This is a genomic window from Stenotrophomonas sp. YJH_SMC_91, from assembly GCF_059368495.1.
This window is the reverse complement of sequence record NZ_JCAFRT010000001.1, coordinates 113,087-170,757: the sequence shown is the minus strand read 5'-3', so window position 1 is coordinate 170,757 and position 57,671 is coordinate 113,087. Positions and strand designations below refer to the sequence as shown.

The 57,671-nt window shown below is 67.0% G+C and carries 43 protein-coding genes and 1 pseudogene (2 of these 44 running past the window's edge); 9 read left to right on the top strand and 35 right to left on the bottom strand.

From position 1 onward, the window contains the following. From AC5P5X_RS00730 to AC5P5X_RS00715, 4 genes are all read right to left on the bottom strand, one after another. Positions 1 to 731: the 5' portion of an efflux RND transporter periplasmic adaptor subunit gene (locus AC5P5X_RS00730; protein ID WP_049448774.1), read on the bottom strand. Its footprint begins 376 nt before the window's first position; 731 of the gene's 1,107 nt are visible here — the first part of the coding sequence; the start codon lies at positions 729 to 731; its stop codon lies beyond the left edge, outside the window. 274 nt (positions 732 to 1,005) lie between these two features. Beyond that, entirely contained in the window at positions 1,006 to 3,075 is a 2,070-nt protein-coding gene (locus AC5P5X_RS00725; RefSeq protein WP_111189394.1) for a TonB-dependent copper receptor, read from the bottom strand. Positions 3,076 to 3,146: 71 nt separating this feature from the next. Continuing rightward, positions 3,147 to 3,578, bottom strand: coding sequence for a DUF2946 domain-containing protein (locus tag AC5P5X_RS00720; RefSeq protein ID WP_111189395.1), 432 nt, complete (start codon positions 3,576 to 3,578; stop codon positions 3,147 to 3,149). A 600-nt stretch (positions 3,579 to 4,178) separates the two neighbouring features. Further along, entirely contained in the window at positions 4,179 to 5,162 is a 984-nt protein-coding gene (locus tag AC5P5X_RS00715) for a LysR family transcriptional regulator (RefSeq protein ID WP_005410828.1), read from the bottom strand. Positions 5,163 to 5,369: 207 nt separating this feature from the next. On the opposite strand from AC5P5X_RS00715, the gene cysK reads away from it, so the two are divergent. Then, positions 5,370 to 6,329, top strand: a complete 960-nt coding sequence (gene cysK / locus AC5P5X_RS00710) for a cysteine synthase A (RefSeq protein WP_005410829.1) — start codon at positions 5,370 to 5,372, stop codon at positions 6,327 to 6,329. Between the two features lie 268 nt (positions 6,330 to 6,597). After that, positions 6,598 to 7,197: an O-acetyl-ADP-ribose deacetylase gene (locus tag AC5P5X_RS00705; protein ID WP_005410830.1), complete on the top strand. Its 600-nt coding sequence runs from the start codon at positions 6,598 to 6,600 to the stop codon at positions 7,195 to 7,197. A gap of 92 nt (positions 7,198 to 7,289) precedes the next feature. Here AC5P5X_RS00705 and AC5P5X_RS00700 read toward each other — a convergent pair whose 3' ends face one another. From AC5P5X_RS00700 to gap, 8 genes are all read right to left on the bottom strand, one after another. After that, positions 7,290 to 8,435, bottom strand: a complete 1,146-nt coding sequence (locus AC5P5X_RS00700; RefSeq protein ID WP_005414328.1) for a hypothetical protein — start codon at positions 8,433 to 8,435, stop codon at positions 7,290 to 7,292. Between the two features lie 129 nt (positions 8,436 to 8,564). Continuing rightward, complete coding sequence (locus AC5P5X_RS00695) at positions 8,565 to 9,569, bottom strand: class I fructose-bisphosphate aldolase (protein WP_005410832.1); 1,005 nt, start codon at positions 9,567 to 9,569, stop codon at positions 8,565 to 8,567. A gap of 196 nt (positions 9,570 to 9,765) precedes the next feature. Continuing rightward, positions 9,766 to 11,232 carry a pyruvate kinase gene (gene pyk, locus AC5P5X_RS00690; RefSeq protein WP_005410833.1) on the bottom strand — a complete coding sequence of 489 codons (1,467 nt, stop codon included), beginning with the start codon at positions 11,230 to 11,232 and terminating at the stop codon, positions 9,766 to 9,768. Positions 11,233 to 11,448: 216 nt separating this feature from the next. Next, the gene (locus AC5P5X_RS00685) at positions 11,449 to 12,102 is read right to left on the bottom strand and encodes an HAD hydrolase-like protein (protein WP_012481127.1); all 654 of its coding nucleotides are present in this window, start codon (positions 12,100 to 12,102) and stop codon (positions 11,449 to 11,451) included. Next, the gene (locus tag AC5P5X_RS00680; RefSeq protein WP_005410835.1) at positions 12,099 to 13,274 is read right to left on the bottom strand and encodes a phosphoglycerate kinase; all 1,176 of its coding nucleotides are present in this window, start codon (positions 13,272 to 13,274) and stop codon (positions 12,099 to 12,101) included. The genes AC5P5X_RS00685 and AC5P5X_RS00680 overlap by 4 nt, the downstream gene beginning before the upstream one ends. 578 nt (positions 13,275 to 13,852) lie before the next feature. Next, positions 13,853 to 15,229, bottom strand: a complete 1,377-nt coding sequence (locus AC5P5X_RS00675) for a DUF3999 domain-containing protein (RefSeq protein ID WP_111189049.1) — start codon at positions 15,227 to 15,229, stop codon at positions 13,853 to 13,855. Further along, complete coding sequence (locus AC5P5X_RS00670; protein WP_111189050.1) at positions 15,226 to 17,889, bottom strand: DUF2339 domain-containing protein; 2,664 nt, start codon at positions 17,887 to 17,889, stop codon at positions 15,226 to 15,228. Before AC5P5X_RS00670 ends, AC5P5X_RS00675 begins: the two co-directional genes overlap by 4 nt. Positions 17,890 to 18,014: 125 nt before the next feature. After that, the gene (gene gap, locus AC5P5X_RS00665) at positions 18,015 to 19,019 is read right to left on the bottom strand and encodes a type I glyceraldehyde-3-phosphate dehydrogenase (RefSeq protein WP_005410838.1); all 1,005 of its coding nucleotides are present in this window, start codon (positions 19,017 to 19,019) and stop codon (positions 18,015 to 18,017) included. Between the two features lie 191 nt (positions 19,020 to 19,210). Here gap and AC5P5X_RS00660 point away from each other — a divergent pair, with 191 nt between their 5' ends. From AC5P5X_RS00660 to AC5P5X_RS00650, 3 genes are all read left to right on the top strand, one after another. After that, a complete protein-coding gene (locus AC5P5X_RS00660; RefSeq protein WP_005410839.1) occupies positions 19,211 to 19,840 on the top strand; it encodes an OmpW/AlkL family protein in 630 nt (209 codons plus the stop codon). Between the two features lie 231 nt (positions 19,841 to 20,071). Further along, on the top strand, positions 20,072 to 20,890 hold the full coding sequence (locus tag AC5P5X_RS00655) for a S1/P1 nuclease (protein ID WP_005410840.1): 819 nt from the start codon (positions 20,072 to 20,074) through the stop codon (positions 20,888 to 20,890). 11 nt (positions 20,891 to 20,901) lie between these two features. Continuing rightward, on the top strand, positions 20,902 to 21,702 hold the full coding sequence (locus tag AC5P5X_RS00650) for an MBL fold metallo-hydrolase (protein ID WP_076739759.1): 801 nt from the start codon (positions 20,902 to 20,904) through the stop codon (positions 21,700 to 21,702). Between the two features lie 55 nt (positions 21,703 to 21,757). Here AC5P5X_RS00650 and AC5P5X_RS00645 read toward each other — a convergent pair whose 3' ends face one another. Genes AC5P5X_RS00645 through AC5P5X_RS00635 form a run of 3 tightly spaced genes read right to left on the bottom strand, consistent with a single transcriptional unit; the run spans position 21,758 to position 23,872 of the window. Beyond that, positions 21,758 to 22,321: a hypothetical protein gene (locus AC5P5X_RS00645; protein ID WP_076739760.1), complete on the bottom strand. Its 564-nt coding sequence runs from the start codon at positions 22,319 to 22,321 to the stop codon at positions 21,758 to 21,760. Then, positions 22,318 to 23,514 (bottom strand): M56 family metallopeptidase, encoded by a 1,197-nt coding sequence (locus AC5P5X_RS00640; RefSeq protein WP_012481134.1) that lies wholly within the window; start codon positions 23,512 to 23,514, stop codon positions 22,318 to 22,320. Before AC5P5X_RS00640 ends, AC5P5X_RS00645 begins: the two co-directional genes overlap by 4 nt. Further along, positions 23,507 to 23,872: a BlaI/MecI/CopY family transcriptional regulator gene (locus AC5P5X_RS00635; protein ID WP_012481135.1), complete on the bottom strand. Its 366-nt coding sequence runs from the start codon at positions 23,870 to 23,872 to the stop codon at positions 23,507 to 23,509. The genes AC5P5X_RS00640 and AC5P5X_RS00635 overlap by 8 nt, the downstream gene beginning before the upstream one ends. Before the next feature lie 118 nt (positions 23,873 to 23,990). Between AC5P5X_RS00635 and AC5P5X_RS00630 the strand changes: the two genes are divergently transcribed. Beyond that, entirely contained in the window at positions 23,991 to 24,548 is a 558-nt protein-coding gene (locus AC5P5X_RS00630; protein WP_012481136.1) for a flavin reductase family protein, read from the top strand. 34 nt (positions 24,549 to 24,582) lie between these two features. After that, positions 24,583 to 26,535, top strand: coding sequence for an acetyl-CoA hydrolase/transferase C-terminal domain-containing protein (locus AC5P5X_RS00625; protein ID WP_012481137.1), 1,953 nt, complete (start codon positions 24,583 to 24,585; stop codon positions 26,533 to 26,535). Between the two features lie 125 nt (positions 26,536 to 26,660). Here AC5P5X_RS00625 and tkt read toward each other — a convergent pair whose 3' ends face one another. The 13 genes from tkt to AC5P5X_RS00560 form a co-directional block, all read right to left on the bottom strand. After that, a complete protein-coding gene (tkt, locus tag AC5P5X_RS00620; RefSeq protein ID WP_111189051.1) occupies positions 26,661 to 28,658 on the bottom strand; it encodes a transketolase in 1,998 nt (665 codons plus the stop codon). 199 nt (positions 28,659 to 28,857) lie between these two features. After that, the gene (locus AC5P5X_RS00615; protein WP_005410848.1) at positions 28,858 to 30,177 is read right to left on the bottom strand and encodes a dicarboxylate/amino acid:cation symporter; all 1,320 of its coding nucleotides are present in this window, start codon (positions 30,175 to 30,177) and stop codon (positions 28,858 to 28,860) included. Between the two features lie 57 nt (positions 30,178 to 30,234). Beyond that, on the bottom strand, positions 30,235 to 31,950 hold the full coding sequence (locus AC5P5X_RS00610; RefSeq protein ID WP_111189052.1) for a BatD family protein: 1,716 nt from the start codon (positions 31,948 to 31,950) through the stop codon (positions 30,235 to 30,237). Then, complete coding sequence (locus tag AC5P5X_RS00605) at positions 31,947 to 33,809, bottom strand: VWA domain-containing protein (protein WP_111189053.1); 1,863 nt, start codon at positions 33,807 to 33,809, stop codon at positions 31,947 to 31,949. The genes AC5P5X_RS00610 and AC5P5X_RS00605 overlap by 4 nt, the downstream gene beginning before the upstream one ends. Beyond that, the gene (locus AC5P5X_RS00600; RefSeq protein WP_062605740.1) at positions 33,806 to 34,810 is read right to left on the bottom strand and encodes a vWA domain-containing protein; all 1,005 of its coding nucleotides are present in this window, start codon (positions 34,808 to 34,810) and stop codon (positions 33,806 to 33,808) included. Before AC5P5X_RS00600 ends, AC5P5X_RS00605 begins: the two co-directional genes overlap by 4 nt. Next, positions 34,807 to 35,256 (bottom strand): DUF4381 family protein, encoded by a 450-nt coding sequence (locus tag AC5P5X_RS00595; RefSeq protein WP_076739771.1) that lies wholly within the window; start codon positions 35,254 to 35,256, stop codon positions 34,807 to 34,809. The genes AC5P5X_RS00600 and AC5P5X_RS00595 overlap by 4 nt, the downstream gene beginning before the upstream one ends. Next, positions 35,253 to 36,182 carry a DUF58 domain-containing protein gene (locus AC5P5X_RS00590; RefSeq protein WP_049396145.1) on the bottom strand — a complete coding sequence of 310 codons (930 nt, stop codon included), beginning with the start codon at positions 36,180 to 36,182 and terminating at the stop codon, positions 35,253 to 35,255. The genes AC5P5X_RS00595 and AC5P5X_RS00590 overlap by 4 nt, the downstream gene beginning before the upstream one ends. A gap of 8 nt (positions 36,183 to 36,190) precedes the next feature. After that, a complete protein-coding gene (locus AC5P5X_RS00585) occupies positions 36,191 to 37,216 on the bottom strand; it encodes an AAA family ATPase (protein WP_005410854.1) in 1,026 nt (341 codons plus the stop codon). Positions 37,217 to 37,414: 198 nt separating this feature from the next. Beyond that, the gene (locus AC5P5X_RS00580) at positions 37,415 to 39,382 is read right to left on the bottom strand and encodes a type IV pilus secretin PilQ (protein ID WP_005410855.1); all 1,968 of its coding nucleotides are present in this window, start codon (positions 39,380 to 39,382) and stop codon (positions 37,415 to 37,417) included. Positions 39,383 to 39,403: 21 nt separating this feature from the next. Further along, on the bottom strand, positions 39,404 to 39,907 hold the full coding sequence (locus tag AC5P5X_RS00575) for a pilus assembly protein PilP (RefSeq protein WP_044571441.1): 504 nt from the start codon (positions 39,905 to 39,907) through the stop codon (positions 39,404 to 39,406). Positions 39,908 to 39,933: 26 nt separating this feature from the next. Continuing rightward, positions 39,934 to 40,590, bottom strand: a complete 657-nt coding sequence (locus tag AC5P5X_RS00570; protein ID WP_076739774.1) for a type IV pilus inner membrane component PilO — start codon at positions 40,588 to 40,590, stop codon at positions 39,934 to 39,936. Then, a complete protein-coding gene (locus AC5P5X_RS00565; protein WP_012481141.1) occupies positions 40,587 to 41,477 on the bottom strand; it encodes a PilN domain-containing protein in 891 nt (296 codons plus the stop codon). The genes AC5P5X_RS00570 and AC5P5X_RS00565 overlap by 4 nt, the downstream gene beginning before the upstream one ends. Then, entirely contained in the window at positions 41,477 to 42,535 is a 1,059-nt protein-coding gene (locus AC5P5X_RS00560) for a pilus assembly protein PilM (protein WP_005410860.1), read from the bottom strand. The genes AC5P5X_RS00565 and AC5P5X_RS00560 overlap by 1 nt, the downstream gene beginning before the upstream one ends. A 219-nt stretch (positions 42,536 to 42,754) precedes the next feature. Here AC5P5X_RS00560 and AC5P5X_RS00555 point away from each other — a divergent pair, with 219 nt between their 5' ends. Beyond that, on the top strand, positions 42,755 to 45,178 hold the full coding sequence (locus AC5P5X_RS00555; RefSeq protein WP_005410861.1) for a penicillin-binding protein 1A: 2,424 nt from the start codon (positions 42,755 to 42,757) through the stop codon (positions 45,176 to 45,178). A gap of 329 nt (positions 45,179 to 45,507) precedes the next feature. Next, positions 45,508 to 46,152 (top strand): hypothetical protein, encoded by a 645-nt coding sequence (locus AC5P5X_RS00550; protein ID WP_043034094.1) that lies wholly within the window; start codon positions 45,508 to 45,510, stop codon positions 46,150 to 46,152. Between the two features lie 155 nt (positions 46,153 to 46,307). Here the strand turns inward: AC5P5X_RS00550 and AC5P5X_RS00545 are convergent, their stop codons facing one another. The 7 genes and pseudogenes from AC5P5X_RS00545 to AC5P5X_RS00515 form a co-directional block, all read right to left on the bottom strand. Continuing rightward, positions 46,308 to 47,051 (bottom strand): hypothetical protein, encoded by a 744-nt coding sequence (locus tag AC5P5X_RS00545; protein WP_111118230.1) that lies wholly within the window; start codon positions 47,049 to 47,051, stop codon positions 46,308 to 46,310. Between the two features lie 69 nt (positions 47,052 to 47,120). Then, positions 47,121 to 51,501 (bottom strand): annotated as a pseudogene (locus AC5P5X_RS00540) (ESPR-type extended signal peptide-containing protein). 68 nt (positions 51,502 to 51,569) lie between these two features. After that, a complete protein-coding gene (locus AC5P5X_RS00535) occupies positions 51,570 to 52,277 on the bottom strand; it encodes a pilus assembly protein (protein WP_043034091.1) in 708 nt (235 codons plus the stop codon). 16 nt (positions 52,278 to 52,293) lie between these two features. Beyond that, entirely contained in the window at positions 52,294 to 53,433 is a 1,140-nt protein-coding gene (locus AC5P5X_RS00530) for a CblD like pilus biogenesis initiator family protein (RefSeq protein WP_076739777.1), read from the bottom strand. Beyond that, positions 53,430 to 56,156 (bottom strand): TcfC E-set like domain-containing protein, encoded by a 2,727-nt coding sequence (locus AC5P5X_RS00525; protein ID WP_111189054.1) that lies wholly within the window; start codon positions 56,154 to 56,156, stop codon positions 53,430 to 53,432. The genes AC5P5X_RS00530 and AC5P5X_RS00525 overlap by 4 nt, the downstream gene beginning before the upstream one ends. Before the next feature lie 50 nt (positions 56,157 to 56,206). Continuing rightward, entirely contained in the window at positions 56,207 to 56,716 is a 510-nt protein-coding gene (locus tag AC5P5X_RS00520) for a CS1 type fimbrial major subunit (protein WP_099524236.1), read from the bottom strand. Between the two features lie 518 nt (positions 56,717 to 57,234). Continuing rightward, on the bottom strand, positions 57,235 to 57,671 hold the end of the coding sequence (locus AC5P5X_RS00515) for a membrane protein (RefSeq protein WP_012481150.1). 652 nt of this gene lie beyond the right edge of the window; only the last 437 of its 1,089 coding nucleotides appear in the window; the start codon falls outside the window, past its right edge — the gene reads right to left on this strand; its stop codon occupies positions 57,235 to 57,237.

Genomic DNA, 57,671 nt, shown 5'->3' with positions numbered 1-57,671 from the left:
ACCGCACGGGTCGCCGGGTCGATGCGTGCGTCGATGGTACTGACCACGCCCTCGAAGGTGCGGCCCGGCCACGCCACGCTGGTGGCGCTGACCTTGTCACCGACGCCCAGTGCGGCCAGTTCCACTTCCGGCACCTGGAAATCGATGTGCATGTGCTCGATGTCGTCGAGCGTGGCGATGACCGTGGTCGGGGTCACCAGCGAGCCCGGGCTGACCTGGCGGATGCCGAGCACGCCGGCGAACGGTGCGCGCACACGGCGATCACCGATGTCGGCCTGCATCTGCATCACGCGCGCCTCGGCGGCATCACGGATCGACTTCTGCGTATCCAGCGTGGCGCTGGACACCAGCCGCTGGGAGGCCAGCTCGCGCTGGCGCTTGTACAACTGGTCGGCCTCGTGGAAGGTGGCCTGCGCCTGCACCAGCGCCGCTTCCTGGGCCTGCCCGCGCAGCGTCACGATCGGTGCGCCGGCGGCGATGTGCTGGCCGCTTTCGAAATGCACCTTCTCGACGATTTCGCTGACCTTGGCGGTGACGCTGATCGACTCGCGCGCCTTGGCCGTGCCCAGCGCCTGCAGGGTGTCGTTCCACTGCATGGGCTGCACCACCTGCGCCGTGACCGGCACTGCTTCGCCCTGCCGACGCGCGGCGGCCTCCTGTTTGCCTGCGCACCCGGCCAACACGGCCAGGCTGAGGCCAAGGGCCAGGGTCGAAGCGATACGAGCCAACATGAATGGTCCTGATTGATCCACGGCCGCCGAGTGTAGGCAAGGCCCCGCAAAAGCGGTATGTGCCAAGCGTTTACCATCGTGGAACCGAAGCCGTGATAGCGCCTTGAACCCGTTCCGTGCAAGGCTGCCCTTGGCGGTGTCGGCGTGTGTCGGGTTGTATCCAGCCGTGCACCACGGGCGTTGCCATCGTAGAGTCGAAGCTGCCCGACAGAGGGCGTCGGGCGGGGACGGATCCTGGCGGGGATCCGGCCCCGGTTTTTTTTCAGCCGGCGGATCAGTACCGGTAGTTCACCTTCATCCACAGGCTGCGCCCGGGCTCGTTGATGCGCACCGGGTCGGCCGGGAAGCCGAAGTCGGCACTGCCGGCCAGGTTCAGGTGCTCGCTGTAGGCGCGGTCGAACAGGTTGTCGACGCCCGCGCTGAGCTGCAGCTGCGAACTGAAACGGTACGCGGCGTTGAGCGCGAACGTGGCGAAACCTGCACTCGGCCCGAGGTCCTGTGCGACCACGTTGCCCTGGCCCTCGGCCACGCGGTGCTGGTGGGTCACCGCACGCAGCAGTGCCCCGGCACTCCAGCGCTGGCCTTCCCAGTTCGCGCTCAGGCGTGCTTCCAGTGGTGGCATCTGCGGCAGCGGACGCTGCTGGTCGCGGTTCTCGCCCCAGGCATAGGCCAGCGTGCCGCCCAGCTTCCACTGCCCGGCCAGGCTCACTTCCAGGCCCGCCTCGGCACCGGCGATGCGCGCGTCGACATTGCGGGCCTGGCTCATGCCCATCATGCCGCTGCCGTGGTACGTGAACAGGATGTAGTCCTGGATCTGCCCGGCGTACGCCGAAACCCACGCCTGCACGCGCGGTCCCTTGTACTGCAGGCCGACGTCGAGCTGGGTGGTGCGTTCGGGCTGCACGCCGGTGAACGCGTTCACTGCGCCGGCCGGGCCATGGTTGGGCGAGAACAGCTCCCAGTAGTCGGGCATGCGTTCACTGTGGCCGAGCCCGGCGTACCAGGTCAGGCCGTCGGCCAGGTCCTGCTCGTAACGCAGGAAACCACTGCCGAGCCATTCCTTGCGGCGCTGGCCCGCAGTCGGATTGGGCCTGTTCCCCATCATTCCGCGGATCGATTGCCGCTCATCGCGGACGCTGGCGCGGTCGATGCGCAGGCCACTGATCCACCGCTGGTCGGTGCCGGCGCCGAGGGTCAACTCGGTGAACACGCCGTAGCGGCGGAACTTGGCATCGGTCTCCCAGGCGGCCTGGCGGTAGGTGTTGCGGCCCATGCCCATGCGGCCACGATGGCGGCTGTCTTCGCCGTCCACACCCGCCACCAGTTGCACGTCCTGCCAGTGCCACTCGGAACTGACCCGGCCGCCCTGGGTACGGCGGTCCACGTTCGACGCCATCGGCATCGGCATCGGCATCATGCTGTTGGGATTCGGCGTGCGCAGCGTGTAGTTGTCCATCACATGGTCGGCTTCGTTGTAGTACACGTTGGCCTGCAACGTGTCCCACGCACCGGGCAGGTTTCGTTTTTCGAAGCGCGCGGCATAGCTGGTGCGTTCGAACGCGGCACCGTCCATGCCGCGCCCGGCGTAACGCGCGATGGCATCGCCGGCACCGGCGGAAATCTCCAGCAGCGTGTCGGCATCCGGCGTCCAGCCGATGGCCACGTCACCGTTCCACTTGCGCCACTTCGACGGCACCACGTCACCGTGGCCGTCCTTGTAGTCATCGGCCTCGGAGCGGTTGCCGCTGGCGCGTACATAGCCGGTTGGATTGCCCAGGGTCAGGTCCAGCACCTGGTCATTGCGGTTGCGCGAACCGACCAGCGCACTGGCATCGGCACGCAGGCCGGGTTCATCGAAGCGCGGCGTGTCGCGCTCGAAGCGCACGGTACCGGCCGAGGCACCTGCGCCCCAGCGCACGCTCTGCGGGCCCTTGATGATGGTCAACCGGTCGAAGCTTTCCGGCGCGATGTAGGACAGCGGATTGTCCATGCGCGACGGGCAGGCACCGATCAGGTTGCCGTCGTTGCTGAGGATGTTCAGGCGCGAACCGAACATGCCGCGCAGCACCGGGTCGCCGTTGGTGCCGCCGTTGCGGATGGCAGAGAATCCGGGAACGGTTTTCAGGTAATCGGCACCATCACTGGCCGGCACCGGCTGCCGCGGCAGGCGTGGGTCGGTCACCCAGTGCAACGGCGAGGACGGTGCGGCGGCGGTGACCACCATCGTATCGAGGGTACGCGCCTCTTCGGCAGGCGCAGCGTAGGCCAGTGACGTGGTCACGGCCAGGCCAAGGGCAACCGGCAGGCGCGCGCAGGCGCCCGCGGGGCGGGAAGTCATTTTCATCGGAACAGCTCCAAGGTACGCACGCGCGCACGGCGCCCGGTCAGGCGTCGTGCGGCAGATTCACGGGGATATCAGCGGACGATGGAGACGCGCGGTGGCCCACGTGCGGCATGTGCGGGCCAGTGCGGTACGGGCAGCACCTGTTGCGACCACGGGAACACCAGGCGCGGCCGCCACAGCAACGGCAACAGCAGCACCAGCACCGCCAGCCATGGCAGCAGGCGCATGGCCAGTACACAGTATTCGCAGGCTTCGCCATGCATGGCGTGGGGATCGGCCGCGGGGCGGGGCACTGCCGGCGCGGCGCCGTGCTGATCGTGCCCGGCCATGGCCATGGCGTGCATGTCATGGCCCATCGCGGCATGGTCCATGCCCGCCATCGCGGCGTGCTCCATCGGCTGTGCCTGCAGCGCGCGGCTGACCAGCGGCGCAAGCACCATCAGCAGCGTCGCCAGGATGGCGAGCTGGAGCAGAAGACGCTGCGGGCGGGACAGGCGGGTCACCCCGCTAGTGTAGAGGCGGGTCCAGGGTTACCCGTGCGACGAACCGTCGCAGGAGGGGGTTTATCGGCAGGGCTGCGCCCTGCACCCGCTGCGAGCTGGAGCAACAGCAAGAGCCGAAGCAACATCAAAAGCTGGCTTCCTGTGAGTTAGGCGGGGTGGGTCCGGTTGCGGGGGGCGCTGCAAGTACGTCCATGTAAGCTCGGTCGCCGCATCCATGCGGCTCACGCCCCCGCAACCGGACCCACCCCGCCTTCGACAGATCTCTGCGATCTGCAGTAGATCCACGCCATGCGTGGATGAATCTCCATCGGAATCGAATATTTCGAACTGGAATCGAAAAGCATCCACGCATGGCGTGGATCTATCGTGTCGACCAAGGTCGACACCTACCAACAGCCGCCGGAATCTGTCAGAGGTGGGGCGGTGTGGGCAGGCAGGACCGTTGGCGCCATGGATGGCGCCATCGAGCCCCCAGGGATGGGTTTACGGCGTGTCCTGCCTGCCCACACCGCCCCGCCCCCCCACGGAAGCCAGCTGTTGCTTCGGCTGTTGCCATTGATTCGGCGGGTGCAGGGCTGCAAGCCCTGCTCGCCCCCCCCCTCACACCGTGATGGTCTGGGTCAGTGACTCCCACGTCGGGGGCACCGGCCACGCGGCGGCCTGGTTGCCATCCAGCACCCTGCGCAGATCGCGCGGATCAATCTGCGGTGCCAGCACGTGCACCAGCTCCAGCGCGTAATCGCGCAGCACCCGGTCGCGCGGCAACACCGCCCAGGCAATGCACTCGCTGATCGGGTCTGGCGCCGGCCACGAGCGCAGGTCTTCGTCGCTGGAACTGACCGCCATCTCCGCCAGCAGGCCTACGCCCAGCCCGGTACGCACATAGGTCTTGATCAGGTCCGCATCGAGCGCGGTCAGCGCCAGGTCCGGCGCCAGGCCGTTGGCAGCGAAGGCGCGCTGCAACGAGGAATTCGGGCGGGTTGAGGATTCGTAGCTGATCAGCGGCTGCCGGGCCAACGCGGCCAGGTCCGGTGCGCGGCCGGCGCGGTCCAGCGGGTGCCCCTTGGGTACCACCACCAGGCGTCGCCAGCGGAACAGCGGCACCGCGATGCCATCGGTGGGCTCACTGCCGGCGGTGCTGATGATCGCGATATCCGCGTCACCCTGATTCAAGCGGTCCAGCGCGTCGGTTTCACCGGCCTGCTGCAGGTGCACGCTCACCTGGGGATAGGCCTGCTTGATCGCTGCCACCGCCGGCGGCAGGACGAAGCGCGCCTGGGTGTGGGTGGTGGTCAGGATCAGCTGGCCCTGGCTCTCGCGGCGCTGGTTGGCCGCGTAGGTGCGGATGTTGTTGGCCTCGGCCAGCACCGCGCGGGCGCGGGCGATGACCTCGGTGCCGGCCGGGGTGACCGACTCCAGGCTGCGGCCCTTGCGCACGAACAACAGGAAGCCGAGCTCGTCTTCCAGCTGCTTGAGCTGCTTGGACAGGCCGGGCTGGGTGGCGTGCACGCGCGAGGCGGCCAGCGTGATGTTCAGCTCGGCGTCGGCGATGGCGACCAGGTAGCGCAGCTGGGTCAGCGTCATGGGAGGCGGGCGGCGTGGGGCGGAGGTCCACTCTAGGGTCAATTGCCGTCACCAGCTTATAACCAAAGGTTGTTTAAGAAAGGTATCTGGTCATTTCCGGGCGTCATATGCCGGCGCTACGGTCAGCCGGCAGCCGCTGGCCTGAACAGCCAGCCCTCCCCTTCTGCCCGCCGGCGTCCGGCGCGGCCCTGTTTCCGGAGCGCTTCCATGGCCCTGTACGACTCCATCCTCGACACCGTCGGCAATACCCCCATCGTCAAGCTGCAGCGCCTGGCGCCGCCGCAGGTCAGCGTCTACGCCAAGGTCGAGTCGTTCAACCCGGGCGGCTCGGTCAAGGACCGCCTGGCGCTGGCGATCATCCTCGACGCCGAAGCGCGTGGCCTGCTCAAGCCGGGCGACACCATCGTCGAAGCCACTTCTGGCAACACCGGCGTGGCGCTGGCGATGGTCGCCGCCGCGCGCGGCTACAAGTTCGTGGCGACCATGGTCGAGACCTTCTCGGTGGAGCGCCGCAAGCTGATGCGCGCCTATGGCGCCAAGGTGATCCTGACCCCGGCCGCCGAACGCGGCAGCGGCATGGTGCGCAAGGCGCGCGAACTAGCCGAGCAGCACGGCTGGTTCCTGGCCAGCCAGTTCGCCAACCCGGCCAATCCGGCGTATCACCGCAACACCACCGCCGCCGAGATCCTGCGCGACTTCGCCGGCAAGCGGCTGGACTACTTCGTCAGCGGCTGGGGCACGGGCGGCACGCTCACCGGCGTGGGCGAAGTGCTGAAGGTCGCGCGTCCGCAGACCCGCATCATCGCCACCGAGCCAGCCGGCGCCGCACTGCTGAAGGGCGATGACTGGAAGCCGCACAAGATCCAGGGCTGGACCCCGGACTTCGTGCCCGACGTGCTCAACCGTGATGTGGTGGATGAACTGCTGACGGTGGAAGATGACCGCGCGATCGCCACCGCGCGCCGACTGGCCGCCGAGGAAGGCATCTTCGTCGGCATCTCCGCCGGCGCTACCGTGGCCAGCGCACTGGACGTGGCCGCACGTGCCGAACCGGGTTCAGTGATCCTGGCGATGCTGCCGGACACCGGTGAACGCTACTTCTCCACGCCGCTGTTTGCCGATGTGAACGAGGGTTCTGACGACGACTGGCTGGCCGGCCTGCCGTGACACCCGGGGGTCAGAGCCTCTTCCATCCGGAAAAGGATCCGACCCCATCCTGTTACATGCCCGGGGGCGGATCCCTTTTCCGCAGGGAAAGGGCTCCGACCCCCTTCTGCTTCAGCCTGCATGAAGGCGTCGCCCGCCATCGTGCGTGAAGGCCGTCGGATCGCAGCGCGTGAGACGGTCATGACGCAGTATCGATGCCCTGTCCCCTACCGTGGGAACAGCCGGCGCAGATGCTGCGCGGATCACCTCACAGGCAGGAGACGGACGCATGAAGATCGAAGTTTGGCAGGGCGACATCACGACCCTGGCGGTGGATGCGATCGTCAACGCGGCCAATGAAACGCTGCTCGGTGGTGGCGGTGTCGACGGCGCGATCCATCGTGCGGCCGGGCCCGCGTTGCTGGCCGAATGCGAGCAGCTGCCGGAGCTGCGCCCGGGCGTACGTTGCCCGACCGGCGAAGTGCGCGCCACCAGTGCTTACGCTTTGCCTGCACGCTACGTACTGCACACGGTGGGCCCGGTCTGGCACGACGGCCAGCGCGATGAACCGGCGTTGCTCGCCAACTGCTACTGGAAGTCGCTGCAGCTGGCCGAATCGCTGGGCGTGCAGTCGATCGCATTCCCAGCCATCAGCTGCGGCGTATACGGCTATCCGCTGTACCAGGCCGCGCAGATCGCAGTGACCGAAACACTGGCCTGGCAGCGCAGCCATGCGCAACCGATGCGCATCGTGCTGGTGGCGTTCAATACCGCTACGGCCAAGGCCTACCAGCAGGCGTTGAGTGCCGCCGGGCAAAGCGCCGACAGCGAACCGCGCGGGTCGATGCTGCCGCCCCTGGGTGACGCGGGTTTTGCCGCCGCGCATTGAATCGCGATGCAGCGCGAAAAGGAAAAGGCCGGGCATTGCCCGGCCTTCTCAGTTGCACCATTGATGTCATCCACGCATGGCGTGGATCACGCTCAACGACTGGCAGCTTCCACCGCAGCGGCGTCATCGGCCACGGCGGCTGCAGCGTCGGCAGCGGCACGTGCAGCCGAGGCGGCAGCGCCATCGGCGCTGGCCCCTTCCACCTGCACGCGCACCTCGACCATGCCTGCGCCATTGTTCAGGCTGGACACGTCGACGGTGTAATGACCGGCCGGCAGAGTCTCTTCCAGGCGCGAGTTGGTACCGTTGCCACCGTCGTCGTCGGTCAGCTCGACATCGCCACCGACCACGCGCAGCACGGTATCGACCTGGCTGGAAATCGCATCCAGGCGCACGTCGGCCGGCCGGTCCAGGGTCAGCAGGAAGCGGCGACGGCCTTCGTTGTCCAGCATGGTGTACACGCTGCCCGACTTCGGCAGGGCGGTGCCATCGCGCTCGACCAGATTCCCCGGCAGTTCGATGCGGGAGGCAGACAGGGTGAACATGCCATTGACACCGCTGCCGAGGCCGCGCGCGGTCAGGGTGTACTTGCCCGGCTTCAGCGACAGGGTCAGCCGCGAGTTGGTGCTGTCGTTGCCATCGTCGTTTTCGGCTTCAACGCCCTGGCCCGACAGCTTCAGCACCGGATCGAAGACATCCGACACCAGGCGGATTTCGTACAGGCCGGCCTTGTCCACCTGCAGGGTGTAGTCCTGCGAGTCACTGGCCAGCATGTCCACGATTTCGCCACTGCCCGCCAACGGCTTGCCGTCGTAAGGTTTCAGCTTCTCGGCTCGCAGGCGATACGGACCAAAGGCGGTCGGGCCATCGGCATTGACCGCCACCTGGTAGGTGCCGCCGCCATTGGCACGGAACGCCAGCGAGACGTCGCCTTCGCGTTCGTAACCGGTGTTGCTGGTGGAAACAAGACTGCCGTTGTTGAACACGGCGATCGAGCCGCTGAGGGCACCAGTGAGCTTCAGGCCGACCAGATCCTTGTCTTCCAGCTTGATCTGGTAGAGCTGGTGATGGCTGCCATCATTGAAGTTGATGCCGCTGCGCGAGGTGATCTCGCCGGACACCGGCTTGTCGAAATCGAGCGACGCGGCCTTGCCCGCCTCTGCGCCGCCGCCGATGCGGTTGCACCCGCCGGCGACCAGGACCGTGGCTACGGCCAGTGTGATTGCTGCCAAACGCATGTTGTTTCTCCTTGGCCTTCCATGTGGTTCCCGCGTACCGACCGGGCACGCGGGGGCGGAAAAGATACCCGCAAAAGCAAACGCCGGCGTGATGCCGGCGCTGCCTTGTTCATCCAGCGATGGGACGGATCAACCGTTCCACTTGCCCAGCGCAGCCAGGCCATTGTCCTTGGCACGCTCGTACACGGTCTTCTGGGCGGCTGCGTAGTTGCCCTTCATGTCCTTGGCCCACAGCTTCAGCGCGGCCTGCTGCATGGCGCGACCGTAGGAGAAGCTCAGCGGCCACGGCAGGTTGCCCAGCTGGTTCATCGCGTTCAGGTGCTCGGTGGACTGCTCGTCGCTCTGGCCACCGGACAGGAACACCACGCCCGGCAGGATGGCCGGCACGGTGCTCTTCAGGCACATCACGGTCGACTCGGCCACTTCCTCGACGTCGGCCTGCTCATCGCAGTTCTTGCCGGAGATGACCATGGACGCCTTCAGGATGGTGCCTTCCAGCAGCACGTTCTGCTGGTACAGCGCGTCGAACAGCGAACGCAGGGTGGCTTCGGTGACTTCGTAGCAGGTCTCGATGTCGTGGTCGCCGTCCATGATCACTTCCGGCTCGACCATCGGCACCAGGCCGCATTCCTGGCACAGGGCCGCATAACGGGCCAGCGCATGGGCGTTGGACTCGATGCAGGTGCCCGACGGAATGCTCTCGCCGATGTTGATGACCGCACGCCACTTGGCGAAGCGCGCACCCAGCTTGTAGTACTCCTGCAGGCGCTCGCGCAGGCCGTCCAGGCCTTCGGTGACCAGCTCGCCCGGGCAGCCGGCCAGCGGGTGCGCACCCTTGTCCACCTTGATGCCCGGAATCATGCCGTGGTCGGCCATGTACTTGGCGAACGGCACGCCGTCCCTGGTCGACTGGCGGATGGTTTCGTCGTACAGGATGGCGCCGGAAATGTGCTCGTTGAGCTTCGGCGTGGTCAGCAGCAGCTCGCGGTAGGCACGACGGTTCTCCTCGGTGTTCTCGATACCGACGCCGGCGAAACGCTTGGCGATGGTAGCGGTGGATTCGTCGATCGCGATGATGCCCTTGCCCGGGGCGACCATGGCCTGGGCGGTTTCGGCCAGCTGTTCGATGCTCATGTATTTCCTGTGGCGGGTGCGGGAAAAACGTAAGTATAGCCCCGCTGCCCGTTGCCCCGGTGTCGAGGCCAGGATGGAAACGATTCCAATGTCCGCGCAGGACAAGGGATGTCCTGCGGCATGGGGTCAGAGCCTCTTTGGGGATCTGACCCCGGGTCGGATCCGCGCAGCGGCTCCGACCCAAGACCGACTGGGTTTACAGATCGCCCAGCCCAATGGCGCGGCCGTCTTCACCCACTTCCAGCAGGCGCAGGGTATTGGTGGCACCGTGGGTTTCCATGTGCTCGCCGCTGGTGAACACGACGCGGTCGCCGGCCTGCAGCAGTTCGGCTTCCACCAGCAGGCGGATGCTGCCGCGCGCGGCTTCGCGCGGGGTCAGGCCGCGGCTGTCGAAGTTGATCGGGAACACATCGCGCATCAGCGCCATCTGCCGGCGCGCGCCGTCATGGCGGGTCACCGCGAACACCGGCGCCTTGGCGCGGAAACGCGACAGGTAACGCGCGGTGCCACCGGACTCGGTCATTGCCACGATCGCGCGCACGCCCACGTGCTGGGACAGGAACATGGTGGCCATGGCAATGGCCTGGTCGGCACGCTCGAGGTTGCGCGGCGAAGCGTTGAAGTCGGTCTCGGTCTGGAACTGGCGCTCGGCCCCCAGGCAGATGCGCGCCATTGCTTCGACCGCCTTGACCGGCCAGGCACCTGCAGCGGTCTCGGCCGACAGCATCACCGCATCGGTGCCGTCGATGACCGAGTTGGCCACGTCCAGCACTTCGGCACGGGTCGGAATCGGGCTTTCCACCATCGACTGCAGCATCTGCGTGGCGGTGATCACCACCTTGTTCTGTGCCAGCGAGGCCTTGATGATCTTCTTCTGCAGGCCCGGCAGTTCGGCATCGCCGATCTCCACGCCAAGGTCGCCACGGGCGACCATCACCACGTCGCTGGCCTCGACGATTTCTTCCAGGTTCTCGATGGCCTCGGTGCGCTCGATCTTCGATACCAGTGCAGCATCACAGCCATGCGAGCGGGCGATGTCACGCGCATCGTTCATGTCCTGCGCGTTGCGGCAGAACGACACAGCGATGAAGTCGACACCGATCTTGGCGACGATGCCGATCAGTTCCTTGTCGCGCTCGGTCAGCGCGCCCAGCGAGAGGCCGCCGCCCTGCTTGTTCAGGCCCTTGCGGTCGGACAGCACACCGTCGTTCAGTACGGTATTGATGATGCGTTCGCCCTGCACCTCCACCACCTGCAGCTGCATCAGGCCGTCGTCGAGCAGCAGTACATCGCCCGGACCCACGTCCTGCGGCAGGCCGAGGTAGCTCACACCCACCTGGGTGGCATCACCCGGGCCGGCACTGGTGCTGGCGATCAGGTCGAAGCGGTTGCCCGCCTTCAGCTGCACCTTGCCTTCTGCGAAGCGCTCGATGCGGATCTTCGGGCCCGGCAGGTCGGCCAGGATGCCCACTTCCACGCCGACGCGGGCGGCGGCGGCACGCACTTCGGCGGCACGCTTGGCCTGGCCGGACGGGTCACCATGGCTGAAGTTGAGGCGCACCACGTTGACGCCGGCGCGGAACAGATCCTCCAGCACGCCCGGCGGATCAGTGGCCGGACCGAGGGTGGCAAGGATCTTGGTGCGACGCTGACGCTCGAACATGGTGAATGGGCCTCTCCCGATAAAGAACGGAAATTAGCACATCCTTCACGCCGCATGTATACGGTTACAGCCTTGTGCTGCCTGACTTCGCGGGTCATGGAACGGACATCACCCGGACATACGCTGGCGCAGGGTGTTCTGTAGAGCCGGGCCATGCCCGGCTGCACCGTGGGCCGCAATCAGCCGAGCGTGGGGCCAGCTCTCCAGGCGGGGCGGCTAGGCCAACAGCGTCGTCAGCTGTGCCGGCTCGCGAGCCAGCTGGCCCGCACCGGCTTCGGTCAGTTCGGCCTCACCGCCAAAGCCCCACAGCACACCCACGCTGCGCAGGCCGTGGTGGCGTGCGCCCTCGATGTCCATCCGGCGGTCGCCGATCATCCAGCACTGTGCGGGCTGCAGTTGCAGGCGGCGCAGTGCCTCCCCGACCAGCTCGGGCTTGTGGCTGCGCGAGCCGTCCAGGGTCGAACCGACGATCTCCTCGAACAGCCCGCCAAACGGCAGGTGCGCAAGGATGCGGCGCGCATGCGGCTCGTTCTTGGCGGTGACCACCGCCAGGCGGTGGCCTCGGCCATGCAGCGTGCGCAGGGTGTCTTCCACCTGCGGGTACACCGTGTGTTCGCGCCAGCCTTCGGCGTCGAAGCGCTCGCGGTAATAGCCCACCGCCTGCTCCACCCGCGCTGGTTCGACGAACAGTGGCGTGAAGGTGGTACGCAGCGAAGGACCGATCCAGCCCAGCAGCGTCTCCTGCGGCGGCACCGGATGGTCCATCTTCTGCAGCGCATAGGCGATGCAGGCGGTGATGCCCACCTGCGAGTCGATCAGCGTGCCGTCCAGGTCGAAGAACAGGACATCCTTGCTGTGCCCGGCACTCATGCGCCGCGCGCGTCGAGTGCGGCCACCGCCGGCAGGGTCTTGCCTTCCAGGAACTCCAGGAACGCGCCGCCGCCGGTAGAGATGTAGCTGACCTGCTGGGCGATATCGAACTTGTCGACCGCCGCCAGGGTGTCGCCGCCACCGGCGATGGAGAACGCCTTGGAGCTGGCGATGGCGCGGGCCAGCGCTTCGGTGCCCTTGCTGAAGGCTTCGAACTCGAACACACCGACCGGGCCGTTCCAGACCACGGTGCCAGCCTTCTCGATCAGCTGCGCGTACTGCGCCGCGGTCTGCGGGCCGATGTCTAGGATCAGATCATCTTCGGCAACGGCGTCGACCGCCTTCACCTCGGCGACCGCGTCGGGCATGAACTGCTTGGCGGTCACCACGTCCACCGGCAGCGGGATGTCGGCGCCGCGCGCCTTGGCATCGGCCACGATCTTCTTCGCGGTGTCCAGCAGGTCCGGCTCGTACAGCGACTTGCCGACGTTGTAACCGGCGGCAGCGATGAAGGTGTTGGCGATGCCACCACCGACGATCAGCTGGTCGACCTTGCCGACCAGGTTGGCCAGCAGTTCCAGCTTGGTGCTGACCTTGCTGCCGGCGACGATGGCCAGCAGCGGCTTGGCCGGTGCATCCAGCGCCTGCGCCAGCGCGTCCAGTTCGGCCATCAGCAGCGGGCCACCGGCAGCAACCGGGGCGAAGCGGATGACACCGTGTGTGGAGGCCTGCGCACGGTGCGCGGTGCCGAAGGCGTCCATCACGAACACATCGCACAGGGCGGCGTACTTCTTCGACAGGGCTTCATCGTCCTTGCCCTCGCCGACGTTCATGCGGCAGTTTTCCAGCAGCACCAGCTGGCCCGGCTGGACCTCTACACCGTCGACCCAGTCGCGCACCAGCGGAACCTCGCGACCGAGCAGCTCGGACAGGCGCTGGGCCACCGGCGCCAGCGAATCGGCTTCGCTCCACACACCTTCCTTCGGGCGCCCCAGGTGCGAGGTGACCATCACCGCCGCGCCCTGCTCCAGCGCGCGCTTGAGCGTCGGCAGCGAAGCGGTGATGCGCTGTTCGGAAGTGATGCGGCCATTCTCGATCGGCACGTTCAGATCCTGGCGGATCAGCACGCGCTTGCCGGAGAGGTCGAGGTCGGTCATGCGGACGATGGACATGGGCAACTCTTTGGCTCGGGGACGGGATGCCGGAATGCGGCAGGCGGCCATTGTATCGGGTGCGGGTGGTGGGAGGGTCGATGCCTGCGGCAGGCAGAGGCGCACAGCAACAGCAACGGCAACAGCAACTGCCAAAGCGCTGACGCTTCATGATGCTGGGGGTGGGCCGGGGCGGTGTGGGCTGGCAGGGGGCGCCGTGAATCCGTCCATGGAGGCTTGGCAGCCGCATCCATGCGGCTGACACCCCTGCCAACCCACACCGCCCCGGCCTCGACAGGTTCATGAGGTAGAGCGGATGGCAAACGCAAGAGCAGTGTGTGGTGTCGGTTGAAGAAAGAAGGGGTGCGCGAAGCGCGCGACCCGCTTTTGCTTTTCTTTTTTTCTACGTGGGTGGACGCACACGGAAACTGTCCGTGGCCGGGCGGGTGGGTTGGCTGGGGGCGTGAGCCGCATGGATGCGGCGACCGAGCCTACAGGGACGTATTCACGGCGTCCCCCAGACAACCCACCCGCCCGGCCAAGCGCGGCTTTTGCTCGAAGAATGACCACCCACGAGGGGCTGCGCCGTTCGCCGGAACCTACGCCGAAGGCGCCGGCTTCTGCCGAAGCAGGCTGACCGCCAGGCCGCCAACAATCAACACACCCAGCCCCAGCAACGCCCACAGCAACCACGCCTTCCAATCGTGCTGCGGCTTCAGCGCCGCGTCACCGGCCAGCGGCTCCGGGCTGCCCTCCAGGCGCGCGAGCGTCGGCTGCCACGACGGATCATTGCGCTGCCGCAGTTCCTCGATCAACACACCGATCGGCGCTTCCATGCGGCGCGCGGTCGCGCTGCCTACTGCCAGTGCATACGGTGCTGCCCCCTGGCTCAGGAACACCAGTACTTCCGGCTGGTAGCCCAAGCGCAGGGTCGGTGCGGTCGCAGTTTCCGCCGGGTTCGCCACCAGCTTCCAGTAGCGGTCACGATGCACGCCCCCCAGCGGCTGGGCCGCTGATTGCTGGCGCTGGCCCTGCGCGCCCTGCTGCAGTTGGTACGCAATCCATGGCGCACTGCGGCGCTGCCATTCCGCACTCTCGTCATCGCGGCTGAACAACGTCCACTGCACCAGGCTGTTGTCGGTGCTGGCCACATCCGCGCGCGCTACCGGGAAACGGCCGTCGAGTTCGAAGGTGTATTCACCCTTGCCCTTCGAGGTCGGTTCCAGCGACAGCCACTCCCACGGCAGCGTGGCCGGCGCCGGCGGCAGCTCGGCCAGCACGCTGCGCAGCGTCGGCAGGCGCGCATCGCCCTGCGCCAGCACGCGCAGATAGCGCGCCTCGCCGTCCACCTGCAGGCGGCGCTGCAGCAGGCGCTTGCCAGCACGCTGCAGGTCGACCAGCGGGATGTCACGCCCGATCGGACGCCAGTGCTGCAGGTCGTCGCTGGCATCCAGCTGCACCTGCGCCTGCAACGGCTGTCCGCTGTCAGCCCAGTCCAGCACCAGTGCCGCCAACGGTTGCTGGCCGAGCACGCTGGCATCGATCAGCCAACCACCCTGCCCGTTCGCTGCCGCACCGCCGCTCACGCGTGCTTCGACGCGACGGACACGGCCATCGGTATCGCGCTCGGTCAGCAACTGCAGATCGTTGCGCTGTGCTTCGGCCAGCGGCGGCAGCGCGAACCACGGCAGCTCACGCTGCACCGGCGGCTGTGCCAGCGGCTGGTCCGGCGCCAGCAGCGCCGATGGCAACGATTGGCCAGCGGCGTTGAACACCTGCAGGTCACCCAGGTCTGCGGCACCTGCACGGCGATAGATCGCCGGCTCCAGAACCACCCTGTACGCACCGGACTGTGCGCTGGACAGCGTCAAAGGCCACTGCTCGGCGTACTGCGTGCGGTAGTCGGCGGCCTGCACCGCGACGGCGGCCAGCATGCCGAACATCGCCGGCAGCAGCGCCCTGCTCCACTTCCTCATTGTTTTTCCTCCACGGACGGCGCCGCGCTGGGCGGTGCCGGTGCCAGATAACCCACGACCGTGCACAGCAGGCCGTAGGCGATGAACGATGCGATGCCCAGCAGGTTGCCCAGGTGCTGGCGATCGACGATGACCAGCTTGGCCAGCACCACGCCCATCAGCACGGCACCGACCATCCACAACACGCGCTGGCCACGGCGCGATCCCCACACCCAGGCAATCACGCCGAGCACGCTCCACAGCACGGTCAGGCTGGTCTGCGCCAGGCTGGAACGCATCATCGACGCACTCCACGACAGGCCGCCCCACTGATGCACGCCATGCAGCACCACGCTGGTCAGCGCGACGAACGTTGCCAGTGACAGCAGCGGCATGCGGATTCCCAACAGGGTCTTCGGCGCCTGATCGCTGTACAGCCAGCGTGCAAGCAGCAACAGGCTCAGCCACTGTCCGAGCTCGGCCGGATTCAATACCGGCAGCCAGAGCAGCGGCGCAGCATCGCCCGGCAGCAGCTGTCCGAACAGCCAGCCGATCGACAACAGGCCGAACAGCACGCACTGCAGCGGCTGGCGCACGCGATCGAACGCTGCACCCAGCGGCCAGCGCAGCGCATTCCAGCGCCACAGCGACAGCGCCGCCATCAGCAGCCACGGCACCGTCACCAGCAACGTGGTCCAGCCCTGTGCCAGCCCGGCCTCGCCACCGCCCCACAGGGCCAGCAGCGAAAGCAGAGACGGCCACAACAGCCACCACAGGAACTGCGCGATGCGCGCCACGCTGTCGCCCCCCTGGCGCAGGCAAAGCAGCGTGCGCACGCCCATCACCGCGAACACCGCCCAGGCCAGCGCACCGTAGCCGGCGAACGGCTGATGGTGCGCGTCGCTCTGCATCAGCGCCAGCGGGAAGCCCAGCGCCAGCATGGCCAGCGCGGTCACGCCCAGTGCGCGTGCCGGCTGACGGCGCTGCATTTCGGCGGCCAGCCAGGCAGTGACGGCGGCCAGCACCAGCAACGCGTCCACTTCGGTGCGGTACGGGAAGAAGCGGGTGATCTCATGCACCATGCCGCCCAGCCACCACAGCAGGCCCCACAGGTAGTAGACCAGGGCGATCTCGTGGCGTGACCTGCGCTGGTAACTCCAGGCCGACGCGAAGCCGGCCAGGGCCAGCAGCAGCGCCCCGATGGCGGTCGGATTGATCAGGAAGCGCAGGTCCTCATGCCAGTGATCGCCACCGGCCACGAAGGCGAACGCAGCGCCCATCTGCAGCAGCGCGCCGGACACCTGCGGCAGCCAGCGCTTCTGGCGCAGGCCCAACCAGGCCAGTCCGGCGCCTTCCAGCGCGAAGACCGCGCCGGTGGCCCGCGCCGACAAGGCCAGCGGCACCGCCAGCGTGGCAAAGCCCACCGCCAGCACCGCGTGCGACTGCGCCAGCACGGTGTACGACGCGCGCCTGATCAACGCCCACGCCAGCGCCGCGTAGATCGCGGCCAGGCCCAGTGCGCACAGCGCCAGCGTCATCGGCTGCTGGTACAGCATCCCCGCCTGCAACGAGAACGCGACCAACGGCGTACCGAACACCAGGCTGCCATCGACCAGGTCACGCTGCCCGGCGGGCTGCCGGCGTGCGTAGAGCAACGGGATCAGCAGGTAGAAGGCGAAGAACAGCAGCAGGAACGGCTCGGTGCTGCTGAACTTGTCAGGCGCGTACTGCAGCACGCCCCAGAACGTGCCGATACCGAAGGTGAAGGCGAAGCCCAGCAGGTTCAGCGCGCGCCACGGTCGGAACCAGGCAATGGCGAAGATGCCGGCGTTGAGCACGGCGTAGTAGCTGAACAACCCCACGTGGTTGCCGCTGCCGGTGGACAGCCACAGCGGTGCCATGAAGCCGGCGAGGATGCCCAGCACCGCCAGCGTGCGCGAGTTCTGCACCACCGCCAGCACGCACAGCGCGGCCACCAGTGCAATGGAGCTGACGAAGGCGAAGCCCGGCGGAATCAGCTCGAAACGCTTGAAGGCCGCGAAGATGGTCAGCAGCAGCACGCCGATGGCACCACCCTGCAAGGCCAGCGCAAACAGGCGCCGGCGCTCGCGCTGGTGCCAGCCGAACGCCAGCAGGCCCAGTGCACCGACGGTGACACCGGCCAGGCGCAGCTCGATCGGCAGCACCAGCCAGCCCTGGTCGCTGACGTACTTCAGCAGCGCAGCGACACCAGCCAGCAGCACCAGCATGCCGATCTTCACCGGCACGTTGCCCTCGGTGAACCAGCGCTTGACCGCGCCAATGCCGCGCTCGATGAAGTTCGGCAGCGCCGGGCCGGAAGGCAACGGTGGCTGCATCGGCGCGGGTGGCACCGGCGGTGGTGCGATCGGGCGCGGCGCCTCCGTTGCCGCAGGCACCGCTTCGCGCACCGGCGTTGGCTGAGGCGGAGGCGGAGGCGGTGCAGCAGCCGCCACCGGCCGCAGGAACGGTGGATCGGCACTGGCCAGAGGGGGGGCCGCAGGCCGTTCAGGCGCGTGCATGGCGGCGACCGGCGCGGCAGCCATGGCGCTTTCCAGCGCGGCGACGCGGCGGCGCAGGCCGGCAATCATCACCAGCGCCACCACCAGCAGCAGCGGGATGGCCAGCAGGACCAGTACGACCAAGGCAATCAGTGCTTCCATCGCGTGCTTCCATAGCGTTCCCGCGCCCCAGCGGCAGCGGTCGACCGGCCCATGCTACGACAGGGCCGGCCCCATAAACGACGAACCCCGGCCAGGCCGGGGTCCGTGTGCGATCTTCGCCGGCCTTACTTGGCGGCGATGACCTTGGCCATTTCCAGGCACTTGTTCGAGTAGCCCCACTCGTTGTCGTACCAGGTGACCAGCTTGACGAAGGTGCCGTCCAGGGCGATGCCGGCGTCGGCATCGAACACCGAAGTGCAGGTCTCGCCGCGGAAATCGGTGGCCACCACCTTGTCTTCGGTGTAGCCCAGGATGCCCTTCAGCGGGCCTTCGCTCTGTGCCTTCACTTCGGCGCAGATCTCGGCGTAGGTGGCTTCCTTTTCCAGCTCGACGGTCAGGTCGACCACCGACACGTCCGAGGTCGGGACGCGGAAGCTCATGCCGGTCAGCTTCTTGTTCAGTTCCGGAATGACCACGCCGACGGCCTTGGCCGCACCGGTGGACGACGGAATGATGTTTTCCAGGATGCCGCGGCCACCGCGCCAGTCCTTGTTGGACGGGCCATCGACGGTCTTCTGGGTGGCGGTGGCCGCATGCACGGTGGTCATCAGGCCGCGCTTGATGCCCCACTTGTCATTGATGACCTTGGCCAGCGGAGCCAGGCAGTTGGTGGTGCACGAGGCGTTGGAAATGATCGCCTGGCCGGCGTAGGTCTTGTCGTTCACGCCGTAGACGAACATCGGCGTGTCGTCCTTCGACGGCGCCGACATGATGACCTTCCTGGCGCCGGCATCGATGTGCTTCTGCGCGGTTTCCTTGGTCAGGAACAGGCCGGTGGCTTCCAGCACCACGTCGGCACCGACTTCATCCCACTTCAGGTTGGCCGGGTCGCGTTCCTGGGTCAGGCGGATCTTCTTGCCGTTGACCAGCAGGTCGTTGCCCTGCACTGCCACGTCGGCCTTGAAGCGGCCGTGCACGGAGTCGTACTTGAGCATGTACGCCAGGTAGTCCGGCTCCAGCAGATCGTTGATGGCCACGATTTCGATGTCGTCGCCGAAGTTCAGCACCGCCGAGCGCAGGACGTTACGCCCGATGCGACCGAAACCGTTGATACCAACCTTGATTGCCATTTCTCAAGCTCCTGCGGCCGCTACGGGTGCGGCGGGATGGATAGGGCCCACAAGTCTAGCAAACCGGGGCTGGCCACCGTGGGCCAGCGCCCGGGCCAGAGGGCCGGCGGACAGGATTTGATCCGGATCAAAGCGTTAGCACGGCGTGAGGCCGAGACTGTCGCCATCCACCCAGCAACGAGATCACCCCCATGCGCAAGACCTCCCCCCTGATCCTGGCCGGCCTGGCTGCCGCCCTGTCCCTCGCCGCCGCCCCGGCCATGGCCCAGTCAAAGGGCGACTGGACCGTCTCGGCCGGCGTCCACCAGGTGGCGCCGAAGTCGAACAACGGCTGGCTGGCCGGCCACACGCTGAAGGTCGACGTCGACAACGACGTCAAGCCGACCATCACCGGCGAGTACTTCATTGCCGACAACCTGGGCATCGAAGTGCTGGCCGCGCTGCCGTTCAAGCACGACATCAACATCAATGGCCTCGGCCGCGTCGGCAGCACCAAGCAGTTGCCGCCGGTGGTGACCCTGCAGTACCACTTCAACAGCAAGGGCAAGGTCTCGCCGTTCGTCGGCGCGGGCGTGAACTACACGACCTTCTTCAGCGAAGACACCACCGGTGCGCTGGCCGGCAGCAAGCTGAAGCTGCAGGATTCGTGGGGCCTGGCCGCGCATGCGGGCATCGACTTCGCGATCGGCGAGAAGGGCGCCCTGCGTGTGGACATGCGCTGGATCGACATCGACAGCAAGGTGAAGTTGAACGGCGAGAAGATCGGCACGGTCAACATCGATCCGCTGGTCTACGGCGCTTCGTACGTCTTCAAGTTCTAAGCGGTGTATTGGGCGCGGGGGCTTCGCTCCCGCTCCCCCGCCATACGCAAGACCCTCGCAGCATGTTGCCCCGGTGATTGCCGGGGCTTTTTTGTGCCTGGGACTGAAGCGGTTCCGGAGCCGGGGCGAGGCGGGGAGCAGAGCCGGGACACGCCGCCCCTCCCGCTGCGCTCCCGCTTCGGAACAGGAACGCGCCGCTCTTCAATCCACCTACCCCGCTAGAATGTGCACATGAAAGCCCTGCATTCCCTGTTCCTCGCCGCCGCCCTGGCGCCGGCCCTGCTGTCCGCTTCCGCCCCCGCCCATGCCTGGGGCGCACAAGGCCACCGCCTTGTCGCCGAAGTCGCCGACGCCCGTCTCAACCCCACTGCCCGCGCAGAAGTGGACCGCCTGCTGGCCACCGAACCGGACGCCACGCTGGCCAGCATCGCGCCCTGGGCCGACCAGCTGCGTGCCAAGGATCCGGGCCTGGGCCGTCGCTCGGCCGGCTGGCACTACGTCAACATCGCCGAAGACAATTGCCATTACGAAGCACCGAAGCACTGCAGGAACGGCAACTGCATCGTCGAAGCCCTGAAGGCGCAGAGCACCATCCTCGGCGACCGCAGCCTGACCGATGGCGAGCGCCTGCAGGCGCTGAAGTTCGTCGTGCACCTGGTCGGCGACATCCATCAGCCGATGCACGCCGGTTACGCGCACGACAAGGGCGGCAACGATTTCCAGCTGCAGTTCGGCAACCGCGGTACCAACCTGCACTCGCTGTGGGACAGCGGCATGCTCAACACCCGCAAGCTGGACGACGCGGGCTACCTGCCGCTGCTGCAGAGCCAGCGCGCGCCGAAGCTGGCGCGCCAGTCCAACCCGCAGCGCGACCCGCAGACGTGGGCCGAGGCCAGCTGCCGCATTTCCATGCAAGCTGGCGTTTATCCGGCCACGCGTAAAATCGGTGACGAATACACCGAGCGCTACCGGCCGCTGGCCGAAGCGCAGCTGCGGCTGGCCGGTGAAAACCTGGCGCAGTTGCTGAACCGCGTGCTCGGCGCGCGCTGAGGAGGGTTCCAATGTCGGTCCAGGTGCAGTCGTTCTTCCACCGTGACAGCAATACCTTCAGCTACCTGGTCAGCGACCCGGCCAGTAGCGAGGCAGCGCTGATCGACCCGGTCCTGGACTACGACCCGGATACCGACGCCAGCAGTGAAGCGCCGCTGCATGCCGCGTTGCAGGCCATCGAGCAACACGGCCTGCAGCTGCGCTGGCTGCTGGAAACCCATGCCCACGCTGACCATGTGTCGGCCGGGCGCCGCCTGAAGCAGCGCTTCCCGCAGGCCACGCTGGCCATCGGCGAAGGCATCCGCGCGGTACAGGCAACGTTTGCACCACGCTATGGCCTGCAGCTTCCTGCCGCAGATGAAATCTTCGATCACCTGTTCAGCGACGGCGAAACCTTCGCTCTGGGCGAACTGCGCTGCCAGGTGATCGCCGTGCCCGGCCATACCAGCGACAGCATCGCCTACCTGATCGACGATGCGCTGTTCACCGGCGACTCGCTGTTCATGCCCGATGGCGGCACCGCCCGCTGTGACTTCCCCGGTGGTGATGCCGCGCAGCTGTACCGCTCGATCCAGCGCCTGCTGGCCCTGCCCGATGCAACGCGCGTGTTCGTCTGCCACGACTACGGCCCGGGTGGACGCAGTTTCGCCAACGAAACCACCATCGGCGAACAGCGCGCGCACAACATCCACGTGCATGACGGCGTGGCCGAGGCGGAGTTCGTCAGCGTGCGACAGGCCCGCGATGCCACGCTGGAAGAACCGAAACTGATGCAGCCCGCAGTGAAGGCCAACATCCAGGGCGGGGCCTGATCGACGCCGCTGTATTGGCCGGGCATGGCCCGGCGCCACCCGGCATCACGCGCGATCATTTTCCCTGCGTGCGGACCGTCTGCCGGCCCTTCACGACCTCGAAGGTGAAGGCGTACTGCAGGGTGACGGCCACCGGTTCGACCCGCTCGGCACTGCGGCAGTCGCCGCGATCAGCCGGCACTTTGCCTGCCGCGAAGTCGCAGACTGCGGCGGACGAGTACTTCCACATGGCAACCGCCTCCTGCGCTGCCTGCAGCAAGGGCGCATTCTCCGGTGCCTCACCCGCACTGCATTCGCTGCGGTCGGTCAGCGGGATGCTGCGCTCAACGCTACCCTGCGCATCCACCACCACCTGCAGGCAGACCGTAGTCGGCGGCAGCGAGGTGCGTGGATCACGCTCGCCCACTACCGGGTCCGGTGCCGTATGCAGTTGTGGCATGCGGTAGCCTTCGCTGGCGGCCAGCGCGTAGGGCTGGATCTGGCCGGTCCCTCCCCCCGCATCGGGTCGCAGGCGCTGGTGACCCACATTCTCGCTGCGGGTATCGGCGGTGGTCAGGCGATCCTGGGTTGCACATCCCGCCAGCAGCACCGCCATCATCAGCAGCGGCGCTCGCTTCACTTCGTGTCCTCGGTGTCATCCATGGCGTAGGTAATCGGGACGCGCACGGCACCGGCCACCGGCTTGCCGTTCTTCACTGCGGGCCGATAGGTCCAGCTGCGCGCCGCAGCAATCGAGACAGCATCGAACACCCCCGGATTGGTGGCGCTGAGCACCTGGACGTCGGTGGGATGGCCTTGGGCATCCACTTCCACGCGCAGGTTCACCACGCCCACCTGGCGCTGCTCGACCGCAGATTTCGGATAGGACGGCGGCGGCATCTTGTCGACCTGGATCTCCCGATCCATGACGGCCCCTGCCGCGCCTCCCGCGCCTCCGCCCTGGCTGGCCCACGCCACCGCTCCCATCCCCAGGCACACCCCGACCACCAGTACCTGTCCCGACACCCACGGCAATGCCTTCCGCTTGGACTGCTTCAACATGGCGATGCGCTCCTTCAACACGGGTTGGCTGCGCCAATGGCAGACCGCGGGCGCAACCGGGTGGACCAGCTGCGCCTTCAGCAGCGTGCTGGCGTAGAGGCCGCGCAGCGCAGGCTGCGGGCCGATGGTGCGGGCATCGCAGGCCAGTTCCTGGTCGCGCAGGAAGCGGCGTGCGGCCCAGGGCAGCAGCGGGTGGAACCAGAACACCGCGCGCACCAGCAACAGCGCGCCGTTGGCCCAGTGGTCGCCATTGCGACGGTGGCTGCGCTCGTGCTGCACGATCAGGTGCTGTTCCTGTGCACTGAAGTGCTGGTCGAAGTCAGGGCCGACCACGATGCGCGGCCGCCACAGGCCAACCAGCGCTGGCAGGCCCGGGTCGGCGCTGGCCTGCCAGCTGCCATCGGTGCGCGGCGTCAGTGGACCCATGCGCCGTTCGAAACGGCGCTGCGCACGCAGGTCGCGCAGCAGGCAGAGGCCCATGCCCAGCGCCCATGCCAGCAGCAGGGGTGCCCATGGCAGCGACTGCCCGCTCAGTCCATCCACGGCACCCGGCACGACTTTCAGCGGCAGCGTGGGTACCTGCTGCAACAACGCAACCTGCGGCAACGGCAGCATCAGTGCCAGCAGCAGCATCGGCAGCAACCACCAGCTGCGATAGGCCAGACCAGCGCCCCCCAATCGCACCAACAGCGGCCGCATCACCGCCAGCAGGACCGCGCCCACCGCCAACCACAGGCTGGCCTGCCACACTCCGTTGAGCAGCTCAGTCATGGTCCAGCTCTTGGATCAGTTTCTTCAGTTCGGCGATGTCCTGCGCACTCAACTGGCCGCGTTCGCTGAAGTGCGCGACCAACGGCGCAACGCGCCCTTCGAAGACACGGCCGATGAAGTCCTGGCTCTGCGCCTCCACCCACGCCTGGCGCTGCAGCAGCGGCCGGTACAGGTAGCGGCGGCCATCACGCTCGGCAGCAATCGCGCCCTTGGTCAGCAGACGATTGAGCAGGGTCTTGATGGTCGGTTCGGCCCAGTCGCGGTGGGCCAGTGCGGCGACCACTTCATCGGCGCTACGCGGTGCCTGCTGCCACAGCACCTCCATCACAACGGCTTCGGCTTCGCTGATCGGGGTCATGGTTTACATCCGTAATCGACGCAAAGATTACGCGCGTAATCGAATCCCCTGTCAAGCCCCTCGACTCCAGGTTCATCCCGGCTGCGCCAGCATCGATGCCTCCCGCCCCAGGCCCCGGATGAAGCCGCTGCCCAAGAAGGATTTCCCCGTCGAGCAGGCCCGCCGCTTCCTCGAACCCGGGCCGATCGTGCTGGTCAGCACCGCCTGGCGAGGCCAGCGCAACCTGATGACGCTGGGCTGGCACATGGTGATGGGCTTCTCGCCCTCGCTGGTCGCCACCTGCCTGTGGGACGCGAACCACAGCCACGCGCTGGCCCTTGGCAGCGGCGAGTGCGTGATCAATGTGCCCGGCGTGGAGCTGCTCGACACCGTGGTGGACATCGGCAACTGCAGCGGCCGCGAGGTCGACAAATTCGCCCGTTTCGAGCTCGATGCGCTGCCCGCGCGCGAGGTCGGCGCGCCGCTGGTCGGCCAATGTCATTCGTGCTTCGAATGCCGACTCTACGACGACAGCCAGGTGCAATCGAGCAACCTGTTCATCTGGGAAATCGTGCGCGCCCACGTCGCGCCCCGGCCGAAACTGCCGCGCACGGTGCATTACCGCGGCGATGGCCAGTTCATGGTGTCCGGCGCCGAAGTCTCGCGTCGACGGCGGTTCAAGCCCGACATGCTGTAATGCCAGCACTCCCCCACACGCAGGACCGCCGCGCATGACCGAACACCTCACCGACCTGGACGCCGCCGTCGACTGGTTGTTTGCGCGCGTGGACGGGCCGCTGCGGATCGGGGCACCGCTGGCACTGGGCAAGCCGCATCGGCTGCTCAATGCCCTTTATGCACGCGTCGAGCACGATCCGTCGCGACCGCTGCAGCTGTATACCGCGCTGTCGCTGAACCCGCCGAAGGCGCGCGGCAACGGCCTGGAAGCGCGCTTCATGGCGCCGTTCGCGCAGCGCCATTTCGGCGACGATTTCCCGCGCCTGGCCTATGCCGATGCGATCGCGCGCGATGCGCTGCCGGCACATGTGCAGGTGGAAGAGTTCTACATGCAGTCCGGCGCCCTGCTCGGTTCGCGCCAGGCGCAATCCAGCTATACCAGCCTGAACTACACCCACGCCGCCGATGCGGTCGCGCAGCGCGCGCCGCAGGTGATCGTGCAGAAGGTGGCGATGCGGCCGAACGATCGCCGGCTTTCGCTGTCGTGCAACAACGACATCACCCAGGACACGCTGGATGCGATGACCGCGCGCGGGCTGCCGCGCCCGTTGCTGATCGCCGAGATCGATCCGCAGCTGCCTTACATGGGCGGCTCCGCCACGGTCGATGTGTCGTTCTTCGATCTGGTGATCACCCCGCCGCCGCCCTATCCGGCGCTGTTCGGGCTGCCGCGGCAGCCGGTGGGCGATGCCGACTACGCCATCGGCCTGTACGCCAGCACGCTGGTGCGCGACGGCGGCACCCTGCAGATCGGCATCGGCACGCTGGCCGACGCGCTCAGCCATGCGCTGGTGCTGCGCCACACCGACAACGCGCGCTACCGCCGCGTGCTGCATGCGCTGGATCCACACCTGGCCAGCCACCCGCTGGTGCAGGAGATCGGCGGACTGGATCCGTTCGAGGTGGGCCTGTACGGCTGCAGCGAGATGCTCAACGAAGGCTTCCGCCGGCTGGTGCAGACCGGGGTGATCAAGCGCAAGGTGCACGACGACCTGGCGCTGATGCAGCGCATCGAGAACGGCAGCACGCTGTCCATCGACCACGCCACCCTGGCCGCCGAGGGCGAGTACCTGCACGGCGCGTTCTACCTGGGCTCGCCGGAGTTCTACGAGTGGCTGCGCACGCTGCCGGAAGACGAATGCCGTGCGATCGGCATGCGCCGCATCAGCGAAATCAACCAGCTGTATGGCGGCAACGAGACGCTGGAGCGCCTGCAACGCCGCCATGCGCGCTTCTTCAACTCCTGCATGATGGCCACTGCACTGGGTGCGGCCGTGTCGGATGCGCTGGACGACGGACGTGTGGTGTCCGGCGTGGGTGGCCAGTACAACTTCGTGGCGATGGCACATGCCCTGCCGGAAGCGCGCAGCGTCTTGATGTTCCGCGCGGCGCGCGATGACAAAGGCCAGCGCGAATCCAACGTGCGCTGGAACTACGGGCACACCACCATCCCGCGCCACCTGCGCGACATCTACCTCAACGAATACGGCATCGCCGATCTGCGCGGCCTGACCGACGAGGACTGCGTGCATGCGATGACCGCGATCACCGAAGCCCCGTTCCAGAGCGGCCTGCTGCAGCAGGCACACGCCTCGCGCAAGCTGTTGGCGGCGTCCCAGCCCGACCCGCAGCGCCTGCAGCGCAATACGCCGCAGGCACTGGCCGCGGCACTGGCACCGTTCCGCGCCGACGGCAGCCTGCCGGACTATCCGCTGGGCAGCGACTTCAACGAGATCGAGCAGGTGCTGGTGAAGGCGCTGGGTTGGCTGAAGGCCAACACGCAGACCCGCGGCGACAAGCTGCGCACGGTCTGGGCGGCTCTGCGGCAACCGGCCGGCGACGGCGATGCGGTGTACCTGCAGCGCATGGGTCTACAGGCCCCGAAGGATTTCGCCGAACGTCTGGACGCGCGACTGCTGCGGCTGGCGCTGGCGCGTACCGCCTGAGAAAAGGGGACGGAGGGGATTAAGTCGCATGTGCACAAACGACTTAATCCCCTCCGTCCCCTTTTTCCTGCGGCAAAGAAAAGGCCGGCGTGCGCCGGCCTTTCCTCATTACGTCGCGAAGCTGCTTACAGCGACTTGGCCGCTTCCACCACGTGGGCAGTGGTGATGCCGAAGTGCTTGTACAGCTGGTCGGCCGGGGCCGAGGCACCGAAGGTGTCGATACCGATCACGGCACCGTCCAGGCCGACGAACTGGCGCCAGAAACCGGTGACGCCGGCTTCCACCGCCACGCGCTTGCGCACGGCGTTCGGCAACACCGATTCACGGTAGGCCGCATCCTGGCGCAGGAACACGTCGGTGGACGGCATCGAGACCACGCGGGTCTTGAGGCCGGCCGCGTCCAGCTGGGCCTTGGCTTCGGTGGCCAGCGAGACTTCCGAACCGGTGGCGATCAGGATCACGTCCGGGATACCGGCAGCGTCGGCCAGCACGTAACCACCGCGCTCGATCTGGGCGATCTGCTCAGCGTTGCGCGGCTGGTGCGGCAGGTTCTGGCGGCTGAACACCAGGCAGCTCGGGCCGTCCTGGCGGGTGATCGCAGCCTTCCAGCTCACCGCCGACTCGACCGCATCGCACGGACGCCACACGTCGTTGTTCGGGATGTAGCGCAGCGAGGCCAGGTGCTCCACCGGCTGGTGGGTCGGACCATCTTCGCCCAGGCCGATCGAGTCGTGGGTGTAGACGTGGATGGCGTGGGCCGGGATCAGCGCGCTCATGCGCACGCCGTTGCGGGCGTAGTCGCTGAACACCAGGAAGGTGGCGTCGAACGGAATGAAGCCACCGTGCAGGGCCAGGCCGTTGGCAATGGCGGTCATGCCGAACTCGCGCACGCCGTAGTACACGTAGTTGGCGTTGGCGTCGTCGCTGGCGACCGACTTGCTGCCCTTCCACAGGGTCAGGTTGGAGTGCGCCAGGTCGGCCGAGCCGCCGACGATTTCCGGCAGCAGCGGGGCGTAGGCTTCGATGGCCAGCTGCGACGCCTTGCGCGAGGCGATCGTCGGGCCTTCGGCGGCCACCTGGGCGATGTAGGCATCGGCCTTGGCAACGAAGTCGGCCGGCAGTTCGCCATGCGAGCGGCGGGTCAGTTCGGCCGCTTCAGCCGGGTACTGGCTGGCGTACTTGTCGAACAGCTGTTCCCATTCGGCCTGGCGCAGCGTGCCGGCGCCGTTGGCGCGCCAGCCGTCGTAGATCGCCTGCGGGATCTCGAACGGACCGTATTCCCAGCCCAGCTGCTTGCGGGTGGCTTCCAGTTCGTCCTTGCCCAGCGGTGCGCCGTGGCTGGATTCCTTGCCCGCCTTGTTCGGCGAACCAAAGCCAATGGTGGTGCGGCAGCAGATCAGGGTCGGCTTGTCGCTCTGCGACAGCGCGGCCTCGATGCCGGCCTTGATGCTCTCCGGGTCATGGCCATCGACATCGCGCACCACGTTCCAGCCATAAGCCTCGAAACGCTCCGGGGTGTTGTCGGTGAACCAGCCTTCGACGTTGCCGTCGATGGAGATGTGGTTGTTGTCCCAGAAGCAGACCAGCTTGTGCAGGCCCCAGGTACCGGCCAGCGAAGCGGCTTCATGCGACACACCTTCCATCAGGCAGCCATCGCCCATGAACACCCAGGTGCGGTGGTCGACCACTTCCAGCTCCGGGCGGTTGAAGCGCTGTGCCAGCAGCTTCTCGGCCAGGGCGAAGCCCACGGCATTGGCGAAACCCTGGCCCAGCGGGCCGGTGGTGGTTTCCACGCCCGGGGTCTCGTGGCGCTCCGGGTGGCCGGCGGTGTGGCTGCCCAGTTGGCGGAACAGCTTCAGCTGCTCGATCGGCAGGTCGTAACCGCTCAGGTGCAGCAGCGCGTACTGCAGCATCGAACCGTGGCCGTTGGACAGCACGAAACGGTCGCGGTTGAACCAGTGCGGGTTGCTCGGGTTATGGCGGAGGTAGTCGTTCCAGAGGACTTCGGCGATGTCGGCCATGCCCATGGGCATGCCGGGGTGGCCGGACTTTGCGGTTTCAACCGCATCGGCGGCAAGGAAGCGGATGGCGTTGGCCAACTGGCGACGGGTAGGCTGCGTCATGGTTCTGTCGGAATCGGGAGGCGGCCGCGGACGTGCGGGCGGCCTATTGTCCCATAGTCGCCGGGCGGGGGGTCGGTTCAGCTTGCCCGGTCGTGCCGGCCGCTGGCCGGCAGTTGCGCAGAATTCAATGAAGATCATGAAGTTGCCGGCCAGCGGCCGGCACTACCCGCCCCCGGAGTCCGGGGGCGGGAATCCGGACTCAGTCCTGCTGCGGGCCCAGCGCCGGGCCGTCGTGCGATTCGCCCTTGGCCACCAGGGTGGTCAGGGCCAGGTCGCCGGTCACGTTCAGCGCCGTACGGCACATGTCCAGGAAGTGATTCACGCCCAGGATCAGGCCAATGCCCAGCGGGTTCACGCCCACCATCGCACAGATCATCGCCACCACCGGCAGCGAGCCCGACGGCACGCCGGCGGTGCCGATGCCACCGAGGATGCAGACCGCCATCACCATGATCTGCTGGCCGATGCTCAGGTCCACGCCGAAGAACTGGGCCAGGAAGATCACCGTCACGCCCTCGAACAGCGCGGTGCCGTTCTGGTTGGCGGTGGCGCCCACGGTCAGCACGAAGCGCGACACGCGCTGCGGCAGGCCCATCTGGTCGGCCACGCGCAGCGCGGTCGGCAGGGTGGCGTTGCTGGAGGCGGTGGAGAACGCCATCACCGTCGCTTCCTGGGTATCGCGGAAGAACGACAGCGGCGAACGGCCGGACAGCCACACGGCGGTACCGTAGGTCACGATCATGTGCAGGCCGAGTGCCAGCACCACCACGCCCACGTAGGCACCGAGGCGGATGATCAACTCGAAGCCGAACAGCGCGGCCAGGTTGAACATGAAGCAGGCCACCGCATACGGGGCCAGGCGGATGACCAGGTTGATCAGGGTCATCGAAATTTCGAACACGCCTTCAATGGCGCGACGCAGCGGGGCCACCTTCTCGTTGTCGGTCAGCACCATGCCGATGCCGAACATCAGCGCGAAGAACATCAGCGACAGGATTGCGCCGTTGTCGGACGCGGCCTGCAGCACGTTGCTCGGCACGATCGACAGCAGCATGTCCATGCCCTTCGGCGTGCCATGGATGCCAGCAACGATTTCCTTGCTGCGCTCGGCGTTCTCCGAGAGCATCATCGCGGCGACCTGCGGATCGACGCCGGCACCCGGCTTGAGCAGGTTGACCAGCACCAGGCCGATGCCCACGGCAATGCCGGACAGCAGCACGGTATACGCCAGGGTCTTCCAGCCGATGCGGCCAAGGGCGCGGATGTCGCCCATCTCCGACACGCCCATGATCAGCGCCGAGAAGATCAGCGGCACGATCAGCATGAAGATCAGGTTGAGGAACAGGCCCGACGCCGGGGTGGTGATGTAGTCCATTACCCACTTGGCACCGGCCTGCAGACCATCGACGCTGCCGCCCAGGGCGTGCACGATCAGTCCCAGGATCAGGCCGATCGCAAAGCCGATGCCCATCTTCCAATGCAGGGGCAACTTCTTCTTGTCGGCAGCAGCTGCTGTCATGCGCGGGTTTCCTCGAAAAATGAATGCACTCTAACAAAGCGCGCAAGCGGCGCCGGTTCAGGTTCGCCGCGTTGGATACAGCGGCGCCAGGCCAGTGTCAGCGGCGCCGGTAGCCGCCGACCAGTGCGGTCCGTCACGGAAGACCTCGCGCAGACGCGCGCGCAGCGATGCCAGGTCGCCCTGCCCGCCCCAGCGTGCCTGCTGCAGGTCCTGCAGCACCTGGCGCTGGCGAGGGTCATCCAACCGCGCGATGACCTGCTCGATGCGCTCAACCCCGGCCATCGCGCACAGCTGCGCTTCCACCTGATCGAAGCCTTCGCCATCCAGCGTGCGGCGCAGTTCGGTCAGGCCGGCACGTCCGCGCGCCACAGTCGGCACAGAGGGCTTGCCGGCTGCAGGCGTCGCCGCACGCGGTCGGCGGCCTCGCCGCCAGCCCCACAACAGGGTCAGCAGCCACAGCAGCGCCAGGCCGATGGCCGCGCCCATCCACGGCCAAGGGCGTTCGGCCAGGCCGCTGGCGCGCGGATCGGTCGCGGCGATGCGGCTGTCCTGGCCATCGCTGCCGGGCAGCGCGGCATTGGTGTCGATCGGCGGCAGCGGCGCAGGTGAAGCACTGCCACCGCCATTACCGGCTGCGACAGCCAGTGTCAGGTCCGGCAGCTTCGCTTCCTGCGCCTTGCCCGCGCGCACATCCCACCACGGCAGGCGCGGCCCCGGCACCACCAGCGAGCCTGGCTGGCGCGGCACGATCGAATAGCGGCGGGTGATCTTCAGCCGCGGCGTGCTGCCATTGAACGATTCTTCGTACTGCGCAGGTTCGGCGAATACCTGCGCATGGGTGCCCAGATCCGGCACCGGCAGGTCGGTGAACTGTGCGCGGGTTGCCCCTTCGGCAATCGCCTCGACCACCACAGTGGCGGCCTCACCGGTACGGGCGCTGGTCGGCGCACTGGTGTAGCGCAGCTGGAGGCTCTGCAGCGGAAGCCATGGCTGCGGCGCCTGTGCCGGTTGCGCCTGCACCTGCAGCGTGCGATCGGCGCCGGTGGCATTCATGCGGCCGTCGCCGCCGCCGAAGAAGTCGTCGAAGAAGCCACCGGCACTGCGCCCACTGAAGCGCGCACCGGCCAGCCGAAGTGCACCGCTGCGCTCGGGGATCAGCAGGAAGCGGCGCTCGACCACGTTGTAGCGGCGGCCGTTGACCTGCCGCACATCGGTGCGGTCATCGCCTACCCGCTGCAGCGACGCACCCGCCGGGGTATCCAGCACCAGTTCGCCAGAGGCCAGCTGAGAGGCGAAGAACAGTCTGACCACCACGCCTACGCTCTGCTGCACATACGGCGTTTCGTCATCGACAACGGTTTCGATGAATGCCACCGCATTGCTGTCGGGGCCGGCCACGGCAGCGGCATCCACCTGCAGGGCCAGCGGCGCGGTACGGACGCTGCCCACCTGCAGGCCCGGCACCACCAGTGCACCACTACGCCGTGGCGTCAGCGCCACGCCATACAGGTTGCGCTGCTGCATGCTGCCGTTGCTCCACTCCACCTGGCGGCTGCTGGTCTGCCCGCTGAGGTCGAAGTCGGTACGCAACGGTGTGAAGTCAGGGGCACCCTGGTCGCTCTCGACATTGAGCGTGACCGTGTCGCCCATCGCGATGCGGTCGCGGTCCAGCCACGCGCGCGGCTGCGCCCAGGCCAGCAGCGGCAGCCACAGCAGCAGCGCCGCCAGTACCTGTCGGGGCCAGTGCCCGTGCATGTTGATCGCCCGCGTCATCGCCCTTCCCTCTTCCTGCGTTCATTTTCCAGCTGGAACTTGGCCCGCAGCAATGCGCCCGGATCATCCGGCACGCGCCGCATCCACGCCTCCACCGCCTGTTGCTCCTCGCGTTGGCGCGGAGTAGTGCCGTCACTGCCTGGCACGGGTTTGCCATCCTGTCCGCCCTTGCCCTCACGTGCCTGCTGCATCGCCTGCTGCATGCGCTGGCGCTGCTGCTTATCAGCCTGGGCCTGCGCCTTGGCATCCTCCACCTGTGGTGGCGCCTGCTGTCCATCTCGGCCACGCTCGCCGGGCTGAGGCGCCGACTGCGCGTCGTCGTCACCCGCCTTGGGCTGCCCCTGCTGGCCCTGCTGAGATGGTGGCTGACCCTGTCCTGGATCCTTCTGGCCCTGCTGCGGTTGCTGGCCCTGCTGCGGTTGCTGGCCCTGCGGGTTCCGCTGGCCCTGTGAATTGTTCTGCTGCTTCTGCTGCCCGTTCTGCTGCGGTTTCTGCTGGTCCTGGCCCTGCCCCCCCGACTGCTTGCGCTTGCGTGCGGCATCAACCACGGCACGGTTGGCGACCGCATCGGCCATGCCGGGATGCAGCGCCAGCGCGCGGTCGTAGGCGGCGATGGCTTCGTCGTAGCTGCCCTGGCGCGCCAGCGTGTTGGCCAGGTTGTACCAGCCCGCATCACTGTCGATGCCCTCGAACTGCTTGCGCGCAGTGGCGAAGTCGCCCGCGCGATAGGCCTGCACGCCGTCGGCCAGGCGCTGGTGCTGCAACTGGTCGGCGCGCTTCCACAGCGTGCCCTGCGATGGCGGCGAAGCGGGCGCTGGAGCTGCCTGCGCCTGCACATCCCCCATCCATGGCAGCAGGCCCACCGCCAGTACTGCGGCCAGCAGCGCGCGGCGTCTGAAGGCGAGCAGCGCCAGCAGCATCACCGGTGGCAGCAGCCAGAATCCTTCATCGCGCCATTGCCTGCCCTCGCCGGGCCGCTGCGCCGCAGTACCTTCGCGTGCATCAAGCACACCCAGTGCGCGCAGGTCACTGCCATCGGCGGTGATGCGCGCATAGCGACCGCCACCTGCCGTGGCCACCGCACGCAGGCGACCTTCGTCCAGCGCAGCCTGACGGATCTGTCCGCTGTCGTCACGATACGCCGCACCCGCCGGTGTACCGAGCCCCAGCACCGACACCTGCAGGCCGAGACCACGTGCCTGCGCGGCCGCCAATGCAGCTTCACCATCGGCTTGATCGGTGACCAGCAGGATCTGTCCCTGCGGTGCAGCGATCTGCCGCATCAGCCGCGTGGCCCAGTCGATGCCACGGTCGGCACGCTGGCCATCACGCGGCATCACATCCGGCGACAAGGCATCCAGATACAGCGCGACGTTGCTGCCGTCATCGGTCAGCGGCGCGACGGTGTAGGCATCTTCGGCGTACACCACCAGCCCCACCTGCCCACCCTTGCGTGCGCGCAGGAGCTCGCCGACCTTGGCCCTTGCCTGCAGCAGGCGCGACGGTGGCAGGTCGGTGGCAGTGATGCGGCTGGACAGATCCAGCACGATCAGCAGCGGTGCGCTGGGCTGGAACATCGGCTGTGCCTGCTGCCGCCAGCTCGGCCCCGCCATCGCCAGTGCTGCCAGCGTCCAACCCAGCAGCACTGCCAATGGCAGCCGCACGCGACGGCGAGCACCGGCGGCCAGCAGATGCGGCAACAGGTGCGCATCCACCGCCTGCCGCCACGCATCGCTGCGCCGCTGCCGGTACAGCGCCACGGCGAGAATCACCGGCAAGGCCAGCAAGGCCCACAGCCATTCCGGGCGCAGGAAGTGCAGTGCATTCCAGTCGGGAAGATGGGATGCCAACGCGATCATCGACGGCGCTCCGGCCACACCCATGCCAATGCCCCCAGCAGCAAGGCCAGGCCCAATGGCCACGCATAGCGCTCCTCGCGCGGGCGCAGGCTCGGCCCCTTCGCAGCGATCGGCTCCAGACGATCCAGTTCGGCGTAGATGCCGGCCAGCTGCGCGGTATCGCGTGCGCGGAAGAACTGGCCACCGGTCAGGCTGGCAATCTTCTTCAACGTGGCCTCGTCGACCGGGTCCTGGTCAGCGGAAATCGGAATACCGAGGAAGCGCATGCTGCCATCGCCACCGAACGCGACGGTGTGGATGCGCACCCCTTCAGCTTGCGCGACTTCGGCCGCACGCAGCGGTTCCAGCACGCCGGCATTGCTGACGCCGTCGGTCAGCAGGATCAGTACACGTTGCCCTTCCGGCTGGCTGCGCAGGCGCTTCACCGCCAGGCCGATGGCATCACCGATGGCCGTCTCGCGCCCGGCCAGGCCGACCACGCTGTCGCGCAGCTGGTCGCGCACACTGGCCAGGTCCGCAGTGAGTGGCGTGAGCGTATAAGCGCGGTCCCCGAAGATCAGCAGGCCGATGCGATCGCCGGCACGACGATCCAGGAAATCGGCCAGCACGGCCTTGGCTGCGGTGAGGCGATCCACCGCCTGCCCCCCCAGCACCATGTCGCCCTCGCCCATGCTGCCGGACACGTCCATCGCCAGCATCATCTGCCGGCCCTGCTGCGGTGGCGTGATCGCTTCGCCCAGCTGTTGCGGGCGAGCCAGTGCGACACACAGCGCGCACCAGCCCAGCCACAACAGCAGCCTACGCAGCCACGACCCATCGACGCGGCCGCCACCGGCCAGCGCTTCCAGTTCCGTCGCCGCATAGGGCACGCGCAGCGCAGCGCCGGGATCGGCACGACGCTTCCACCAGCGCATCAGCAACGGCAACGGCAGCGCCAGCAGGGCCAGCGGCCACGCCAGCTGCAGGTCGGGCCATGGCCAGTAACTTGCCAGCAGGTTCATCGGCGGCGCTCCAGCAGCATCGCCAGGTAGCGCTCGCGCGCCCAGCTACGCACGGCCGCCACTTCGCTGGCGTCCACGCGGGGACGATAGGCACCTTCGGCCAGGAGGTTGCGGCGCGCATCCGGCAACGTGCCCTTCGGATCCACGCGCTGCCACCAGGCATCGTCACGCAGGGATTCACTGCCGGGCTGTGCCTGTCGCGCGGCGCGACGCAGCAGGCCGGCGATCGCCGCCAGTTCCGCGGTGGCATCGGCGGTGGTGGCCAGCTCCTGGTCGAACGCCTGTAACCAGCGTTGGCGACGACGGCGGCGCTGCCACCACAGCAGGGCCAGCGCCAGGATCACCAGCAACACCGCGCCACCGACCATCAGATAGCCGGGGGCCGGCGGCCACCACGACGGTGCCGGCGGCAACTGCACATCGCGCAGCGGAAGGTTGGCGCTCATGCCGGCACCTCGGTTACCGGTGGTGCCAACCAGGCGTCGCTGGGCGCATCGGTGGACAACACCTGCACGTCAACGCGGCGTGCGCCGAGCTGGCGGCGCAGCGCCTGCAGTGGTTCGACGAAGTGCGCCTGCCAGTGCGCCTGCACCTCGCTGCGACGCAGGTCGAGGCCAATGCGCTGCTGCGCGGTCTGGAACTGCAGGGCCGCCGAGGGCGGTTGCAGTTCGAGGGGATCGACCAGCAGCACCAGGCTGAGGTCATGGTGCTGGGCCAGCGCGCTCCAGCGCACGACGGGAATCCGCGCGGCCTGCTGCGGATCGGCCAGCACCAGCATGCGCGCCCCGGGGCGCAGCACGCGGGCGGCATGGTCCAGCGCGCGTTCCAGGCCGAGATCGTCGGCGGGTGGCTGTGCGTACCAGCGGGTGAGTGCGTCGAGCACACGCAGTACACCACGCGGCCCACCCGCAGGTGCAATCGGCGCTTCGCGGTCACTGCCGCGCAGGGCACCCACGCGGTCACCGCGACGCTGCGCCGACCACGCGGCGACGGCGCCCGCGCGTGCCGCCTGCACCGACTTGAATCGCACGCGGGTGCCGAAATACAGCGCCGGCGACGTATCGGCCACGATCAGGCTGACCCGCTCGCGTTCGGCCTGGAAAAGCTTGGTATGGGCACGGCCGGTCCGCGCGGTCACGCGCCAGTCGATATGCCGTGCATCATCACCGGCCACGTACTCGCGTGACTCGGCGTACTCCATGCCACGCCCACGCAGCGGCGACGGCGCCTGCCCGGCGTTGCCGGCACGGCCACGGCGTGGCGGCGGCGGCCGCTGTGCCAGCCGGCGCAGGGCTACCAGTTCGGACAGGTGCGGGCGCAGTCCGTCGCCATCACTGACGGTGGATGCGGCTTCCAGGGATGGATCGGTCATGCGCGGGCTCAGGGTGCCGGCACCCGGGCCAGCAGCTCCTGCACCAGGCGTTCGCCATCCCAGCCTTCGGCGGTGGCTTCGTAGCTGGGCAGCACGCGATGGCGCAGCACGTCGGCGGCAACCGCACGCACATCGTCGGGGGTGACGAAGTCACGGCCGGCCAACCAGGCGCGTGCACGGGCGCAGCGTTCCAACGCAATGGAACCACGCGGGCTTGCGCCCCAGGCGATGCGGCGCCCGAGGCCGGCGTCATAGCGCGACGGATCACGCGAGGCCAGCACAAGTTCGACCAGGTAGCGCTCCAGCGCCGGCGCCATGTGCAGGTCCAGCACTTCGCGGCGGGCATCGAACACATCCTGCATCGGCAGCTTCTCCGGTGCGGGTGCCGCCTCGCCCAGGGCGCCACGGGCACGCTCGCGGGCGAGCCGCAGGATCTCCGATTCGGCGGCCTGGTCCGGATAGCCGATGCGTACGTGCATCAGGAAACGGTCCAGCTGCGCTTCCGGCAGCGGGAAGGTACCTTCCTGCTCGATCGGGTTCTGCGTGGCCATCACCAGGAACAGCGGCGGCAACGCATAGGTGTGGCGGCCAACCGTGACCTGGCGCTCGCCCATGGCCTCCAGCAGCGCCGACTGCACCTTGGCCGGCGCACGGTTGATCTCGTCGGCCAGCAGGATCGGGTGGAAGATCGGGCCAGGTACGAATTCGAAGCGCCCTTCCTGCGGGCGCCAGATCTCGGTGCCGGTCAGGTCGGCCGGCAGCAGGTCGGGGGTGAACTGCACGCGGGCGAAATCCGCCTCCAGGCGCGAGGCCAGTGCGCGGATGGCCGTGGTCTTGGCCAGTCCCGGGGCGCCCTCCACCAGCAGGTGCCCGTCGGCCAGCAATGCGATCAACAGGCGTTCGACCAAAGCCGCCTGGCCGACGATTTCGGCCGACAGCGCGTCGCGCAACTGGTTGAAGGCGCCATGCAGGCGGGAGGCGGCCGGCGCGGGCGGCGGCGAGACGGTTTCGGGCATCGGCGGTGGCAGGTTCATGGGGGCCTTTGACCGGCGCGGGACGGCACGGGTTCCCCACATCATCGCAGGGTGCCCTGCGATTGGCATCAAGAACGGCTGAACGGGCCTCTCCTCCACGCATGGCGTGGATCTACCGGATCATCCGCGGACTACGTCCGGCATGAACGAAGAAGGGCCGCACATGGCGGCCCTTGTTCGTGTCGCGGGTTCGCTGGCTCAGTTCTGCCTGGCCACGCGCAGCACCTTCGGGGTGACGAACACCAGCAGCTCGGCCTTGTCCTTGCTGCGGCCACGCTTCTTGAACAGGTTGCCCAGGAACGGTACATCGCCCAGGAACGGAACCTTGCTGATGCTGTTGCGGTCGGTGAACTCGTACACACCACCGATGACCACGGTCTGCCCGTCCTCGACCAGCACTGCGGTGTTCACTTCGCGGCGGTTGATCGACGGCACGGTGCCATAGCCTTCCAGCTGGATCAGCCGGTCCACTTCGTCCTTCTTCACCTGCATGTTGAGGAACACGCGGTTGTCGTTGGTGATGGTCGGGGTGACCTTCAGTTCCAGCACCACTTCCTTGAACTGCACGTTCGGCGTAGCGACACCGCCCGCACCGGCGCTGATGGTCACATAGCCGATTTCCTTACCCTGCTTGATCAGGGCCTCGCGCTGGTTGGTGGTGACCACGCGCGGGTTGGAGATCACTTCACCACGCGACTCCTCCTGCATGGCCGACAGCTCGACGTCCAGCAGGTAGCCGGCATTGAGGATCGACAGCGCAAGCGAGCCTGCCGGGTTGGTGGACGCCGCCGGCATGGCCCAGTTCAGGCCACGGGTGATTGCCGAGCCGACCGGCACCGGCGCCGGGCCCGTACTGCCACCGGCCAGCCAGTCGCGGTAGGCCTTGGCGTTGGTCGCATTGGCTTCGACCTGCGACTTGCGGGTTGCCTCGTTGGCTTCCAGATTGCCGCTGAAGTAGGCGTTGTCGCGGCTGCCACTGATGCCGAACCGCGCGCCCAGCTCACGCGCGAACGTATCGGTGGCGATCACGATGCGGCTTTCGATCAGCACCTGGTCGACCGGGCGGTCGATCACGTTGATCAGCTCACGCATGCGCGCGATCTTCTTCGGAATGTCGCTGATCATCAGCGTGTTGGTGCGCTCGTCGGCAACGATGCGGCCACGGCCGGACAGGAAGCCACTCTCCTCCTGCGACGACCCACCACCACCGCCACCTGCGCCACCACCGCCACCACCGCCGATGCCCTTGGCTTCGGTCAGGGCTTTGAAGATCTGGGTGGCGCTGTGGTAGTTGATCTGGACGTAATCGGTCACCAGGTCTTCGCGGTTCTCGATGGCGATGCGCGCGTCTTCCTTCTCCTGCTCGAACTTGGCCAGCTCGGCCTGCGGGCCGACCCAGATCACGCTGCCATCGCGTCGCTTGTCCAGGCCCTTGGCACGCAGCACGATGTCCAGTGCCTGGTCCCACGGCACGTTGACCAGGCGCAGGGTCACATTGCCCTGCACCGAGTCGGAGGCCACCACGTTGAGGTTGGACTCTTCGGCGATCAACTGCAGCACGGTGCGCACTGGCACGTCCTGGAAATTGAAGGTCACCGGCTTGCCGGTGAAGCCACGCTGGCCGACGGCCTTTGCGGCCTGGGTGACGCTGCCGGCGGTCACTGCACCGACGGCGGCCGGAGCCTGCCGCGCGCTGATCTCCACCACGTATTCGTTGCCGCTCTGGTAGGCCAGTGACTCCACCGCACCGCCGGTGCTCAGCACCAGCTGGGTGCCGGCGCCGGACGGCTTGGCGTCGATGCGCTGCACCGGCGTGGCGAAGTCGACGACGTTCAACGGCTTCTGCAGGTTGGCCGGCAGGCGGGCATTGCCCACGTCGACCACCACGCTGTTGCCCTGCGTGCGCAGGTCCGGGATCGCGCCCTGGCCGTCAAACTGCACGATCAGGCGGCCCGCGCCATCATCGCCGCGCTTGAAATCGATCTTGGCCACCGACAGGCCGGCCGGTGCCGCGGCCGGTGCGACGGTGGTGCCCACCGGCTTCTCCGCCGGTGCGGCGGCCAGCGCCGGAGCGCAGGCCAGCATCAGCGCGACTCCCAACGCGCTGACACGGTTCAAGGTAGAGCGCCGGTTGGGACGCAGCCCCTTGGCTTGGTGAAAGGTCATCGTGCTATCCCCAGTAAACGATCATTGATCTTCAAGCGAGAGCGTTGCCGGCCGTTCCAGCCAGCCACCCGCGCCATCCGGCACCAGTTCGATCAGCTCCACACGGTCTTCGAAGACCGCAGTGACCCGCCCGTCGCTCTGCCCCAGGTAACCGCCCGGGCGCACCCGGTAGGTCACCTTGTCCGGTCCCATCACCAGTGCGACGGTGCCGCCGCCGGTGCCGATGGTACCGACCATGTCCAGTGCGTCCAGCGGGAAGCCCTCCAGGGGCTCCTTGCGCCGGTTCGGATCCGGCCGCAATCCGCCATTCCCCTGCGGATTGGTCCAGGCATCGGTGAACGGATCACGCAGGCCCTGCGCGGAGTATTCGAAGGTCTCGAACTGCTGCATCACAGGCAACGGTTCCAGCGGCTGCGCCGGCCGGGCACGTTCGCCTTCCACCCACTTCTCGAGATTCGGCGCATCGCCCGGCGTGCTGGTCACGCCACGGCCGCAGGCGGCCAGCAGCAACACGGCAGCGGCCATCCCGCAGCGTGCAAAGAAGGAACGGATCACTTGCTGCCCTCCTTGCCGGCTTCAGCCTTCTGCTGTTCCTGCACCTCGGTTTCGTCGAGATACCGGTAGGTCTTGACCGTGCCGGACAATTCCAGCGCACCGGCACGCGAACCACCTGAAGCCTTGTCCGCCGGCTTCAGGTTGATGTCGTGCATGGTCAGGATCACCACGCGCGGCAGCGAGGCCACGCCACTGACGAACGCACCGAACTGGTGGTAGCTGCCCACCATCTTCAGCTTGATCGGCTTCTCGGCGTAGAACTCCTTGACCTGCTCCTGTTCCGGTTCGAACAGCTGGCTGGTCAGGCCGCTGGACAGCGCGGTCTGCGAAATGTCGATGATCAGGTCCGGCATTTCGGTCTTGCTGGGCAGCTGCCGCAGCATCTGCTGCAGGACCTGCTCCATCTGCGCCAGCTGCTGCTTCAGCGGCCCCAGGTTCACCGCGCGTTCCTGCTGCTTGGAGAACTCGGTACGCAGATCGCTTTCCTTCGACTCCAGGCTGGCCAGTTCATCGCGCTTGCCGCTGATCAGCAGCATCCACGCAACGAACATGATGACCAGGGCCAGCAACGAACAGAAGACGATCTTGGCCTTCTGCGGCCAGTTGCCGATGTCGTTGAAATCCAGGTTCTTCAGATCGATTTTCTGGCTCATGCGCGACCCCCCTGCAGCGGGGCGTAAGAGGCCTGCGGCGGCTGCGCCAGGCGGCTGCCCTCAGGCCTGGCGGCCGGTGCCGGTGCGGCGGGCTGGTTCGGCTTGGCCGGTGCAGGTGCAGGCGCCGGCGCAGTAGCCGGAGCGCTGGCGGGCGCTGCTGCCGGGGCCGCCGCCGGTTGGGCCGGGGCCGGTGCTGTTGCAGCAGCCGGGGCCGCGGCATCGGGGCCGGCGGCAAGCGGCGCCACGGCAGGCGTCGCAGCCGGCGTGGTCGCCACGCTGCCATCGGCGTTCAAACCGGGGGTGCCGGTCTCTTCACTCTGCGCAGGCAGCTTCACCGTGACCTTGAACATGTACGGCAGTGCCTTGATGTCCGATACCGGGCCGGCTGCACTCTTGTCTCCGGCGCTGGCCTGGATGATCGACAGCTCCGGGTTGGTCATCCAGCCGGAGGTTTCCAGGTTGCGCATGTAAGCCGACACGCGGGCATTGGACTGGGTGCGTCCCTCGAGGGTGAGCATGTCCCCCTCCTGCTGCAGGGCGGTCAGCACCACGCCGTCGGGAATCGTGCGCACCAACGCGTCGAACAGGTGGACCATCTGCGAGCGCTTGGCCTGCAGTTCCTCGATCACCTTCTTGCGGGCCAGCAGGCGGTCCTTCTGCGCATCGAGGCGATCGATCTCCTTGTTCTGTTCCTTGACCTTCTCGATCTCGGCTTCCAGATAGGCATTGCGGTCCATCTGGCCGCTCACCTGCCGGTCGTAATAGAACCAGATCAGCAGCGACAGCAGCAGGCCACCGATTGCGGCCATGCCCAGCATTGCGTAGAACTCGCGCTGGCGTTGCTTGCGCCGCTCGGCGCGCCAGGGCAATAGATTGATGCGTGCCATCAGTCGAAGCTCCTCAGCGCCAGACCGGTGGCGATCATCAGCGCGGGGGCATCCTGGGCCAGCGCATGTGCGTTCACCTTCGGGCCCAGGGTCATCTGTGCCAGCGGGTTGGCGACCACGGTCGGCACGCCCAGCTGTTCCTCGACCATTTCCGGCAGCCCGCCCAGCACGGCGCAGCCGCCGGCCAGCACGATGTGATCAACGCGGTTGAACTCACTGCCTGCATAGAAGAACTGCAGCAGGCGGCTGATCTGCTGGACCGTGGCTTCCTTGAACGGCTCCAGCACTTCCATCTCGTAGCTTTCCGGCAGCCCGCCCTGACGCTTGGCCAGGCCGGCCTCCTCGTAGCTCAGGCCGTAACGGCGCATGATCTCGTCGGTCAGCTGCTTGCCACCGAACACCTGTTCGCGGCTGTACAGGCTGCGGCCGCCGCGCAGGACGTTGAGGGTGGTCATGGTGGCGCCGATATCGACCAGCGCGACCACGCCGTCGATGGACACCGGCAGCTCGCTGGCGACCAGTGCGTAGGCGTTCTCGACCGCGAAGGCCTCCACGTCCATCACCTTGGCCTGCAGGCCACCCAGTTCCAGGGCCGACTGGCGCAGTTCCACGTTCTCCGAACGCGACGCGGCCAGCAGCACCTGGACCATCTCCGGGTTGTTCGGGATCGCCCCGATCACCTCGAAGTCCAGGTTCACTTCCTCGATCGGGTACGGAATGTAGTTGACCGCTTCCAGCTCGATCTGGGCTTCCATGTCGTTCTCGTCGAGCTCGGCCGGCATCGGGATCACCTTGGTGATCACCGCCGACCCGGCGACGGCGGCAGCGGCCAGCTTGGCCTTGCTGCCTGAACGGTTCATCGCACGGCGGATGGCCTCACCCACGGCCTCCACTTCCACGATGTTCTTCTCTACCACCGCATTCGGCGGAAGAGGTTCCACAGCGTAATGTTCCACACGGAAACGATTGCCGCTGCGGGACAGCTGCAAAAGCTTTACCGCAGTCGAACTGATGTCGACGCCTACAAGCGGCGACTGACTTTTTGGGATGAGCCCCACGGTTTCTCCCCTGCCGACGGGCACTTGGACGCAAGACCTGCGCCCGAGCATTAATAACGTATTCTTAGCAAATGGCAACGGCCCCGCTGTGAAGTTCCTCACGGATTCACGATGCAGCCCCTGACTGTTCCCCTTGCGCTCCCCGGTGCCGACCCCAGCCGCCACCTTGCGTAATCTATACTCTGCGACCACGAAATTCGCAATCGGAATCTGAACCCGATGACTCGACTCCGCCGCTGGCTGCGCTGGATCTTCCTGATTGTCCTGGTCCTGGCGCTGATCGGCGCGGCCGCCGTGGGCGGTCTGTACTACGCTGTGTCCTCCAAGCTTCCCGACGTGCAGACCCTGCGCGACGTGGAAATGCAGGAGCCGATGTACGTCTATGCTGCCGACGGCAAGCTGATGGCGGTGTTCGGCGAGACCCGGCGCACCCCGATCACCATGAAGGACGTGCCCGAGCGCCTGAAGCAGGCCTTCCTGGCCACCGAGGACGCCCGCTTCTACGAGCATGGCGGCGTGGACTACATGGGCATCGGCCGTGCGGTGTGGCTGCTGGCCACCACCAACGACAAGCGCGTGCCGGGTGGTTCCACCATCACCCAGCAGGTGGCCCGCCAGTTCTTCCTCAGCTCCGAGTACAGCTACACCCGCAAGCTGGCCGAGATCCTGCTGGCGCGGAAGATCGAGTCCGAGCTGAGCAAGGATGAGATCTTCGAGCTGTACCTGAACAAGAGCTTCTTCGGCAACCGCGCCTACGGCGTGGCCGCCGCGGCCGAGTTCTACTACGGCAAGAAGCTGAACGAGCTGGACCTGGACGAGATGGCCTCGCTGGCCGGCATCCCCAAGTTCCCGTCCTCGGGCAACCCGATCTCCAACCCGGAGCGCGCCCGCCAGCGCCGTGACAACTATGTGCTGCAGCGCATGGCCGACCTGAAGTTCGTCAGCCAGGCCGAGGCCGACGCGGCCAAGGCCGTGCCGATGCATGCCACCGCGCATGAGCCGCCGGTGCAGGTCGATGCCCCGTACGTGGCGGAGCTGGTACGCCAGGAAATGATCGCCCGCTTCGGCGGTGATGTGGTCAACAAGGGTTACCACGTCACCACCACCATCGACTCCACCCTGCAGACCGCCGCCAACCAGTCGGTGCGCGACGGCCTGCTGCTGTACGACCACCGCCACGGCTGGCACGGCGTGGAGAAGCAGGTGCAGGTGGGTGCCGGCGAAGACGCCGCTGCCCTGGCCGAGCACCTGCGCGGCATGTACGGCCAGGCCGGCCTGCTGCCGGCCATCGTCGCCAGCACCGGCGCCGATGGCAGCGCCACCGTGGTGCTGGCCAACCGCAGCGAGATCGTGCTGCCGGCCGGTGCCGCCAAGTGGACCAACAAGACCCCGGGCAAGCTGGTGCAGCGCGGTGACATCGTGCGCGTGCGTGCCGGTGCCAAGGAAGGTGAGTGGCTGCTGGACCAGATCCCGCGCGGCCAGTCCGCGCTGGTCTCGCTCGATGCCCACAACGGCGCCCTGAAGGCGCTGGTCGGTGGTTTCAGCTTCTCCGGCAACAAGTTCAACCGCGCCACCCAGGCCCGTCGCCAGCCGGGTTCGAGCTTCAAGCCCTTCATCTACGCCGCGGCCTTCGACAAGGGCTACAACCCGGCCTCGATCGTGCTCGACGCCCCGGTCGTGTTCCGCGACCGCCGCGGCAAGACCTGGGCCCCGCAGAACGACGGCGGCGGCTTCCGCGGCCCGATGCGCCTGCGTGAGGCGCTGGTGCAGTCGCGCAACCTGGTCTCGGTGCGCCTGCTCGATGGCATGGGCGTGGACTACGCGCGCAAGTACATCAGCGAATTTGGTTTCGCCGAATCCGAACTGCCGCCGAACCTGTCGATGTCGCTGGGTACCGCCTCGCTGACCCCGCTGTCGGTGGCCCGTGGCTACGCTGTGTTCGCCAACGGCGGCTCGCGCGTGGACACCTGGCTGATCGACCAGGTCAATGACCGCGACGGCAACCTGGTGTTCAAGGAAAACCCGGCGCTGGCCTGCCGCGACTGCGCCGGCAGCAGCGACCAGCCGGTCAACCAGGTGGTGGACGGCTTCAACTTCGGCGCCCCGGCCCCGAAGGTGGACCCTGCTGCAGCCGCCAAGGCCGAAGCCAAGACCGAAACCCCGGCCGCGCCGGCCAACCCCGATGCCCGCACCGCTCCGCGTGCGATCGACGCCCGCACCGCCTACCAGCTGGTGTCGATGATGCGCGACGTGGTCCAGCGCGGCACCGGCGTGCAGGCCAAGGTGCTCGGCCGCGAGGACGTGGGCGGCAAGACCGGCTCCACCAACGACCACCGCGACGCCTGGTTCTCCGGCTTCGGCGGCCCGTACGTGACCACCGTGTGGGTGGGCCGCGACGACTTCCGCTCGCTGGGCTACCGCGAGTACGGTGGCAAGGCGGCCCTGCCGATCTGGATCGACTACATGCGCACCGCGCTGAAGGACACCCCGATCGCGCAGAACGAGCCGCCCAGCGGCATGGTCCAGGCCACGCTCAACGGCGCGACCGAGTGGGTGAAGGTGGAAGACATGGACCGCCTGACCGACTACGACCTGAACCTCAATACGCCGCAGGCCGACGCCGCCGCGTTCGATATCTTCTGAGGAACGGTCCGGTGGGTGCCAACCTTGGTTGGCACCGATGCGGCTCCGGTAGAGGCCAACCTTGGTTGGCGCCTCGTGCCGACCAAGGTCGGCACCTACCAAAGCGTTGGTGGGTGCCAACCGTTGGTTGGCACCGATGCATCCGCCGGGCACGGTCCCGCGCTGCTCTGGTAGCTGCCAACCTTGGTTGGCTCCCTGTGCCGACCAAGGTCGGCACCTACCAGAGCGTTGGTGGGTGCCAACCGTTGGTTGGCATCTCCGCGCCATACCCACGCAGATGTCACATCCGTGCGCTAATCTGTAGCCAGGTCGCAACAGGGAGTCATCGCATGCACCGTGCTCGTCAGCATGCTGCCAGCCAGACCCGCGAGCGGCGCCACCGCCTCGCCCACGAAGCCGCCCGCCTGATGGCTGAAGGCGGCATCCGCGACTACCACCAGGCCAAGTTGAAGGCCGCCAGCCGGCTCGGCATCCACGACGATGCCTCCCTGCCCCGCAACACCGAGATCGAAGACGCCCTGCGCGAGTACCAGCGGCTGTTCTCCGGCCCCCAGCACGGCAACGAACTGCAGCGCCGCCGCGAGGCCGCCATGCGTGCGCTGGAGTTCCTGCACGGCTTCGCCCCTCGCCTGGCCGGCCCGGTGCTGGAGGGCACCGCCGACGCCAACAGCCCCGTGCAGCTGCACCTGCACAGCGACGACCCGGAAGCCGTGCACCGCTTCCTGGACGAACACGGCATTCCCGCCGAATCGCGGACGCGTCGCCTGCGCATGGATCGCGAGCGCAGCCTGGATGTGCCGGTGTGGGTGTTCAGTGCCGAGGAGCTGACCTTCGACCTGGCCGTGCTGCCCTACGATGCCCTGCGCCAGGCACCGCTGTCGCCGGTGGATGAGAAGCCGATGCGACGCGCGTCGGTGGCGCAGTTGCGGCAGCTGCTGGCCGAAGCGGAAATCACCGCGTATATCGGCGGGTGACGGTAGCGCAGCGGTGCCTGCCTTGGGTGGGTGCGGACCGTTGGTCCGCACTGTGCTTCGGGCATTTCGATGGCTGAGCGAAGAGCAGTCGAGCAAGCTCGCCTCTACAAAAGCGGTGTTACCTGCCCTGGCAGATGATGCCGATCATGCTCCCGCTACCAGACAAAACGGGTATCGCGCAGCGGATCGCTGAACAACCGCGGCAACCACGGGGCGGGAGCTCGCCGCGGATACTCCCGCATCATCTGTGCGTGCATGACCTGCAGATCCCGCAGCAACCAGGACTGGTAGTAGATGTCGTCGAATCCATCCGACCACCCGCTCTTCACACGCTCATGCTCGTCTGCCTCCAACGGCGGCATCTGGTCCAGCGGCACCTCCAGGACTGTCGACAGCGCCGCGTTGATCTGCGCGTTCTCAACCCCCGCCTGGCGCACGTAGTCCAATCGATCGAGGACCCGCCGGCAGTTGTACGGGAAGCACCCGCCCGTGGCGGTGATGTAGTCAGCAATATCCGCCAGCATGTCGGCTTTCAGCCGCCACACCACTTCGCTGTCCATCACTTGGCGTACCCGCATCGTGCGTAACGTGCTTGCCCGCACCTCTTCCGGCGTAGTGAACGGGGCCCCCGGCGTGCTGCCCGCGTGGCGCACCAGCACTATGCGATGGATCGCCTCGCTGGTGACGCCGTCGATGCGCAGCGCCGCTGCCTGAGGGTGCACGCGCGGCGGCGGCACGCCCAGCATCTGCCACAGGTACCACAGCACCAGCAGCAGACCGGCGATGCACAGCCCGCTCATCAGCGTCCACAGGTCCAGGTTCCGGGTGTAGTAGCGAAAGCGCGCCCGCCAGATATAGAACGTGCGATAGCTGACGATTCCACTTACCCATCTGTACATTGCCTTCTCCTCGGCAAGGACCCCGGCGCGGCGGGGTTCATTACGCGCACCACGCCGGGGCCGCATGGCTTACCAGCCGATGCCCACGCCGACGCCCATGCTGCGTTCACCGCTGTTGGTGAACGCGCCATTGAGGCTGAAGGTGGCCGAGCCCTTCTCGTTGAGCACACGCTGGTAGCCCACCGCCATCGCCGACTCACCCTCGCTGTAGCCCACGCCCGCACCCAGGCGGTTGTAGGTGGCCAGGCCGGCGGTGTTCATCGCCATCGCGGTCTGCGCGCTGCTCATCGCCGCCATGCGGTTGAAGCGCTTGTCCATCTTGTCCAGGCGACGCTCGAAGGTGCTGATCGCGCCATCGGTGTACTCGTTGGCACGGGCCAGCATCTTCTCCAGTTCAGCGGTATCGACCTGGGGCTTCGGGGTGTCCTCCTTCGTCTTCGGCTGCGGTGCAGGTTTCTCACCCTCGCCGACCGACGCCACCTGCTGGCCGCCTTCGGCCTGCGGCACCGGCGCTTCCGGCTCCGGCACCGAAGCCACCGCCATTGCCTGCGACTGCGTCGCATCGATGCGCTGCTCCAGCCCGTCCATGCGGCCGTTGAGCTGCTGCTGCATCGAGTGCAGCTGGCCGCCATTGACTGCATCGCGGCTGCCGGCCGCAATCAGGCCATTGGCCACGTTGGAAATGACCATGCCGTGGGTTCCGGCCAGGGTGAGCTGGTTGAGACCGTCGGCGCGGACGGAGGGCGTGTCCTGGAACACGCTGCGCAGCTGCGACTCGACCTGGTTCACGCGCGAGCGGTTGCTGACCACTGCGCCGTCGAGTGCTTCCAATGCACCATTGAGCGTGGACTGGGACTGGCCCTGCACGGTGAAGCTGGGGCCGACGATGTTGCCGTTGGCATCGACTTCACCGCCGAGCGCGGACAGCGCACCGCGCAGCTGGCCGACGGTGGCGGCGTTGTGGTTGGCGGTGCCGTTGGCGATGTTTACGAGACGGCGCTTGATCCCAACACCACCAAATGACGCGACTCCCTCTTCATCTGCTTGGGAGCCATTTCCAAGTGCTAGCGAGCCGTGCGCCCCGCTTCCGACTCTTGCGCCAGCACCAATTGCGACACCCTCATTCGCGCCGCCCGCGTCTCCGCCGACCTGTGCACCGACTCCCATTGCGAATCCATTCGCAGAATCCACAGAGACAGTCGCCGCTCTACCAATTGCGGTCGAGTTCTTTCCCATGGCCCCCGCAAACGTCCCTACCGCAGTTCCTCCCTCTAGGCCCGTCTTCGCCGAATTTCCCAACGCAACGCCTGCCACACCCGCTTCCGCGCGTTCACTGAAGGGCGCTGACCCGATACTCACAGACTGTGCGACGTCCTCAAGTTCCGAGACTCGGCTGTTGGTCCCATAGAGCTGACTGCCGCGCACGACGTCCGAGCTGTCAGCCGACAGCTTCGCCTCCGCCACGCCAGTCAAACGCGCACCACCGAAATCAATCGGACCGCTCGCATCCAATCCACGCATCGCCTGCTGCCCCGTCTCCCTCTCCTTGCGCATCGCCTCCAGATCATTCCGATTCTGCGAGATCTTCTGCTCTGCAGCGTACAACTGGCTGCCAGTCACGGCATCACGGCTTCCTGGCGCTACCCGACCGTCAGCCAAGTTGGTCAGCACCATGCCGTTCGCGCCACTGAGCGCGATCTGGTTCATGCCATCGGCACGGGCCGACGGCGAGTCCTGGAAGATGGAGCTGAGCTGATCTTCCACCTTGTCCGCGCGGCGGCCTGCGGTGATGACGGCGCCATCAAGCGCCATCAGTGCGTCTTCGACCGTGTTCTGCGTTCCAGCCTGCACCGAGTAAGTTGGGGCGATGATATTGCCGCTGGCATCCATGCCTGCGCCAGCGCCGAGGGTGACGAGTGCGTCCTTGAGCTGAGAAACCGTGATCGCGTTGTGGTCGGCGGTGCCACGAGAGACATTCACGAGCCGACGTCCCACACCAGAGGCCCCAAAGGACGCGGTCCCCGCTTCGGTAGCTTCGGAACCCGCTCCAAGCGCAAGAGATTCATCAGCTGTTGCGGCAACCTTTGCACCAGATCCGATCGCGACGCCGTTGTTTGCGTGTACGTTCGATCCTGCTCCCATTGCAAATCCATTGGCTGCCCCCCCCCGCGACAAGGGATGCGCGGCCAATCGCTACTCCATTTCTCCCAAGTGAAGTAGAGAAGGCACCTACTGCCGTTGCACCCTCAGCACCAGCCTTTGCAGAATCACCGATTGCGACGCCAGCCTGCCCGGCCACAGCATCCCTACTGAACGCATCCACTCCGACGCTTATGTACTTTCCTGCACTTTCCAAAGCCCCCAAGCGGACGTTTGTCGCAAATAGCTGACGGCCCGAAACACCATCGCTACTGCCTGCACTCAAATCCCCATCCGATACACCATTAATTCTTCTATTCTCATTCTTGTTGTTACGGACGTCCAAAAGCGTTCCGCTGTTCTCCTCACCTAGGCGTACATTGCCGGTTGCCGACACCTGCCCCACCAGGCCACCCAGCGTCACCGCCTGAGCCAGTGCCTTGCCTGCTTCCACCTTGGCGGTGTCCGCAGCGGCCTGTGCCTTGGCGACATTCTCGTTGGTCGTGTTCAACTGCCTGCCGGTCACCGCTTCAGCACTGGACGTGCTCAGCGTGCCGTCGGCCACACCAGTCAGCTTTCGACTAGCATTCGCGCTATTGCGCACATCCAGCACCGTTCCGCTGTTCTTCTCACCCAGGCGGACATTGCCGGTTGCCGACACCTGCCCCACGAGGCCGCCCAGCGTCACCACCTGAGTCAGCGCCTTGCTCGCATCAGCTTTGGCCTCTCCCGCAGCGGTCTGTGCCTTGGCAACATTCTCATTGGTCGTGTTCAACTGCCTGCCGGTCACCGCTTCCGTGCTGGAGGTGCTCAGCGTGGCATCGGCCACACCGGTCACCTTGCGGTTGGCATTGGCACTGTTGCGGACATCCAGCGAGGTACCGCTGTTCTTCTCGCCCAAGCGGACACTGCTGGTGGACGAAGTCTGGCCGATCAGGCCGGTCACCGTGGTGACCTGGGCCAGCGCCTTGCTGGCATCAGCCTTGGCCGCATCCGCAGCGGTCTGCGCCTTGGTGACATTACCATTGGTCGTGTTGAGCTGGCGTCCGTTCACAGCGTCGGTGCTAGTCGTCGTCAGCGCGCCATCGGACACGCCGCTCACCTTGCGCGTGGCCAGCACCGCGTTGCGCATGCTGACTTCCGAGCCGGTGTTGCTGTTGGCGATGCGTACGATGCCGCCTGCGGAATCCTGCTTGATCATGCCGTCAACCCGCTCGTTCATGGCATGCAGCTGCTTACCGGTGACCGCATCGGTGCTGGAGGCGGTGACACGACCATCGGCCACGTTCACGATGCGACGGCGCACCGAGGCGCTGCCTACCGACACCGTATTGGCTTCCGTGGCCACCGAGCGGACACCCAGGGCTACAGCGCCCTGTGCGGACACAGACGCCGCATAGCCCAGCGCAACGCCGTCGATGTACGCGCGCGTATCGCCGCCGATGGCGATGGCACCGGTGTAGCCCAGGCTTCCCGCACGGGCACCGCCACCGATGGCGACACCACCCGTGCCTGCACCGGTGTCGACCATTGCCTTGGCACCAAGCGCCACCCCACCAGCACCGTTTGCGATCGTGCTCGCGCCCAGGGCAACTGCGTCCTCCTGCTGCGCCACGGAACTCAACCCCAGGGCGATGGCATTTGTACGGCTGGCAGACGCCTTTGCACCAACCGCCATCGAACCCGCGGCCGAAGTGCTGGAGTTGGCACCGAGCGCAAGGGCATCCACGCCACGCGACGACGAGCCGCTGCCGAGTGCGATGGCATTTGCTGCCCTGGCCTCTGCCTTGTTCCCCAAGGCAGTGGCACCAATGTAGGCGGCATAGGCATTGGCACCAACGGCCACGTTGTGGCCGCCATCAGCGGTGGTTCTGGCGTTGTAGCCCACCGCCACGCTATCCACGGCATAGGTGCTTGCCTTGAATCCGAAGGCAGCGCTGTTCTGACCGTTGATCCGGGCACCAATGCCAAATGCGGTGGTGTTGTCGCCTTTCATGTTCACGCCTGCACCGTAGCCAAGCGAGTTCAGGCCGTTGGTCAGTGCATAGCCGACGAACATGGTGTCGTCATAGCGGCCAGCAATGGGCGAGCAGGAAACAAACTCGCCATTTCCCAGATTGAAGGGATCGCACCCAATGTAGTAACGGGTCTTGGCGTGCGCATCCCCGCCCGCCAACAGCAGCGCGACCATCAGCAGTCCACCGGCGCCGGTTGCGCGGCTCGATTTCCTGCCACAGGGCCTGGTCAACTCGCTGGCCACCTCCCAGCAGCCTTTGGCGTGATTCCAGATACGACGATAGATTCGATTCATGTGTTTCTCCTTAACAGGACAAGGAAAGTGAGGCCCCGTTCCGGGCACGGGGCGGGCAAAGTGCGGGCTCAGGTCGCCGTCGGTTCGATCGTCCGCACGTGTTCGCGATAGCCATCGCGGGTGAGCCGGTAACGCAGTTGCAGCGAGTTGCCCGGCTGAAGCTGGAACGGCAGCGTCAGTGCGGCATCGGGATAGAGGCTGTGCGACACGGGGTGTGGCGTGCAGGTGCCCGCGGCCGTGCACTCCTCGGCACCGATGATTCCCACGCGCAGCGTGCCGGTGTTGTGCAGCGTGTTGTCCTGGAGGCGCAGGTCCACCACACCGTCGTCGGGGGTGACGTTGACCAGCGCCCCCCAGACCAGGCTGACGCCGATGTTTGCCTGTGCGCCTTCGCCGTCTTCGAGGGGAGCGTCATCCGGCCCGCGCACGCCTTCGAAGTAGAGGCGGTAGGCCGTTTCCTTCTGGACCTGCTGCAGCGGAATCACCCGAATCAGCCGGTTGCCGCCGCCGGAAAGTGCGAACTTGCCGGGGGTGATGGCAATCGCCGCATCCGAGGCTTCCATCTCCTGTTCTTCTTCGGCAGGCGTGGCAGGATTGACGATGCGCCGCAGGCGGGTCTGCACGTACTGCGGAATGGTCGACTGCGAGTACACGCGGATATGGGTGCCGCGCTTGGCATCCACCGCTGCGCGCATCGGGTGGATGGATAGATTGGCGTATGCCGGCAGTGCAAGCAGGGCGCTCACCGGCAGCAGGCAGAACAGCAGCTTCTTCATGGCAGGCTCCTCGGGATCAGGGTTTGGCAGTGGGGACATCGAGCACCACGGTCAGCTCGCCCTCGTACAGGCCGGGGCGCTGGCTGGCGATAGGGGTAGGCGGTGTTTCCAGGGTCAGCGGCGTGGGCACGCAGTACACCGGCTGGCTGATGCCCGGCAGCATCACCAGCCGCAGCTGTGCGCTGTCGATGCCGCGCAGCTGCTGCTTGACGTTGTGCTTCATCGCCAGGCGGTGGCCGCCGTAGTCCAGGTGGACGCGGTAGTCCAGGCGCTGGCTGGCATCGCTGCCGCCATCGCGGTGCCAGAGCGAGAAGTCCGACCCTGCAGGTGGGCGTGGACCGCTGTCGCGAACCGTGACGTCGAGGTATTCGCTCTGCGAACCCAGGCCGTCGTACAGGCACATATCCAGCTGTTTCCTGCCACCCACCACCTTCTGGATGGGGTCGTAGCGCAGATCGAGATTGACCAGCGGCGCGACGGTGTCGAAGGTCGGGAAGTAGATCGAGATCGCGTCGTAGTCGGTGACGGTGAAATCGAAGTTGAAGGTGGCTGTGGCGACGGGTGCTGCGGCGGGGTCGGCCTTGATGTTCAGGCGCATCGTGGCCTTCCAGTGGCCTGCGACAAGCTTTGCGATCTCGCTTGCAGGAATATCCAGTTTTGCGCCGGTTCCAAGTGGCTGGTCGACCGTACAGATGAACCATGATGCGGCGTGCAGCATTCGACGCGTGCCAATGTCCTCCCAGAAATCGAGTCCGCAAGCACGCCCAGACATCGCCCTCTGCAGGTAGCCGAGTACGCGAATCTCCGCACGCAATCCTGTCCGCTCCTCAACGAGCTCCAAACCGATCTCGGTCACTCCTGGAACCTGGGTCAAAGAACCCTCCGTCGGGCACCGACCGAATTCACTGTCAGAAGCAGACTCACAAACCACATGGATCTGCCCATACTTCAGCGCCAGGTCGTGACTGAATCCCAACACCGTCCGCGGCGCCCACAACTCCACATCACCGGGTACCGCCGAGCGATCCCAGCTCATCACGATGTCCCGGCTCTGGTCGGCCGGATGCGTTTCTGGCGGCCACTGCGCCCACGCCCGCGGCATCACCAGCACCAGCGCACACACCAGCATCAACACGAACATCCAACGCCGGTTCATGGCGTACCTCCTGCAGCAGCGGTCCGGGGCGTGGCGGCAATCAACGCGCGTTCCTGCAGCAGGCGGGTCACGCGGGCCTGCTGGCGGATCTCGGCCGGCAGCTGGGCCACGGCCAGCGGCTCGCAGTGCACGGCACCGACCAGCAGCACCACCTGGCGGCGCTCGCGCACCTGCAGCGGGCAGTGCAGCAGGCGGTCGTCCTGCAGCAGGTACAGCGTCGTTTCGCGACGCGGGAAATCGGCGACGAAGCCGCCGTTGGCGCTGGTGCCGGGCACCGGCGCGTTGAGAATGCGGGCGCCGCCCAGCGGCGCACCGGCCAGGTCACGGGCATGGCCGATGAAGGTGTAAGTCACTTCGATCGGCACCGGCATGCGCATCAGCTTGCCGGGCGTGAGGAACATCGGTCGTGCACCGCCCACGCCGGTCACGCGGATGGCGGCGATGCTGTCCAGCGTGCTGGCGTCCTGCACTTCGGCACGTTGCGATTGATAGGCCGGTAGTGGCAGCAACCGGCGTTCACCGATCTGCAGGCGTTGCCTGCGCAGCCCGCCCACCTGCAGTTCGGCGGCCACGCCGCGCAGGTCGGCGTCATCGGTATCGGCCACCTGCACGGCAAGGCCGGCATCGGCGCCGTTGGCACCGCTCCAGTAGAAGCCGCGACGGCCGAGCGCGAAGCCGGAACTGTGTGCGCCGCTGTAGCCGGTTTCGCTGCGGCCACGCTGCTGGTAGCGCGCCACGCTGGCGCTGGTGTGGCCGACGCCATTCTGCAGCTGGCCACCCAGTGAAGCGCTGTAGCGCTCGTTGTTGTTGGCGCGCAGCTCGCCGGACAGCTCGCGGTACTGTGTATCCAGTTCCTGGCGCAGGCTCTGGCCAACGCTGTAGTCGATCGCCGGGCGCTGATGCTGCGGCTGGCGCACATCCACGGCATAGCGGCGCTGCCCATCACCGGCAGCGCCGCGGTGCCGACGGCTCAGGCTGAGGTTGACGTAGATGCCACGGTCGCGCTCGGTACTGCCACGCACGCTGTCGGTGCTGTTCTGCCGCCACACGCCCACGCGCGTGGAGACACTGAAATCCTGCCAACGGTGGCTGCGGCTGAAGCTGGCCTGCCAGGTGCGGCTGAGCAGCGGCTCGCGGCGCGGTTCCAACGGCCCCGGCGGCAACAACGGCTCAAGCCCGAACAACGGATCCTGCTCGAACGCCGGTCGGTGCCAGCCGGTGCGCCAGGTCTGGCGCCGGGTGTAGCCCACGTAAACATTGCCGCCCGCCAGCGGCAGCGACATCGAACCACTGAGCGCGTTGGTGCACCCCAACTGGTCGCGCGCCTCGGCCTCGAACTGGCAGGCCTTGCCACGCATGCGCTGCTGGTAGAGGTTCCACGACGCCGTGCGCCGGTACGACAGCTGGTGCTGCTGCCCATTGCTGCCGTCGCTGCCGCGCATGCCGCTGAAGGTGACGCGGACTTCCTGCGTGGCCATCACCCGGCGCAGGTCCAGGCGCAGCTCACCGTAGCGGTGCCCGCCGAACGTGGCGGCACCGGCGGTCATGGCCGCGTCGCGGCCCAGCGGCACGCGCACGCCGGCCATCGCGATGCGCTCGCCATCGAAAGCATCGCTGCGGCGTTCGTTGCGGTGGCCACCCTGCACGAACCATTGCCACTGGCTGTTGGTCCAGTCGCCGCCCTTGTCGAAGGGCGCCTCCTCGGTGCGCACCAGCACACCGTCCTCGTAGATGCGCATGCGGACCAGGTAGTTGCCGAACGGGAAATTGCGGGTGTCGATCTGGTTGATGCCGGCCTGCAGGTAGAAGGTCTGCAGCAGGCGCTCGCCATCGAATACGTCCACCCGCGCATCGCGCGCCAGCAGCACGGTCAGCGGGCTGGCCTGCACCGCCGCGTCGGTGTCCACATAGGCCTGGGTGGTACCCAGGCGTGCGCCCTGGAAGCGGTCCAGCGGCAGCATGCTGAAGCTGAAGGTGCCGCCCTGCGGGCTGGACAGGTTGCGGCGGTCCATGCGCCCGGCCTGCAGGTAGTGCGCCGGCCCCAGGTCGTGGCGGTAATAGACGTTGTCGAACTGGAAATCGTCGTCGCTGTGGCTGCGATAGCGCTGCTGGTTGTAGTACCACTCGGCCGACAGGTGGCCGCGTTCGAACAGGCCCAGCGTGCCGACGCCGCGTGCCGACAGCGACTGGTAGTCACGGCCACCACTGAGGTTGAGCGTCTGCTGATGCAGGAACGCGTTCTCGGCATTGGCGGTGACCGTGTGGAAACGCTCGGCGGCAGGCTTGCCGGGAATCCACTGGCGCGCCACGAACAAGCGCACCGCGCCCTCGCCTTCGTCATACAGCGCGCGCACCTCGTCGGGAGCTTCCGGCGGATCGATGTAGCCGCAGCCGGCACTGGCACCACCGAAGCGGCAGGCCAGATGGCTGTTGCGCGGCAGCGGCTGCGACAGCGCAGGCAGCAGGGCGGCCTGCGCCTCGGCAGGCAGGTCCAGTGACTGCAGCACGCGCGCGGGATCTTCCAGCTGCACGTGCTCCAGGGTCACGCGCACCGGCGACAGCCCGGCCGAGCGGCCGAACAGCTGGATGTCGAGTTGTTCGGTCTGGCCTTCGACCAGATCTTCAAAACCGGGCGGGACGCCGCGCGCGGCCGCCAGCGGAGTGGACAACGCCAGGGCGAGCGCGACCGCCAGCCGGGTGACGGCGGGGGCGTGTAGGGTCATGGGGGCACCGCTGCAAGCGGCCGGCCCGGGATGCGGGCCGGCGCGGGGGATTACGGCGTAGCCGCCTTCTGGTTCAGCACGACGTTGACCAGGCCGCTGTACGCGCCCTTGGTGAGGATCGGCGCCGGCGTGGTCTGTGCGATGGTCAGCGGCATCGAGATCGAGGCGCCCGGGGTCGAGCCCGCACCGTTGAACAGGTCAGTTGCCTTGTACTCGATGGCGGCTGCACCCAGCGCGCGGTTGTTCAGGCTGATGGTCATCGGCACGGTCACGGTGCCGGTCTCGTTGGCCAGGAAGAAGCTGCCATCGATACGCGCTTCGATATCCGCCTTGTCATCGTTGGAATGGATACGCACGCGCTGCGTGTTCGGAATCAGGCCACGCAGCGGATCGTGGGTCAGGGTGACCATGTCCGGCAGCGGGGTGCCGTCATCGCGCAGCAGCGCCAGGGTCGGGTCGACGTCGGCGTAGACGGAGATCTTGGTTTCCACGGCGTGCGCGGACAGCGAAGCAGTGGCCAGCGCTGCAGCGAGCGCGGCCTTCTTGATAATGGCGTGCATGGGTGTCTCTCTCGGACAGGGGGAATATGAAAGCCCCCCTCCCCTAAGGAGAAAGGGAGGGAGGCGCCGCCCGCAGAGGTGGTTGCGGGCGACGGAGAGAATGTTAGGAATCCATTGCCATGCAGGCCATTCAAGCATTCCTAAAACGTTGGAGGTTAAGGAGGATTCTTGAAGGCGCTCAATGTTTGAGGGTTATGCAAACTCCCTCACTGCTTGAATGCAATAAACCTCATTGCCTTGGGTTTGTAGAGTCGGCTGTTAGTCGACTGCTCTTCCGATACTGCGCGAAGCACACACGCTGCGCGCGTGAGTCGAGTACGGCTCGACTCTACAGCGGGTCATCCACGCATGGCGTGGATCTGCTGGATGGCATCAGGCCGCCCTTCGGCGGCCTGATGAGACATCGCGTTGGCGCACGATCAGAAGAAGATCGCGTACAGGATCAGCAGCGGAATCGGTACGCCCAACAACCAGAGCAGAATCATTTTCATTGCAGGTCTCCTTGCGTGGAAGGCGGGTTACAGATCGCGGCGGCGGCCGCCCCAGGTGGCGCTGAGGCTGGCGAAGAACGCACCGATCAGCAGGGTGATGAACAGCCACAACGCGGCATAGGCGGTCGCCTTTCGGGCATCGTCGGCGGCCTGCTTGGCGGTGTTCCTGGCCTTCTCCAGCGCCGCACGCATGCGCGTCTGCACATCGGTCACGCGCGCCTGCGCTTCGGCCGGGCTCATGCCGGTTTCGCGCGCGATCAGCTGCGCCAGGTACTGGGTGTCGGCCGGATCCAGGCCATCGCCCTGCAGGCTGTTGACGATGATGCGGTTCACTTCGGCACGCACTTCGCGGCGGTCACCCATCGGGCCATTACCCGGCATCGGGCGCGGCGGCAGGCCTACGCGCACATCGCGCGGCCCGACGCTTGCAGCCGGCGGCGGTGGGGCCGGATCTGTCGCCGCCA

Coding starts and splice junctions, on each gene's coding strand:
- AC5P5X_RS00725 (WP_111189394.1), bottom strand. CDS start 3,075: ATGAAAATGACTTCCCGCCCCGCGGGCGCCTGCGCGCGCCTGCCGGTT.
- AC5P5X_RS00715 (WP_005410828.1), bottom strand. CDS start 5,162: ATGACGCTGACCCAGCTGCGCTACCTGGTCGCCATCGCCGACGCCGAG.
- cysK (WP_005410829.1), top strand. CDS start 5,370: ATGGCCCTGTACGACTCCATCCTCGACACCGTCGGCAATACCCCCATC.
- AC5P5X_RS00705 (WP_005410830.1), top strand. CDS start 6,598: ATGAAGATCGAAGTTTGGCAGGGCGACATCACGACCCTGGCGGTGGAT.
- AC5P5X_RS00700 (WP_005414328.1), bottom strand. CDS start 8,435: ATGCGTTTGGCAGCAATCACACTGGCCGTAGCCACGGTCCTGGTCGCC.
- AC5P5X_RS00695 (WP_005410832.1), bottom strand. CDS start 9,569: ATGAGCATCGAACAGCTGGCCGAAACCGCCCAGGCCATGGTCGCCCCG.
- pyk (WP_005410833.1), bottom strand. CDS start 11,232: ATGTTCGAGCGTCAGCGTCGCACCAAGATCCTTGCCACCCTCGGTCCG.
- AC5P5X_RS00685 (WP_012481127.1), bottom strand. CDS start 12,102: ATGAGTGCCGGGCACAGCAAGGATGTCCTGTTCTTCGACCTGGACGGC.
- AC5P5X_RS00680 (WP_005410835.1), bottom strand. CDS start 13,274: ATGTCCATCGTCCGCATGACCGACCTCGACCTCTCCGGCAAGCGCGTG.
- AC5P5X_RS00675 (WP_111189049.1), bottom strand. CDS start 15,229: ATGAGGAAGTGGAGCAGGGCGCTGCTGCCGGCGATGTTCGGCATGCTG.
- AC5P5X_RS00670 (WP_111189050.1), bottom strand. CDS start 17,889: ATGGAAGCACTGATTGCCTTGGTCGTACTGGTCCTGCTGGCCATCCCG.
- gap (WP_005410838.1), bottom strand. CDS start 19,019: ATGGCAATCAAGGTTGGTATCAACGGTTTCGGTCGCATCGGGCGTAAC.
- AC5P5X_RS00660 (WP_005410839.1), top strand. CDS start 19,211: ATGCGCAAGACCTCCCCCCTGATCCTGGCCGGCCTGGCTGCCGCCCTG.
- AC5P5X_RS00655 (WP_005410840.1), top strand. CDS start 20,072: ATGAAAGCCCTGCATTCCCTGTTCCTCGCCGCCGCCCTGGCGCCGGCC.
- AC5P5X_RS00650 (WP_076739759.1), top strand. CDS start 20,902: ATGTCGGTCCAGGTGCAGTCGTTCTTCCACCGTGACAGCAATACCTTC.
- AC5P5X_RS00640 (WP_012481134.1), bottom strand. CDS start 23,514: ATGACTGAGCTGCTCAACGGAGTGTGGCAGGCCAGCCTGTGGTTGGCG.
- AC5P5X_RS00635 (WP_012481135.1), bottom strand. CDS start 23,872: ATGACCCCGATCAGCGAAGCCGAAGCCGTTGTGATGGAGGTGCTGTGG.
- AC5P5X_RS00630 (WP_012481136.1), top strand. CDS start 23,991: ATGAAGCCGCTGCCCAAGAAGGATTTCCCCGTCGAGCAGGCCCGCCGC.
- AC5P5X_RS00625 (WP_012481137.1), top strand. CDS start 24,583: ATGACCGAACACCTCACCGACCTGGACGCCGCCGTCGACTGGTTGTTT.
- tkt (WP_111189051.1), bottom strand. CDS start 28,658: ATGACGCAGCCTACCCGTCGCCAGTTGGCCAACGCCATCCGCTTCCTT.
- AC5P5X_RS00615 (WP_005410848.1), bottom strand. CDS start 30,177: ATGACAGCAGCTGCTGCCGACAAGAAGAAGTTGCCCCTGCATTGGAAG.
- AC5P5X_RS00610 (WP_111189052.1), bottom strand. CDS start 31,950: ATGACGCGGGCGATCAACATGCACGGGCACTGGCCCCGACAGGTACTG.
- AC5P5X_RS00605 (WP_111189053.1), bottom strand. CDS start 33,809: ATGATCGCGTTGGCATCCCATCTTCCCGACTGGAATGCACTGCACTTC.
- AC5P5X_RS00600 (WP_062605740.1), bottom strand. CDS start 34,810: ATGAACCTGCTGGCAAGTTACTGGCCATGGCCCGACCTGCAGCTGGCG.
- AC5P5X_RS00595 (WP_076739771.1), bottom strand. CDS start 35,256: ATGAGCGCCAACCTTCCGCTGCGCGATGTGCAGTTGCCGCCGGCACCG.
- AC5P5X_RS00590 (WP_049396145.1), bottom strand. CDS start 36,182: ATGACCGATCCATCCCTGGAAGCCGCATCCACCGTCAGTGATGGCGAC.
- AC5P5X_RS00585 (WP_005410854.1), bottom strand. CDS start 37,216: ATGAACCTGCCACCGCCGATGCCCGAAACCGTCTCGCCGCCGCCCGCG.
- AC5P5X_RS00580 (WP_005410855.1), bottom strand. CDS start 39,382: ATGACCTTTCACCAAGCCAAGGGGCTGCGTCCCAACCGGCGCTCTACC.
- AC5P5X_RS00575 (WP_044571441.1), bottom strand. CDS start 39,907: ATGGCCGCTGCCGTGTTGCTGCTGGCCGCCTGCGGCCGTGGCGTGACC.
- AC5P5X_RS00570 (WP_076739774.1), bottom strand. CDS start 40,590: ATGAGCCAGAAAATCGATCTGAAGAACCTGGATTTCAACGACATCGGC.
- AC5P5X_RS00565 (WP_012481141.1), bottom strand. CDS start 41,477: ATGGCACGCATCAATCTATTGCCCTGGCGCGCCGAGCGGCGCAAGCAA.
- AC5P5X_RS00555 (WP_005410861.1), top strand. CDS start 42,755: ATGACTCGACTCCGCCGCTGGCTGCGCTGGATCTTCCTGATTGTCCTG.
- AC5P5X_RS00550 (WP_043034094.1), top strand. CDS start 45,508: ATGCACCGTGCTCGTCAGCATGCTGCCAGCCAGACCCGCGAGCGGCGC.
- AC5P5X_RS00545 (WP_111118230.1), bottom strand. CDS start 47,051: ATGTACAGATGGGTAAGTGGAATCGTCAGCTATCGCACGTTCTATATC.
- AC5P5X_RS00535 (WP_043034091.1), bottom strand. CDS start 52,277: ATGAAGAAGCTGCTGTTCTGCCTGCTGCCGGTGAGCGCCCTGCTTGCA.
- AC5P5X_RS00530 (WP_076739777.1), bottom strand. CDS start 53,433: ATGAACCGGCGTTGGATGTTCGTGTTGATGCTGGTGTGTGCGCTGGTG.
- AC5P5X_RS00525 (WP_111189054.1), bottom strand. CDS start 56,156: ATGACCCTACACGCCCCCGCCGTCACCCGGCTGGCGGTCGCGCTCGCC.
- AC5P5X_RS00520 (WP_099524236.1), bottom strand. CDS start 56,716: ATGCACGCCATTATCAAGAAGGCCGCGCTCGCTGCAGCGCTGGCCACT.